General features: G+C 63.5%; 60 protein-coding genes and 1 tRNA gene (1 of these 61 cut by a window edge). 34 read left to right on the forward strand and 27 right to left on the reverse strand.

What is annotated here, in order from left to right:
- Nucleotides 1-423: 423 nt before the first annotated feature.
- Together rpsT and mutM are read right to left on the reverse strand one after the other, a co-directional pair.
- Nucleotides 424-687 (reverse strand): 30S ribosomal protein S20, encoded by a 264-nt coding sequence (gene rpsT / locus OVY48_RS07395; protein ID WP_037477262.1) that lies wholly within the window; start codon nucleotides 685-687, stop codon nucleotides 424-426.
- Between the two features lie 118 nt (nucleotides 688-805).
- The gene (gene mutM, locus OVY48_RS07400) at nucleotides 806-1,618 is read right to left on the reverse strand and encodes a bifunctional DNA-formamidopyrimidine glycosylase/DNA-(apurinic or apyrimidinic site) lyase (protein WP_313922348.1); all 813 of its coding nucleotides are present in this window, start codon (nucleotides 1,616-1,618) and stop codon (nucleotides 806-808) included.
- Between the two features lie 81 nt (nucleotides 1,619-1,699).
- Between mutM and OVY48_RS07405 the strand changes: the two genes are divergently transcribed.
- Genes OVY48_RS07405 through OVY48_RS07445 form a run of 9 tightly spaced genes read left to right on the forward strand, consistent with a single transcriptional unit; the run spans nucleotide 1,700 to nucleotide 7,826 of the window.
- Nucleotides 1,700-2,431: a class I SAM-dependent methyltransferase gene (locus OVY48_RS07405; RefSeq protein WP_313922349.1), complete on the forward strand. Its 732-nt coding sequence runs from the start codon at nucleotides 1,700-1,702 to the stop codon at nucleotides 2,429-2,431.
- Between the two features lie 7 nt (nucleotides 2,432-2,438).
- A complete protein-coding gene (gene ubiB / locus OVY48_RS07410) occupies nucleotides 2,439-3,980 on the forward strand; it encodes a 2-polyprenylphenol 6-hydroxylase (RefSeq protein ID WP_313922351.1) in 1,542 nt (513 codons plus the stop codon).
- Nucleotides 3,977-4,273 carry a nucleotidyltransferase domain-containing protein gene (locus OVY48_RS07415; RefSeq protein ID WP_313922352.1) on the forward strand — a complete coding sequence of 99 codons (297 nt, stop codon included), beginning with the start codon at nucleotides 3,977-3,979 and terminating at the stop codon, nucleotides 4,271-4,273. The genes ubiB and OVY48_RS07415 overlap by 4 nt, the downstream gene beginning before the upstream one ends.
- Nucleotides 4,273-4,620, forward strand: coding sequence for a HepT-like ribonuclease domain-containing protein (locus OVY48_RS07420; protein WP_313922353.1), 348 nt, complete (start codon nucleotides 4,273-4,275; stop codon nucleotides 4,618-4,620). The genes OVY48_RS07415 and OVY48_RS07420 overlap by 1 nt, the downstream gene beginning before the upstream one ends.
- Complete coding sequence (coaBC, locus tag OVY48_RS07425) at nucleotides 4,617-5,867, forward strand: bifunctional phosphopantothenoylcysteine decarboxylase/phosphopantothenate--cysteine ligase CoaBC (RefSeq protein WP_313922354.1); 1,251 nt, start codon at nucleotides 4,617-4,619, stop codon at nucleotides 5,865-5,867. Before OVY48_RS07420 ends, coaBC begins: the two co-directional genes overlap by 4 nt.
- Entirely contained in the window at nucleotides 5,842-6,297 is a 456-nt protein-coding gene (gene dut, locus OVY48_RS07430; RefSeq protein WP_313922355.1) for a dUTP diphosphatase, read from the forward strand. Before coaBC ends, dut begins: the two co-directional genes overlap by 26 nt.
- Before the next feature lie 4 nt (nucleotides 6,298-6,301).
- On the forward strand, nucleotides 6,302-6,709 hold the full coding sequence (locus tag OVY48_RS07435; RefSeq protein ID WP_313922356.1) for a hypothetical protein: 408 nt from the start codon (nucleotides 6,302-6,304) through the stop codon (nucleotides 6,707-6,709).
- Nucleotides 6,706-7,473 (forward strand): HesA/MoeB/ThiF family protein, encoded by a 768-nt coding sequence (locus OVY48_RS07440; RefSeq protein ID WP_313924710.1) that lies wholly within the window; start codon nucleotides 6,706-6,708, stop codon nucleotides 7,471-7,473. The genes OVY48_RS07435 and OVY48_RS07440 overlap by 4 nt, the downstream gene beginning before the upstream one ends.
- A complete protein-coding gene (locus tag OVY48_RS07445) occupies nucleotides 7,461-7,826 on the forward strand; it encodes a DsrE family protein (RefSeq protein ID WP_313922357.1) in 366 nt (121 codons plus the stop codon). Before OVY48_RS07440 ends, OVY48_RS07445 begins: the two co-directional genes overlap by 13 nt.
- Nucleotide 7,827: 1 nt before the next feature.
- On the opposite strand, the gene OVY48_RS07450 is transcribed toward OVY48_RS07445, so the two are convergent.
- The 3 genes from OVY48_RS07450 to OVY48_RS07460 are packed head-to-tail and all read right to left on the reverse strand — an operon-like array spanning nucleotide 7,828 to nucleotide 8,629.
- Complete coding sequence (locus OVY48_RS07450) at nucleotides 7,828-8,001, reverse strand: hypothetical protein (RefSeq protein WP_313922358.1); 174 nt, start codon at nucleotides 7,999-8,001, stop codon at nucleotides 7,828-7,830.
- Between the two features lie 2 nt (nucleotides 8,002-8,003).
- The gene (locus OVY48_RS07455) at nucleotides 8,004-8,213 is read right to left on the reverse strand and encodes a helix-turn-helix transcriptional regulator (RefSeq protein ID WP_313922359.1); all 210 of its coding nucleotides are present in this window, start codon (nucleotides 8,211-8,213) and stop codon (nucleotides 8,004-8,006) included.
- A complete protein-coding gene (locus OVY48_RS07460) occupies nucleotides 8,210-8,629 on the reverse strand; it encodes a hypothetical protein (protein WP_313922360.1) in 420 nt (139 codons plus the stop codon). The genes OVY48_RS07455 and OVY48_RS07460 overlap by 4 nt, the downstream gene beginning before the upstream one ends.
- A gap of 190 nt (nucleotides 8,630-8,819) precedes the next feature.
- On the opposite strand from OVY48_RS07460, the gene thrS reads away from it, so the two are divergent.
- From thrS to OVY48_RS07475, 3 genes are all read left to right on the forward strand, one after another.
- Nucleotides 8,820-10,808 carry a threonine--tRNA ligase gene (gene thrS, locus OVY48_RS07465; RefSeq protein ID WP_313924711.1) on the forward strand — a complete coding sequence of 663 codons (1,989 nt, stop codon included), beginning with the start codon at nucleotides 8,820-8,822 and terminating at the stop codon, nucleotides 10,806-10,808.
- A 128-nt stretch (nucleotides 10,809-10,936) separates the two neighbouring features.
- Nucleotides 10,937-11,470 (forward strand): translation initiation factor IF-3, encoded by a 534-nt coding sequence (infC, locus tag OVY48_RS07470; protein ID WP_037479690.1) that lies wholly within the window; start codon nucleotides 10,937-10,939, stop codon nucleotides 11,468-11,470.
- Nucleotides 11,471-11,726: 256 nt separating this feature from the next.
- Nucleotides 11,727-13,802, forward strand: a complete 2,076-nt coding sequence (locus OVY48_RS07475; protein ID WP_409593645.1) for a TonB-dependent receptor domain-containing protein — start codon at nucleotides 11,727-11,729, stop codon at nucleotides 13,800-13,802.
- A gap of 34 nt (nucleotides 13,803-13,836) precedes the next feature.
- On the opposite strand, the gene msrA is transcribed toward OVY48_RS07475, so the two are convergent.
- The 5 genes from msrA to pabB form a co-directional block, all read right to left on the reverse strand.
- Nucleotides 13,837-14,508: a peptide-methionine (S)-S-oxide reductase MsrA gene (gene msrA / locus OVY48_RS07480; protein WP_313922362.1), complete on the reverse strand. Its 672-nt coding sequence runs from the start codon at nucleotides 14,506-14,508 to the stop codon at nucleotides 13,837-13,839.
- Nucleotides 14,495-14,647, reverse strand: a complete 153-nt coding sequence (locus OVY48_RS07485) for a hypothetical protein (RefSeq protein WP_193378909.1) — start codon at nucleotides 14,645-14,647, stop codon at nucleotides 14,495-14,497. Before OVY48_RS07485 ends, msrA begins: the two co-directional genes overlap by 14 nt.
- A gap of 296 nt (nucleotides 14,648-14,943) precedes the next feature.
- Nucleotides 14,944-16,146 (reverse strand): pyridoxal phosphate-dependent aminotransferase, encoded by a 1,203-nt coding sequence (locus tag OVY48_RS07490; protein WP_313922363.1) that lies wholly within the window; start codon nucleotides 16,144-16,146, stop codon nucleotides 14,944-14,946.
- 189 nt (nucleotides 16,147-16,335) lie between these two features.
- A complete protein-coding gene (locus tag OVY48_RS07495) occupies nucleotides 16,336-16,956 on the reverse strand; it encodes an aminotransferase class IV (protein ID WP_313922364.1) in 621 nt (206 codons plus the stop codon).
- A 47-nt stretch (nucleotides 16,957-17,003) separates the two neighbouring features.
- Nucleotides 17,004-18,179 carry an aminodeoxychorismate synthase component I gene (gene pabB, locus OVY48_RS07500; RefSeq protein WP_313922365.1) on the reverse strand — a complete coding sequence of 392 codons (1,176 nt, stop codon included), beginning with the start codon at nucleotides 18,177-18,179 and terminating at the stop codon, nucleotides 17,004-17,006.
- A 94-nt stretch (nucleotides 18,180-18,273) separates the two neighbouring features.
- On the opposite strand from pabB, the gene OVY48_RS07505 reads away from it, so the two are divergent.
- Nucleotides 18,274-18,669, forward strand: a complete 396-nt coding sequence (locus OVY48_RS07505) for a DUF983 domain-containing protein (RefSeq protein WP_037476277.1) — start codon at nucleotides 18,274-18,276, stop codon at nucleotides 18,667-18,669.
- A gap of 80 nt (nucleotides 18,670-18,749) precedes the next feature.
- Here OVY48_RS07505 and OVY48_RS07510 read toward each other — a convergent pair whose 3' ends face one another.
- Nucleotides 18,750-19,187: an acyl-CoA thioesterase gene (locus tag OVY48_RS07510; RefSeq protein WP_069065189.1), complete on the reverse strand. Its 438-nt coding sequence runs from the start codon at nucleotides 19,185-19,187 to the stop codon at nucleotides 18,750-18,752.
- Nucleotides 19,188-19,445: 258 nt separating this feature from the next.
- Between OVY48_RS07510 and OVY48_RS07515 the strand changes: the two genes are divergently transcribed.
- From OVY48_RS07515 to OVY48_RS07530, 4 genes are all read left to right on the forward strand, one after another.
- Complete coding sequence (locus OVY48_RS07515; RefSeq protein WP_313922366.1) at nucleotides 19,446-21,752, forward strand: TonB-dependent receptor; 2,307 nt, start codon at nucleotides 19,446-19,448, stop codon at nucleotides 21,750-21,752.
- 197 nt (nucleotides 21,753-21,949) lie between these two features.
- Complete coding sequence (locus OVY48_RS07520) at nucleotides 21,950-23,026, forward strand: ISAs1 family transposase (protein ID WP_313922367.1); 1,077 nt, start codon at nucleotides 21,950-21,952, stop codon at nucleotides 23,024-23,026.
- Nucleotides 23,027-23,187: 161 nt separating this feature from the next.
- The gene (locus OVY48_RS07525) at nucleotides 23,188-24,534 is read left to right on the forward strand and encodes an ectonucleotide pyrophosphatase/phosphodiesterase (protein ID WP_313924712.1); all 1,347 of its coding nucleotides are present in this window, start codon (nucleotides 23,188-23,190) and stop codon (nucleotides 24,532-24,534) included.
- A gap of 85 nt (nucleotides 24,535-24,619) precedes the next feature.
- On the forward strand, nucleotides 24,620-25,843 hold the full coding sequence (locus tag OVY48_RS07530; RefSeq protein ID WP_313922368.1) for a YceI family protein: 1,224 nt from the start codon (nucleotides 24,620-24,622) through the stop codon (nucleotides 25,841-25,843).
- A gap of 113 nt (nucleotides 25,844-25,956) precedes the next feature.
- On the opposite strand, the gene OVY48_RS07535 is transcribed toward OVY48_RS07530, so the two are convergent.
- Nucleotides 25,957-26,619, reverse strand: coding sequence for an OmpW/AlkL family protein (locus OVY48_RS07535; RefSeq protein WP_069065193.1), 663 nt, complete (start codon nucleotides 26,617-26,619; stop codon nucleotides 25,957-25,959).
- A 126-nt stretch (nucleotides 26,620-26,745) separates the two neighbouring features.
- Here OVY48_RS07535 and hemN point away from each other — a divergent pair, with 126 nt between their 5' ends.
- The 5 genes from hemN (at nucleotide 26,746) to OVY48_RS07560 (ending at nucleotide 31,081) form a co-directional block, all read left to right on the forward strand.
- Complete coding sequence (hemN, locus tag OVY48_RS07540; protein WP_313924713.1) at nucleotides 26,746-28,053, forward strand: oxygen-independent coproporphyrinogen III oxidase; 1,308 nt, start codon at nucleotides 26,746-26,748, stop codon at nucleotides 28,051-28,053.
- Nucleotides 28,043-28,258: a hypothetical protein gene (locus OVY48_RS07545; RefSeq protein ID WP_313922369.1), complete on the forward strand. Its 216-nt coding sequence runs from the start codon at nucleotides 28,043-28,045 to the stop codon at nucleotides 28,256-28,258. The genes hemN and OVY48_RS07545 overlap by 11 nt, the downstream gene beginning before the upstream one ends.
- Nucleotides 28,259-28,358: 100 nt before the next feature.
- The gene (locus tag OVY48_RS07550; protein ID WP_313922370.1) at nucleotides 28,359-28,721 is read left to right on the forward strand and encodes a Rap1a/Tai family immunity protein; all 363 of its coding nucleotides are present in this window, start codon (nucleotides 28,359-28,361) and stop codon (nucleotides 28,719-28,721) included.
- 126 nt (nucleotides 28,722-28,847) lie between these two features.
- Entirely contained in the window at nucleotides 28,848-30,218 is a 1,371-nt protein-coding gene (locus OVY48_RS07555) for a class II 3-deoxy-7-phosphoheptulonate synthase (RefSeq protein WP_313922371.1), read from the forward strand.
- Between the two features lie 311 nt (nucleotides 30,219-30,529).
- The gene (locus OVY48_RS07560; RefSeq protein ID WP_313922372.1) at nucleotides 30,530-31,081 is read left to right on the forward strand and encodes a hypothetical protein; all 552 of its coding nucleotides are present in this window, start codon (nucleotides 30,530-30,532) and stop codon (nucleotides 31,079-31,081) included.
- A gap of 440 nt (nucleotides 31,082-31,521) precedes the next feature.
- On the opposite strand, the gene OVY48_RS07565 is transcribed toward OVY48_RS07560, so the two are convergent.
- Nucleotides 31,522-32,307 carry a TerC family protein gene (locus OVY48_RS07565; protein ID WP_313922373.1) on the reverse strand — a complete coding sequence of 262 codons (786 nt, stop codon included), beginning with the start codon at nucleotides 32,305-32,307 and terminating at the stop codon, nucleotides 31,522-31,524.
- Between the two features lie 128 nt (nucleotides 32,308-32,435).
- Between OVY48_RS07565 and OVY48_RS07570 the strand changes: the two genes are divergently transcribed.
- From OVY48_RS07570 to OVY48_RS07580, 3 genes are all read left to right on the forward strand, one after another.
- The gene (locus tag OVY48_RS07570; protein WP_313922374.1) at nucleotides 32,436-33,377 is read left to right on the forward strand and encodes a hypothetical protein; all 942 of its coding nucleotides are present in this window, start codon (nucleotides 32,436-32,438) and stop codon (nucleotides 33,375-33,377) included.
- Between the two features lie 106 nt (nucleotides 33,378-33,483).
- Nucleotides 33,484-34,500, forward strand: coding sequence for a class 1 fructose-bisphosphatase (locus OVY48_RS07575; protein ID WP_313922375.1), 1,017 nt, complete (start codon nucleotides 33,484-33,486; stop codon nucleotides 34,498-34,500).
- Between the two features lie 373 nt (nucleotides 34,501-34,873).
- On the forward strand, nucleotides 34,874-36,715 hold the full coding sequence (locus OVY48_RS07580; protein WP_313922376.1) for an acyltransferase family protein: 1,842 nt from the start codon (nucleotides 34,874-34,876) through the stop codon (nucleotides 36,713-36,715).
- Here the strand turns inward: OVY48_RS07580 and OVY48_RS07585 are convergent, their stop codons facing one another.
- Entirely contained in the window at nucleotides 36,716-37,609 is an 894-nt protein-coding gene (locus OVY48_RS07585; RefSeq protein ID WP_313922377.1) for an N-formylglutamate amidohydrolase, read from the reverse strand.
- Between the two features lie 123 nt (nucleotides 37,610-37,732).
- Between OVY48_RS07585 and cpdR the strand changes: the two genes are divergently transcribed.
- Nucleotides 37,733-38,110, forward strand: a complete 378-nt coding sequence (gene cpdR / locus OVY48_RS07590; protein ID WP_037476250.1) for a cell cycle two-component system response regulator CpdR — start codon at nucleotides 37,733-37,735, stop codon at nucleotides 38,108-38,110.
- A gap of 4 nt (nucleotides 38,111-38,114) precedes the next feature.
- On the opposite strand, the gene OVY48_RS07595 is transcribed toward cpdR, so the two are convergent.
- Complete coding sequence (locus OVY48_RS07595) at nucleotides 38,115-39,446, reverse strand: dicarboxylate/amino acid:cation symporter (RefSeq protein WP_313922378.1); 1,332 nt, start codon at nucleotides 39,444-39,446, stop codon at nucleotides 38,115-38,117.
- 128 nt (nucleotides 39,447-39,574) lie between these two features.
- Between OVY48_RS07595 and OVY48_RS07600 the strand changes: the two genes are divergently transcribed.
- Both OVY48_RS07600 and OVY48_RS07605 read left to right on the forward strand, forming a co-directional pair.
- Nucleotides 39,575-39,649: transfer RNA gene (locus OVY48_RS07600), tRNA-Val, on the forward strand.
- 102 nt (nucleotides 39,650-39,751) lie between these two features.
- Entirely contained in the window at nucleotides 39,752-40,375 is a 624-nt protein-coding gene (locus OVY48_RS07605; protein WP_313922379.1) for a 5'-methylthioadenosine/S-adenosylhomocysteine nucleosidase, read from the forward strand.
- Here the strand turns inward: OVY48_RS07605 and OVY48_RS07610 are convergent.
- The 4 genes from OVY48_RS07610 to petA all read right to left on the reverse strand — a co-directional run bounded on the left by OVY48_RS07610 (nucleotide 40,372) and on the right by petA (nucleotide 43,724).
- The gene (locus OVY48_RS07610) at nucleotides 40,372-40,908 is read right to left on the reverse strand and encodes an adenine phosphoribosyltransferase (RefSeq protein WP_313922380.1); all 537 of its coding nucleotides are present in this window, start codon (nucleotides 40,906-40,908) and stop codon (nucleotides 40,372-40,374) included. The two genes, OVY48_RS07605 and OVY48_RS07610, sit on opposite strands and share 4 nt — an antisense overlap.
- 82 nt (nucleotides 40,909-40,990) lie before the next feature.
- Entirely contained in the window at nucleotides 40,991-41,839 is an 849-nt protein-coding gene (locus OVY48_RS07615) for a cytochrome c1 (protein ID WP_313922381.1), read from the reverse strand.
- Nucleotides 41,840-41,853: 14 nt separating this feature from the next.
- A complete protein-coding gene (locus OVY48_RS07620; RefSeq protein ID WP_037476240.1) occupies nucleotides 41,854-43,146 on the reverse strand; it encodes a cytochrome b in 1,293 nt (430 codons plus the stop codon).
- Between the two features lie 11 nt (nucleotides 43,147-43,157).
- The gene (petA, locus tag OVY48_RS07625; protein WP_069065205.1) at nucleotides 43,158-43,724 is read right to left on the reverse strand and encodes a ubiquinol-cytochrome c reductase iron-sulfur subunit; all 567 of its coding nucleotides are present in this window, start codon (nucleotides 43,722-43,724) and stop codon (nucleotides 43,158-43,160) included.
- 196 nt (nucleotides 43,725-43,920) lie between these two features.
- Between petA and OVY48_RS07630 the strand changes: the two genes are divergently transcribed.
- The 3 genes from OVY48_RS07630 to OVY48_RS07640 are packed head-to-tail and all read left to right on the forward strand — an operon-like array spanning nucleotide 43,921 to nucleotide 45,879.
- Nucleotides 43,921-44,391 (forward strand): tRNA (cytidine(34)-2'-O)-methyltransferase, encoded by a 471-nt coding sequence (locus OVY48_RS07630; protein ID WP_313922382.1) that lies wholly within the window; start codon nucleotides 43,921-43,923, stop codon nucleotides 44,389-44,391.
- A complete protein-coding gene (hemF, locus tag OVY48_RS07635; RefSeq protein ID WP_313922383.1) occupies nucleotides 44,388-45,275 on the forward strand; it encodes an oxygen-dependent coproporphyrinogen oxidase in 888 nt (295 codons plus the stop codon). The genes OVY48_RS07630 and hemF overlap by 4 nt, the downstream gene beginning before the upstream one ends.
- 4 nt (nucleotides 45,276-45,279) lie before the next feature.
- The gene (locus OVY48_RS07640) at nucleotides 45,280-45,879 is read left to right on the forward strand and encodes a GNAT family N-acetyltransferase (protein ID WP_313922384.1); all 600 of its coding nucleotides are present in this window, start codon (nucleotides 45,280-45,282) and stop codon (nucleotides 45,877-45,879) included.
- Here OVY48_RS07640 and OVY48_RS07645 read toward each other — a convergent pair.
- On the reverse strand, nucleotides 45,861-46,655 hold the full coding sequence (locus tag OVY48_RS07645; RefSeq protein ID WP_069065208.1) for a glycerophosphoryl diester phosphodiesterase membrane domain-containing protein: 795 nt from the start codon (nucleotides 46,653-46,655) through the stop codon (nucleotides 45,861-45,863). The genes OVY48_RS07640 and OVY48_RS07645 overlap by 19 nt on opposite strands.
- A gap of 77 nt (nucleotides 46,656-46,732) precedes the next feature.
- Here OVY48_RS07645 and lipB point away from each other — a divergent pair, with 77 nt between their 5' ends.
- The 3 genes from lipB (at nucleotide 46,733) to OVY48_RS07660 (ending at nucleotide 48,536) form a co-directional block, all read left to right on the forward strand.
- Complete coding sequence (gene lipB / locus OVY48_RS07650; RefSeq protein ID WP_313922385.1) at nucleotides 46,733-47,428, forward strand: lipoyl(octanoyl) transferase LipB; 696 nt, start codon at nucleotides 46,733-46,735, stop codon at nucleotides 47,426-47,428.
- A gap of 59 nt (nucleotides 47,429-47,487) precedes the next feature.
- On the forward strand, nucleotides 47,488-47,757 hold the full coding sequence (locus OVY48_RS07655) for a hypothetical protein (RefSeq protein WP_313922386.1): 270 nt from the start codon (nucleotides 47,488-47,490) through the stop codon (nucleotides 47,755-47,757).
- A gap of 95 nt (nucleotides 47,758-47,852) precedes the next feature.
- Nucleotides 47,853-48,536, forward strand: coding sequence for a hypothetical protein (locus tag OVY48_RS07660; protein WP_313922388.1), 684 nt, complete (start codon nucleotides 47,853-47,855; stop codon nucleotides 48,534-48,536).
- 7 nt (nucleotides 48,537-48,543) lie between these two features.
- Here OVY48_RS07660 and queE read toward each other — a convergent pair whose 3' ends face one another.
- From queE to fliS, 7 genes are all read right to left on the reverse strand, one after another.
- Entirely contained in the window at nucleotides 48,544-49,191 is a 648-nt protein-coding gene (gene queE, locus OVY48_RS07665; protein WP_313922389.1) for a 7-carboxy-7-deazaguanine synthase, read from the reverse strand.
- 11 nt (nucleotides 49,192-49,202) lie between these two features.
- Nucleotides 49,203-49,895: a 7-cyano-7-deazaguanine synthase QueC gene (gene queC, locus OVY48_RS07670; protein ID WP_313922390.1), complete on the reverse strand. Its 693-nt coding sequence runs from the start codon at nucleotides 49,893-49,895 to the stop codon at nucleotides 49,203-49,205.
- A 49-nt stretch (nucleotides 49,896-49,944) separates the two neighbouring features.
- Nucleotides 49,945-50,349 (reverse strand): hypothetical protein, encoded by a 405-nt coding sequence (locus OVY48_RS07675; protein ID WP_313922391.1) that lies wholly within the window; start codon nucleotides 50,347-50,349, stop codon nucleotides 49,945-49,947.
- Between the two features lie 141 nt (nucleotides 50,350-50,490).
- Complete coding sequence (locus tag OVY48_RS07680) at nucleotides 50,491-51,444, reverse strand: Hsp33 family molecular chaperone HslO (protein ID WP_409593040.1); 954 nt, start codon at nucleotides 51,442-51,444, stop codon at nucleotides 50,491-50,493.
- A gap of 46 nt (nucleotides 51,445-51,490) precedes the next feature.
- Nucleotides 51,491-52,420 (reverse strand): ornithine carbamoyltransferase, encoded by a 930-nt coding sequence (gene argF / locus OVY48_RS07685; RefSeq protein WP_313922393.1) that lies wholly within the window; start codon nucleotides 52,418-52,420, stop codon nucleotides 51,491-51,493.
- A 104-nt stretch (nucleotides 52,421-52,524) separates the two neighbouring features.
- Nucleotides 52,525-53,721: an aspartate aminotransferase family protein gene (locus tag OVY48_RS07690; protein WP_096063196.1), complete on the reverse strand. Its 1,197-nt coding sequence runs from the start codon at nucleotides 53,719-53,721 to the stop codon at nucleotides 52,525-52,527.
- Nucleotides 53,722-53,877: 156 nt separating this feature from the next.
- Nucleotides 53,878-54,271 carry the 3' portion of a flagellar export chaperone FliS gene (gene fliS, locus OVY48_RS07695; RefSeq protein ID WP_096063197.1) on the reverse strand. Its footprint extends 2 nt past the window's final position, so 394 of the gene's 396 nt are visible here — the last part of the coding sequence; the start codon is cut by the window's right edge — 1 of its three bases falls inside, at nucleotide 54,271; its stop codon occupies nucleotides 53,878-53,880.

Genomic DNA, 54,271 nt, shown 5'->3' on the forward strand with positions numbered 1-54,271 from the left:
TATTGTGCCGACCCTACCAATATGCCCCCTGCCTTCGGGCAGGAACCAGCGACGCGAACGAACCCACCGGCAAAAGCCCCTGCTTCGCCGAGTCCATCCCATCCACTGACTAAATGACGGCCGCACAGAGATGATTCGACGGCGGCCGGATGTCGAAAATAGACAGGGGCGCTCCCCCGGATCAAGGGCGCGGCGGTTCAAAAAAATGAAATAAAGCCGTTGACTCGGCAAACCCGCAGAAAAGGGTTAGTTGCGAAAATATCGCCGTTTTTGAGTTAGTTATTTGGTTATTATCTTGAGGCTACCAGTCGAATCGCGGGAATTGCTTGTGTCCGCCATGTGACCGTCTTGTGAATGGACACGAAAAAGCCCGCATCCCTGATCGGGAGCGGGCTTGTTCAGTCCCTAGAAGCGGGAGAAGGCTTAGGCGAGCGCGCTGACAGCCTTGGTCAGGCGGCCGAACTTCCGCGAAGCCGTGTTCTTGTGCATCACGCCGCGCGCAACGCCGCGTGCCATTTCCGGCTGAACCGACTGCAGCGCGGTGGCGGCAGCGTCCTTGTCACCAGCGGCGAGGGCGGATTCCACCTTCTTCACCAGGGTGCGGATCCGGCTGATGCGGGCACCATTGATTGCGGCGCGACGTTCGTTGCGGCGGATGCGCTTCTTGGCTTGCGGCGTATTGGCCATTTAGAGTCCTCGGTTCTCGTCAATATTTGAAAAGAGACCAGTCGGACTCGCCAACCCGCCTCATGAAGGTGCGCGCCTTACAAGGGTTCGTTCCGGTCGTCAACCAGTCGGACCCGCTTCACCGCTGACATGTCGGACAGAAAAAGGTGGAGCGGCCGCCATCGACACGGCGCTGCACCGTGCCGCCACAGGGGCATGGTTCGCCTTCGCGACCATAGACGCGCCATTGCTTGGAAAAATAGCCCAATTCCCCGTCCGGCCGCGCATAATCGCGCAGCGTCGATCCGCCGGCTACGATCGCGGCGGCCAATACCGTGCGAATCGAATCGACCAGCAGGACCAGGCGCGGGCGGCTGATCTTCCCCGCTGCCCGCGTCGGCGCGATGCCCGCCATGTTGAGCGCTTCGCACACATAGATATTGCCCAAGCCCGCCACGATTCGCTGGTCAAGCAGCGCGGCCTTGATCGACGTCCCCTTGCCCTTCAGCACGGCCGCCAGATGGGCGGCATCGAAATCCGGCCCCAGCGGTTCCGGTCCCATCCGGGTGAACGGGCCATAGGCCTCCCACGCCTCGCTGCGCACCAGATCGATAAAGCCGAAGCGGCGCGGATCGTTGAGCGCCAGTTGCCGCCCTGCCCCGGTCTCCAGGACCAGATGATCGTGCGTGCCGATTTCGGTCGGGTCCACCCGCCAGCGGCCCGACATCCCCAAATGAAAGATCATCATGTCGCCCCGATCGGTGGCGATCAGCCCATATTTGGCGCGCCGCGTCAGCACCGTGACCGTCGCGCCGGTCAGCCGCTGGCGCAGGTCCACCGGGATGGGAAAGCGCAGGTCCGCGCGACGCGGCTCGACACGGGCAAGAACCGCGCCCTCCAGCACGGATCGAAGGCCCGCAACGGTGGTTTCGACTTCGGGAAGCTCTGGCATAAGGACCATCTAGGCAAGAGCGCTTCCAATTCCCAGCTTCTTGGCTGGAATGGCACGCAATCTCTGTCTAGAGGATCAGGCATGAACGAAACAGCATCCTTTGGCTATCGGGACGTCGATGCCGCCGAAAAACAGGGCATGGTCCGCGAGGTCTTTTCCAATGTCGCGGCCAAATATGATCTGATGAACGACGCCATGTCGGTGGGCGCGCATCGTTTGTGGAAGGATCAGTTCGTCGCCCGTGTGAAACCGCGGCCGGGCGAAGCGATCCTCGACATGGCGGGTGGCACCGGCGACATCGCCTTTCGCATGCATAAATATGGGGCCGACATCACCGTGTCGGACATCAACCCCGAAATGCTGGGCGTGGGCATGGAACGCGCCAAGAAGAAGGGGCTGGAAGGCCTGCTCTGGTCAGAACAGAATGCGGAGCAACTGACCTTCGCCGATCGCAGTTTCGACGCCTATACGATCGCCTTCGGCATCCGCAACGTAACGCATATCGACCAGGCATTGGCGGAAGCACATCGGGTGCTGAAATTTGGCGGGCGCTTCTTCTGCCTCGAATTTTCGACCACGACTTGGCCGGGCTTTTCGGACGTGTATGACGTCTATTCGCACAAGCTGGTCCCGCAACTGGGCAAACTGTTCGCCAATGATGCCGACAGCTATCGCTATCTGATCGAATCGATCCGCCGCTTCCCCCCCATGCCCCAGTTCGAAGGCATGATCCGCGACGCCGGGTTCGTGCAGACCAAGGTCGAACCGATCCTGGGCGGCCTGGTCGCGATCCATTCGGGCTGGAAGATTTGATCCCCGCATGACGTCGCACATCACCCATATCTGGCGACTCCTCAAATGGGGGCGCACGCTGGCGCGCCATGGCGCGTTGCGCGGAATCGAGCGCGACCCGCTGACCCCGGCGTCCGTGCGGCGGCTGGTGCGGCTCGCGCGCTTCGGCACCCGCGTACCTAAACAGCCGCGCTATGCCGATGCCTTCCAGTCGATCGGTCCAGCCGCGATCAAGCTGGGCCAGACGCTTGCGACCCGTCCCGACCTGGTCGGGGAGGAAGCGACGCTTGACCTGCTGCGCCTGCAGGACGCGCTCCCCCCCGTCCCCTTCGATACGATCCGCAAGCAGATCGAAACGAGTTTCGGCCGACCGCTGGAGGCCATCTATGCCCGGTTCGACGAAGCGCCGGTCGGCGCGGCCTCCATCGCGCAGGTGCATCGCGCGCTGACCACCGATGGCCGCGATGTCGCCGTCAAGGTGATCCGCCCCGGCGTCGCGGAGCAGTTCAACCGCGACATCATGACCTATGAATGGGCCGCAGCCCATATCGAGCAACTGGGCGGCGAAATCGCCCGGCTGCGCCCGCGCCTCGTCATCGCCAATATGAAGCGCTGGACAGCGCGCGAACTCGACCTGCGGCGCGAAGCCGCCTCCGCGTCGGAACTCGCCGAAACGATGGTCGCCGAGCCCGGCTATCGCATTCCCACGATCGATTGGGATCGCACGACCGGCAAGGTCATGACGATGGAATGGATCGACGGAATCAAGATTTCCGACCGCGAAGCACTGATCGCGGCGGGGCATGACTTGCCCGCCATCGCCGCGCGGCTGGTCAATGCTTTCCTGCGGCAGGCGATTGCGGAAGGATTCTTCCACGCCGACATGCATCAGGGCAATTTGTTCGTGACAGCCAATGGCGACATCGTCGCGATCGACTTCGGCATCATGGGGCGGATCGACCGGCGCGCGCGGATGTGGCTGGCGGAAATTCTCTACGGCCTGATCACCGGCAATTATAAGCGTGTCGCGGAAATCCATTTCGAGGCGCAATATGTGCCCGCGCACCATGATATGGCCGAGTTCGCGACCGCCCTGCGCGCGGTGGGCGAACCGATGCGCGGCAAGCCGGTGCGCGAATTGTCGGTCGGCGGGATGCTGGACGGCCTGTTCGCCATCACCCGCGATTTCGACATGCAAACCCAGCCCCACTTGCTGCTGCTGCAAAAGACGATGGTGATGGTGGAGGGCGTGGCGACATCGCTCGACCCCGACATCAACCTGTGGGAAACCAGCGGCCCGTATGTGAAGGGCTGGCTGCGCGACGAACTCGGCCCGGAAGCCAAGGCCGCCGACACGCTGATCGAAAATTGGCGCACCTTGCAGCGACTGCCCGGCCTCGTCCGCCGGATCGAAGACGCTTTCCCGGAAAAGGGCGGTGCCCCGCCCCCACCCCCGCTGACCGAAGTGAAGCTGATCCGCGTGGGCGGCGGCTGGCGCTATGCGGTGGTGGCGATCATGGCCGCGGCGGCTGGCGTTGGGGCGACATTGCTATTATCTTCATCGCTATGACCCGCGAAGAAGCCATTGCCCGGATCAAACCGCATGAGGCGGAACTGCGTGCGGCGGGGATAACGTCGCTCGCGTTGTTCGGGTCGGTGGCGCGTGGCGAGGCGCGTGCGGATTCCGACGTCGATCTGATGTGTGAGATCGACAAGACGCGTGTTCACGACCTGCTTGATTTTATCGGCATTCAGCTGCGGCTGAAAGATATCGTCGGTCAGCAGGTCGATCTGGTCCAACAAGCGTTCATGCGCCCCCGAATAGCGCAAAATGCGGCAAAAGATCAGATTCGCGTGTTCTGATGCGGATGACCGATCGTGACGCCAATCGACTGGAACTGATCTTGCAATTGATCGCCGATATTGAGCGGCGGCTGGCAACGATGCCGATCGAAATGTTCCTGGCCGACCGCGATGAACGTGATCTGACAGCCTATCGCCTCGCGACAATCGGTGAGGAAACGAGGCAGCTCTCGGACTCGCTAAAGAAGCGTCACGATTTGCCTTGGATTCAAATCTATGGAATGCGCAATGTCGTTTTCCATGACTATGTAAGCGTTGATCCCGATCTCATTTGGGGCGTTGCCAAAAACCGTCTCTCAGCGCTTGAAGCGATGTGTCGCGCCGAACTAGACGAACGCGAGTCATGACCCCCCGCATCCTCCTCATCATCTCCGGCGGCATTGCGGCGTACAAGGCGCTCGAACTCGTCCGCATGTTGCGCAAGCGCGGGATGACGGTGCGGGCGGTTCTCACGCAATCCGCGCAGCAGTTCGTCACGCCGCTGTCGCTAGGGGTGCTGACCGAGAATCCAGTCTTTACCGACCTGTTCAACCTGAAGGACGAGCAGGAAATCGGCCATATCCAGCTTAGCCGTCAGGCCGATCTGGTCGTGGTCGCGCCCGCGACCGCCAATATCCTCGCCAAGATGGCGAACGGCATTGCCGACGACCTCGCCACCACCTTGTTGCTGGCGACGGACAAGCCTGTGCTGGCCGTACCCGCCATGAATGTGCGGATGTGGCATCATCGCGCGACCCAGCGCAATCTGGAGCGGCTCCACGCCGATGGCGTCCACATCATGACGCCCGACGATGGCGCGATGGCGTGCGGCGAATTTGGCACCGGACGGCTGCCCGAACCTGAAGCCATCGTCGCGGAGATCGAGCGGCTGTTGGCGATGCCAAAGAGCGGTGATCCGCTCGACAGACAGCCGGATTTCTCTCCGCCTCCGTTCGGTTCGAGCTTGCGCGGCAGGCATATCCTCATCACCGCCGGCCCCACCCATGAGCCGATCGACCCCGTCCGCTACATCGCCAATCGATCGTCGGGCAAACAGGGCTTCGCCATCGCCGCAGCCGCTGCGCAAGCGGGCGCGCGGGTTACGCTGGTGGCGGGACCGGTGCATCTGCCCACGCCCCAGGGTGTCACGCGCATCGATGTCGAGACCGCCCGCGACATGCTGGCCGCCGTCGAGAGCGCCCTCCCCGCCGACGCCGCGATCATGGTCGCGGCCGTGGCCGACTGGCGCACCGCCGATGCGGCCGACCAGAAGCTCAAAAAGGATGGCTCCGGCCAGCCCGCGCCGCTCGCTTTGGTCGAGAACCCCGACATTCTCGCGACACTGGGCCGCCACGCGCAACGTCCCACCCTGCTCATCGGCTTCGCCGCCGAAACGCAGAAGATCGCGGAACATGCCCAAGCTAAGCTGGCCCGTAAAGGCGCGGACTGGATCGTTGCCAATGATGTGTCAGGCGACGTGATGGGCGGGGACGCCAACGCCGTGGAGATCGTCACCGCGTCCGGTATCGACGCCTGGCCGGTCATGCCGAAGGATCAGGTCGCGCAAAAACTCATCGAAAAGGTTGCTGATGCCCTCTCCCCTCACGCCGATTGATATCCAGCTCAAGCGCCTGCCCCATGGCGAGGGACTGCCCGTCCCCGCTTATGCCACCGCCCAGGCCGCGGGCATGGATGTGGTGTCGGCGGAAGAGCTGATCCTGCAACCTGGCGGGCGGCACGCCGTCGCCACCGGCTTCGCCATGGCGATTCCGCAAGGCTATGAGGTGCAGGTTCGCCCCCGGTCCGGCCTGGCGCTCAAACATGGCATCAGCCTGCCCAACACGCCCGGCACCATCGACGCCGATTATCGCGGCGAATTGAAGATCATCCTCATCAACCTTGGCGACGCCCCCTTCCCGATCCAGCGTGGCGACCGCATCGCCCAGTTGGTGGTCGCGCCCGTTCAACTTGCCAGCTTCGTCGAAGTCGATAGGCTGGACGATACCGAACGCGGACAGGGCGGCTTCGGTTCGACAGGAGTGTGACAAGATGACGATGCTGCTTTCGCTGATGCTGGCCGCAACCCCGGTGGCGGGCGCGGACGCACCGCCCATGCCGACTGATCTGGCGAGCGTGCCGGTGATCGAGAACTGGCTGGGGCGCAAGATATCACCCCGCTGGTCGGAAGAAGTGGCCAAGCTCTATCGTCGCGGAGACTGCAGCGGTGCCGTGCCCTATGAGGGATCGCGCCTGCTCGAAATCGACATGCTGTTTCTGCTGACGGGTGACGGCAAGCCGTTAAAGATCGCCCCCGTCAACGCCAGCTGCCCCGGCATCGAAAAATTCGTGAGCGGCCGCATTCTTGGCTCGCTGCGTAGTTCCTTCCCCAAGACCGGCGCAGCGCAGCCACGCTGGATGCGCTCGCAGGTGCGCTTCCTGTGGTCCGACGCGCCGTGACGCTGACCGACGATCAGCTCGATCGCTATGCCCGGCATATCGTCCTCAAGGAAATCGGCGGGGCGGGCCAGGCGCGGCTGCTGTCGGCCGATGTCGCGCTGATCGGCGCGGGCGGCATCGGCAGCCCGGCGATACTCTATTTGGCGGCGGCAGGCGTCGGCACGATCCGGGTGATCGACGATGACGATGTCGCCCTGTCCAACCTGCAACGGCAAATCCTGTTCGGCACCGCCGATGTCGGCGCGCCCAAGGCGGAAGCGGCGATGGTGGCGGTCGCCCGGCTGAACCCCGACGTCAAGCTGATCCCGATCAACGCCCGGATCGATGCCGATAATGCAGCGCTGATGCTGCGCGATGCCGATGTCGTGCTGGACGGCAGCGACAGTTTCACGACCCGTCTGGCGGTGGCCGACGCGGCCCACCGGCTCCGCATTCCGCTGGTGTCCGCAGCCGTCGGCCCGTTCGAGGGGCAGATCGCCACCTATCGCGGATGGGAAGCGGACAAGCCCTGCTACCGCTGCCTGGTCGGCGCGGCACAGGATGCGCCGGAGCGCAATTGCGCCGAAACCGGCGTCATCGGCGCATTGACCGGCGCGATGGGCAGCCTCGCCGCGCTGGAGGTGATCCGCGCGCTGGTGCCGTTCGGCGCGGACATGGCCGGACGCTTGCTGATCGCCGACCTGCTTTCCATGCGCTTCCGCACGCTCGACGTGCCCAAAGACCCGGCCTGCCCCGCCTGCGCCGCGCATCTATGCGTCCCTTAAGGATCATCGTCGCGACCGCCGATGCCGAGCGGTTGCGCGTCGCTTTGATCGTGGCGAGTGCCCATGCCGCACTCGGCGGCGCGGCAGCCCTGTTCCTGCAACTCGACGCCGTGAGCCTGCTCCGCGCACCCATCGTCGCGCCCCAGGATGACGCCCATCGGGCAGCGGGATTGCCCGATCTCGCCGCCGTGCTGGCCGAAGCCCAGGCCTTGGGCGTCATGATCAGCGCCTGCCAGAGCGGGCTGGCGCTGTGCGGGATGACGGCGGAAGCTCTGCCGGGCGGCGTCGATGTCGGCGGCCCGGTCGGCTTCCTGCAAGCGACCGACGACGAGGCGCGGCTGCTGATCGCCTGATCTAGCGAAGCACCGGCAGGTAGCGCCAACGCTCGACGCGGCCGGTGCGAACGCTCGCCTTCACGACAGGATCGGCGGCGGACATCCCGTCGGGCAGAGGCAGCAACCGGAAATGCGCCGCGCCGGCCAGGGCGCACAGGCAGAACAGCGCCGCCGCCAGTCCATAGCCTCGCATATTCATGCCTCCTGCTGCTGCGCGTCCCGCAGGAAAATATCCTCTATCCGCGCGCTGAACAAGTCGGCAATCCGAAAGGCGAGCGGCAGCGACGGATCATATTTGCCCGTTTCTATCGCATTGACGCTCTGGCGCGATATGCCAAGCTGCTCTGCCAAATCGCCCTGGCTCCACGCCCGCTCGGCACGCAGCTGCTTGAGCCGATTCTTCACGCACAGCCCGCCACGCCGGTTTGCCGCCAATTAACCAATTGCCCTACGGCCAGCCCCACGCACCATAATGGCCAGACGAAAAAGATCGGCAGCGCAGGCACTTTGGTAAAAAGTTCGAGTAGCCCCCAGACGCTGGTAATCGCCAGGGCAAAGCCGGTAGCCACCAGGAATTTGCGCACTTCGAGCATGCGCAGATATTCATCGTCCAGTTCCACGAGGAAACGCGCCATCGCCCAGATCCAGCCCAGGGCGGCAAGGCCGGGCACCAGCGCGATCGCCACGGTCGCAACATTCGCCGCCGCGCCGTCAGGGATCAGCCAGGATGCCAGCCCCACGGCACCGACATAGGCAAGGCTGAGCGGAATCATACGGCCGGTATAGCGCCGATAGGCGGGGTTTCGGGATGCGTTGGTCATGTCAGCCCTCCTACATATGATGACAAGCACCCTTTACATTTCTCGCGCCGCATATGTCAAGTTACATTGACACCGCTGCCCGCGCATTCCCCACCCCCTTCCCTTGACAGGCCCAACCGCCCATTTATGGGGAAGGCGCGGCTTTTGGGGCCGCGACTTGCCCGTATTTCAAGGAAATCCCGTGTCCGCCATGCTCAAAATCACTCTGCCCGACGGTTCCGTGCGTGAAGTCGCGCCCGGCACTACCCCGGCGGATATTGCAGCAGCGATCGGGCCGGGCCTTGCCAAAGCGGCGATCGCGGCGCGGGTCGATGGCGAATTGCGCGACATCATGCGCCCGCTGGAGCAGGACGCGGCGCTCGCGCTGGTGACGGCCAAGGATGAAGCCGATGCGCTGGAACTGGCGCGGCATGACTTTGCCCATGTGCTGGCCGAAGCGGTCCAGCATTTGTTCCCCGGCACCCAGATCACCTTTGGCCCGTCGACCGATGACGGCTTCTACTATGACTTCGCACCGAGCGCGGATCGTGGCCCTTTCACCGACGACGACCTACCCACGATCGAGGCGGAGATGCGCCGCATCATCGCCGCCGACAAACCGTTGGTCCGCAAGGAGATCGACCGCGAAACGCTGATCGCGCAATGGCAGGCTGCGGGCGAGACGTTCAAGGCGGAATGGGCCGCCGAACTGCCCGGCGACGAGCCGCTGACGGTCTATCATTCGGGTGATGGCTGGTACGACATGTGCCGGGGTCCGCATCTCGCGTCCACCGGCCGCCTCAACCCGGACGCGTTCAAGCTGACGCGCGTATCCGGCGCCTATTGGCGTGGCGATCAGAAGAATGCGATGCTCAGCCGCATCACCGGCACCGGCTGGCTCAACAAGAAGCAGTTGGCCGAGCATCTGACGCGCCTCGAAGAAGCCGCCAAGCGCGACCATCGCAAGCTGGGCGCGGAGATGGACCTGTTCCACCTGCAGCAGGAAGCGCATGGCAGCGTCTTCTGGCACCCCAAGGGCTATCTCATCTGGCGTCAGCTCGAAGCCTATATGCGCCGCGCGATCGACGATGCGGGCTATCGCGAGGTCAAGACGCCGCAGGTGATGGACGCGCGCCAGTGGGAGATTTCGGGCCATTGGGGCAAATATCGCGAAAATATGTTCGTGATTCCCGACGAAGTGCCCAATGTCGAGGATGAAGGCCCGCTAGTGTCGGACGATGCCGACTGGATGGCCTTGAAGCCCATGAACTGCCCGGCGCATGTGCTGATCTTCCGCCAGGGGATCAAAAGCTATCGCGACCTGCCGATGCGCCTCTATGAAAATGGCTGTTGCCACCGCAACGAGCCGCATGGCGCGCTCCACGGCCTGATGCGGGTGCGCCAGTTCACGCAGGACGACGCGCATATCTTCTGCCGCGAAGACCAGATTGTCGAGGAAGTCCGCGCCTTCTGCGCGCTGGCCGATCGCATCTACAAGGATTTCGGCTTCACCTACTCGATCAAGCTGGCGCTGCGCCCTGAAAAGCGGTTCGGCAGCGAAGAGATGTGGGACAAGGCCGAAAATGAACTGCGCGATGCTGTCGCCGCCGCCGGTCTGAACACGCCGGAATATGGCTGGGAAGAACTGCCCGGCGAAGGCGCTTTCTACGCGCCCAAGCTGGAATGGCATCTGACCGACGCGATCGGCCGCACCTGGCAGGTGGGCACGATCCAGTCGGACCGCGTGCTGCCCGAACGACTCGACGCCAGCTATGTCGGCGAAGATGGCGCACGGCACCGTCCCGTCATGCTCCACCGCGCGATTTTCGGCAGCTATGAACGCTTCATCGGCATCCTGATCGAACATTATGCCGGTCGCTTCCCGACTTGGCTTGCCCCGGTGCAGGCGATGGTCGCGACCATCGTGTCGGATGCGGATGAGTATGCGGCAGACGTCGTCGCCAAGTTGCGGGCAGCGGGAATTCGCGCCGAACTGGACAGCCGCAACGAGAAGATCAATTACAAGGTGCGTGAGCATAGCCTCGCCAAAGTCCCCAATCTGCTGGTCGTAGGACGCCGCGAGGCGGAGGAAGGCAAGGTCGCGCTGCGCGTGCTGGGCAGCGATGGCCAGACCTTCCTTTCGCTCGACGAGGTGATTTCGCGCCTTGCAAATGAAGTCCGCTCGCCCGATATGTATTGAGGCAGCAATGCCACAGGGTTCGTGATTCCGCTTGCGCGGACCACGGACCCCTTTCGGCTTTGCCAAAAAGCCGCTAAGAGTCACTCGTTTTTGCAACGACCATAGGAGATACTGCTATACGTCCCCCAATGATGCGCCGCCCACTGGCGCCGCCGCCGAAATCCGGCCCTCGCTACAATGAATTCATCACGGTCCCCAAAGTCCGCGTGATTGACGGGGAAGGCGAGAATCTGGGTGTGATGTTTACGCAGGAAGCGATCGAACAGGCGGCCGATGTCGGCCTCGACCTGGTCGAAGTCTCTCCGACCGCAGACCCGCCGGTCTGCAAATTTCTGGACATCGGCAAATTCAAATACGAAGCCCAGAAAAAGGCGAATATCGCCCGCAAGACCCAGAAGACGCAGGAACTCAAAGAGATCAAGATGCGTCCGAACATCGACGATCATGACTATGATACGAAGATGAAGAAGGTCCATGGTTTCATCGAGGATGGCGACAAGGTGAAGATCACCCTGCGCTTCCGCGGCCGCGAACTTAGCCACCAGCAGCTCGGCATGGCCCTGCTCCAGCGGGTCGCGGAAAATGTCGCCGAGACCGCCAAGGTCGAAGCCTATCCCCGCATGGAAGGCCGCCAGATGCTGATGGTCCTCGCGCCGAAATAAGCGCGTCCGTCAGGGCTTGAAAGATACAGAGGGCGGTGCCGCAAGGTGCCGCCCTTTTTGGTTGCGCGTGGCCAATGCGCCTTTTGTAACAAAGTATTGCCGCGCCCGTCTGGCGCACCTCCCCCACTTGACGATAGCGCCCCCACCCTTCATCGGCACGCCATATACTGCGACTTACTCGCAATATTAACTGGGGTGAATATTGATGAATCGGGGTTCCTTGCTGTCGTCACGATCCAACCGGCTGCGCGTCAGCATGCTGGCGCTGGTCGCCGGATTGTCGCCTTGGACGGCCATGGCCCAGGCCCCCGAAGAGGCGGAAGACCAGTCGAACGCGATCGTCGTCACCGCCGCCGGCTATGCGCAGGACATCGTCGAAGCCCCCGCCAGCATCACCGTGCTGGGCCGCGAGGAACTGCAGGAAAAGCGGTTCGGCAGCCTGGCCGAAGCCTTGCAGGATGTGCAGGGCGTCGATGTCGGCGGCGAAGCGGGCAAGACCGGCGGCCTCAACATCTCGATTCGCGGCATGCCCAGCGACTATACGCTAGTCCTGATCGACGGCCGCCGCCAGAATGCGCCAGGCGGCGTTACCCCCAATGGGTTTGGCGAAACCTCCACCAGCTTCCTGCCGCCCTTCTCCGCGATCGAGCAGATCGAGGTCGTGCGCGGGCCGATGTCCACCCTCTACGGGTCGGACGCGATGGGCGGCGTCGTCAACATCATCACGCGCAAGGTCGGGGACCGCTGGGTCGGCACCGCCACCGCCGAAAGCACCATCCAGGGCGACGGTCGCTTCGGCAATATCCAGTCGATCAACGGCTTTGCCCAAGGTCCGGTGATCGACAATCTCGTCGGCCTGACCCTGCGTGGCAGCGTCTTCCACCGCGAAGGGTCGGACATTCCCATCCCCGGCGATCCGGCGCTGACGCTCGGCCGCAATCCGGTGCGGTCGGACATCTACACCTATGGCGGTCGCCTGACCTTCACCCCCCATGCCGACCATGACCTGTGGATCGAATATGATCGCAACGAGCAGAGCTATGACAATAGCGAAGGGCGGCTGGGGACGCTGGGATCGGGTGGCTATGCCCCGGAACAGCAGTTCAACCGCAGCAATTATGTCCTGGCCCATAGCTGGCGCATGGGTTTTGGCCAACTCGACACCACGCTGACCCGCAACGACACGGAAACCATCGGCCGCCTCATCCCCAATGGCACGCCGGGCGCGACGCCGGGCAGCCCCCGCACGCTCGAAGCGCGCAACGACATCATCGATTCGCGTTTCGCGGGCAAGGTCGGCGCGCTCGCCTTCACCGTCGGCGGCCAATATTGGAAGGCCCGCATGGTCGAGGGCGTCGCGCCTGAACCCTTCACCTTCACCCAATGGGCGGGCTTTGCCGAAGCCACCTGGACGATCGTCGACGGCTTCAACCTGACCGGCGGCGCGCGCTATGACGATCATTCGACCTTCGGCAGCAAATGGTCGCCGCGCGCCTATGCGGTGTGGAACATCAACGATAATGTGACGCTCAAGGGCGGCGTCAGCCGCGGCTTCAAGACGCCGCGCGTCGAACAGATTGCCGAAGGGATCATCGGCTTCGGCAGGCAGGGCACGCTACCTTTGCTCGGTACGCCAGGCCTGAGTCCCGAAACCAGCACCAGCTACGAAGCCGGCCTCTATTATGACAGCCATGGCTTTTTCAGCGGCAACGTCACCCTGTTCAACAATGACTTTAATGACCGGATCACCTCCGGCGTCTTCGTGCCCAACTGCCAGTTCGCCGCATCACCCAATCGGCCAGGTTGTGTCGATGTCGGCAATTTCCCGACGATCGAACAGTTCAGTCAGTCGATCAATATCGACAAGGCCCGGACGCGCGGTGCAGAGGTCGCGACCCGGTTCACTTTCTCGCCCGCCGTCTCGCTGGTGCTCAATTACACCTATACCGACAGCGAGCAGTTGAGCGGGCCGAATGAAGGACAACCGCTGGTCGGCATGCCCAAACATATGCTGAACGGCAATCTGCGCTGGAAACTGGGGGACAAGGCCAGTGTCTGGGCGCGCGCCGAAATCCGGTCGAGCCGTTTCCGCAACGACGCTGATGACCGGGCGGGCGTTGGCGACTTCCGGGGCTATGAGCTGTTTCATATCGGCGGCTCGTATCAGATCACGCCCGCCTTCCGCCTGGCGGCCACCGTCAACAACATCTTGGACACCGATTATGCCGAATATCTGTCCTATGACAGTGACGGCGCTGACGTGTTCACGTCGGCCTATGCGATCAACCAGGAAGGTCGTCGGCTATGGCTGTCGGCAACGGTGGACTTCTAAGCGCGGATGGTCAGGACGAACCGCGCCGCCTCATTCAGGCGGACGGTTTGTCCCGATACAGGGCCGGAAACATCGTCTTGAACGCCGCCAGCTTGGGCGCGTCCCAGCGCTGGATATAGGGGTGGCGCGGGTTCTTGCGCATGAAATCCTGATGATAGGTGTCGGCGTCCTGGAAGCCGGTGAACCGCTCCACCTTCGTCACGATCGGATCGCGCCATAGGCCTGCCTTGCTAAGCTGGGCGAGATAGGCATTCGCCGCCTTCCCCTGCTCGGCATTCAACGGATAGAGCGCGCTGCGATATTGGGTGCCGCGATCCGGCCCCTGTTGGTTCAGCGTGGTGGGATCGGCGATCACCGAAAAGAAGACGCGCAACAGCGTGCCATAGCTCACCTGCTTGGGATCATAGGTGACACGCACGGCCTCGGCGAAGCCCGTATTGCCGCCGCTGACCATCTCATAATCCACGCGGCGGTTATTCGGCCCACCGGCAAAGCCGGACTTCACGAGTTGCACGCCCTTCACATGGGAAAAGACGCCCTCGACACCCCAATAGCAGCCACCCGCGAACACGGCCGTCTCCAGCGCGCGCGTGGGCGCGGCGTCGATCGTAGCGACCGGCGCAAGCACCGTGCGCTCGGCGTGCAAAGGACCGGCGAGCGTGAAGCCCGCCAACAGGGTCAAGATCAGGCGGTTAGAGCGCCGCACTGGAACTGCCAGTCGCCGCGATCGCAGACGTGCTCAGGATCGGCTGCTCGTCGGGCTGTAACAGGACCATGCCAACAAGACCAATCGCAAAACCGCCCGCAAAGCGCAGGAACAATTCGGATTTCAAAAATGCCAACATAGCCTGCGCCTTTCTTATTCTGCTTTCGGCTGGGTGTGCCGTTTGGTTACATCTGCTTGTCTTGCCCTTTGCTGAATGACCGGCGGCGCGTTAACGGCTTTCGGCCAAAGCAAGGGATAGAACGACGAGCGGATTATAACCTTAATCAGTTTCTTTCTGAAACCGGGATATAGCGCCCGTCGCGCCATCTACAAGACGGCACGGGTCGAAAAGGACCGTTTCCATTTTTGATGGTTTTAGGCGCGACCCTGCCACGCAGGGGCGCACCGGCCGAATTGCAGCCGGTGCGACTTCCCTTATTTCAGCGCGGCGCAGGCTTCCTGAATCCGCGTGCAGGCCTTTTTCAGCACATCTTCCGATGTCGCATAGCTGATGCGGAAAGCGGGCGAGAGGCCGAAGGCGGCACCATGGACGGCCGCAACTTTCGCTTCGTCAAGAAAATAGGCGATCAGCGATTCGTCATTGTCGATCCGCACACCCTTGGGCGTCATCTTGCCGATCACGCCGCTGGCGTCGGGATAGACATAGAAGGCGCCTTCGGGCGTCGGGCAATCGAGGCCCGGCGCATCGTTCAGCATCGCCACCACCATGTCGCGGCGCTTCTTGAACACGGCGTTGCGGTCCTCCAGAAAATCCTGCGGGCCGGTCAGCGCGGCAACAGCGGCGGCCTGACTGATCGAACAGGGGTTGCTGGTCGATTGCGACTGCAACTTGCCCATCGCCTTGATGATCCATTCGGGACCACCGGCAAAGCCGATGCGCCAGCCGGTCATCGAGAAGGCCTTGGAGCAGCCATTCACCGTCAGCGTGCGGTCGTACAGTTCCGGGCAGACCTGTGCGATCGTCGCGAACGGCGTCGAAGCATACCAGACATGCTCATACATATCGTCGGTCATGACCAGCACATGGGGATGGCGCAGCAGCACGTCGGCTAGCGCCTTCAATTCCTCCGCCGAATAGGCCGCGCCGCTTGGGTTGGACGGCGAATTGAGCATCACCCATTTGGTGCGCGGGGTGATCGCGGCGTCCAATTGCGCGGCGGTGATCTTGTAGCCCTGGCTCGCCGGCCCTTCGATGAAGACGGGCGTGCCGCCCGCGAAATTCACGATGTCGGGATAGCTGACCCAATAGGGTGCCGGGATGATAACCTCATCGCCCGCATCCACCGTCGCCAGCAGCGCATTGAACAGAGTATGCTTGCCGCCTGAGTTTACCGTGACCTGGCTGCGCTTGTAGACCAGCCCATTGTCGCGCTTGAACTTGAACATCACCGCTTCCTTGACGTCGGCAGTGCCGTCCACGTCGGTATAGCGGGTCTGGTTGTTGCGGATCGCGGCAATGCCCGCTTCCTTGACGAAATCGGGCGTATCGAAGTCCGGCTCGCCCGCCGACAGACCAATAACGTCCACGCCTTCGGCTTTGAGCGCGTTCACGCGGGCGCTCATGGCGAGCGTGGCGGACGGCTGGATACGGCCCAAGGCGGCGGAAGTCTGGCTCATGGCAATATTCTTTCTTCAAAGCGACGTCCAAGCGCTCGGCACAGCCTGCCATCCTGGAAATCGCGACAAAAAATAGTAGAATCCCCTCATCCGCCCATAGAACGGATGCCGCGTCCCTTAGTGCGCAACGGGCAAAGGGGCAACCGGCCAGATGGCGGACAATGGCTATTCGGCAGGAAAGCCCGGCTATTACGCCAGCGTCGCCGCGACCATGCCGCGCGCGGCATTGCCGATGAAAAAGCCCCGCTCCAGGTCGGACACGCGCAGGTCGCCTTCGACCGCCTCGCCCATGTCGATCAGGCTCTGGCGCAATATGCCGGGCAGCAATCCGCGCGCCAGCGGCGGCGTCACCAGCTTGTCGCCCCGCTCCACGAACAGCGAGGAAAAACAGCCCTCGGTCAGATAGCCTTTCGCGTCGATCAGCGCGACCTCATAGGTGCCGCCGCGCTTGAGCGCATCGCGATACAGGCTGCGGTCGGTGGTCTTGTGCAACAGGCGCAAATCGTCGGCGGGCGCATGGCGCGGCACGACCTTGACCGGGACGATCGCCTGGGGCCAGCCGATATGATCGCGCACTTCGATCGCCACCGCGCCGCTGCGCGATGCCATCAACCGCACCCGGCTGCGTTCGCGCAGGCGGAAGGTCGCGGCCTGCAATTCGTTGCGGACGGCATGGCGATCGAAGGCGAAGCCGAACGCATCCGCGCTCGCCTTGAGCCGCGTCAGATGCAGTTCCAGCAACCTGATGCCATCGAGCGGGTCGAAGGCCATGGTTTCAATGAGGTCGAAGCGTCGATCAGCCAGTGACATTGCCGTTATTCCAAGCCCTTGCCGGTGCGAGAGTCAAGCTGGAGACATCAAGCCGGGGCAAGAAAGCGCCCCTTGGCCAGGCATTCGGCCCATTCCGAATCCACCTGCGAATCCGCGACGACGCCCGAACCAAGGCCCAGCCGACCGACGCCGCTGCCTTCCGCGACGCATAAGGTGCGGATCGACACATTGAAGGCCGCGTCGCCCTCCGGGTCGATCCAGCCCATTGTGCCGGTATAGACGCCGCGCGCATGAGGTTCGACCGCATCGATAATCTCCATCGCCCGCACCTTGGGCGCGCCGGTGATCGAACCGCAGGGAAAGAGGATGCGCAACACATCGACCGGAGACAGGCCGGGCAGGATGCGCGCGCGCACGGTCGACACCAGTTGATGCACGGTCGGGAAGCTCTCGACCTTGAACAGGTCCGGCACGATCACACTGCCCGCACGCGACACCCGCGACAGGTCGTTGCGCAGCAGGTCGACGATCATCAGATTTTCGGCGCGCTGCTTGGGATCGGCGGCAAGCCAGCGCGCAAGGTCCGCATCCCGCTGCGGATCGGCATCGCGCACCGCCGTCCCCTTCATCGGCCGGGCGGTCAGTTGCCCCCGCACCTGGGTAAAGAAGAGTTCGGGCGAAAAGGACAGCAGCGCATGGTCCCCGGTGCGGATCACCCCGCCATAGCCCGCCGCCGCGCGCGGCCGGACGGCGGCATAGAGCGCCATCGGATCACCGGTCAGCGGCACATAGCAGGGGAAGGTGAGGTTCGCCTGATAGATGTCGCCCGCCCGGATATAATCCTGCACCGCGTCGAAGGCGACGCGATAGTCCGCCTCCTCGATCATCGGCCGCAACGACCCGATCTGCGCGCCGTTCGGATCGGGCAACATCACGGGCAGCGTGCCGGGGGGGATCAGCCGCACCCCTTCGAACAGACCGAACCACAAGAGCGGCGACCCATCGGACCGTAGGTCATGGCGGCGGCCGATCGGTGCCAGCCGTTCCTCCAGCGCCAGCCCGGCTTCATAGCTCATATAGCCCGCGACATGCAGCCCCGCCTCGCGCGCGTCGGCGATGCGGTCGAGCGCTGGCTGCACCTCCTCCATCCGATGGGCGGCGATGACCGACACGGGATCGCGATAGAGCCGCGCAGCCGCGGCATGGCGCGGGCGGGCATCATCGAACAGAGCAAAGATTTCGGTCGGGCCGGGAAGACGCATGGGCGTGTCTTAACAGGCTTTGCGCGCGACGAAAGGCCGATCCAAGGTGCAGTGTCCTTGCAGCAGCGCAACGAACGCCCTACCCCATGCGGCCATGACCGATCCCCTCCCCGATCCCGCCCCCGACGCCGTGGCGGCGCGTCCGTTCGGACCAGCGCTCGCGCTGGCGCTGCGGGGTCGCTGCCCGGCCTGTGGCGAGGGCCGTCTGTTCGCGCATTTCCTCAAACCCGTGCCCGCCTGCGCCCAATGCGGCCAGCGGTGGGATCTGCATCAGGCGGATGATTTCCCGTCCTATATCGTCATCCTGCTGCTCGGCCATATATTGGTGCCGCTGATGATCGAAGTGAACAGCGCCTTCGCCATTCCGCTTGGGTGGCAGGCGGCGATCTGGCCGACCTTGGCTTTCCTGCTGGCGGTAGCGATGATCCAGCCGGTCAAGGGCGGCGTCATCGCCTTCCAGTGGACGCGCCGCATGGCCGGGTTCCGGTAAAAGTCACCCGTTTTAGGAGCGGCCCCCCTCCGTTCGTTTCGAGCGAAGTCGAGAAACGCTCGAACCGAACGGGAAGCCGATCAGTCCGGCTGGCGCAGGAAATTCCGCTCCATCGCCTCGCGCAGCGTTTCATCGATCTCGCGACGCCCTTCCGCGCCATGGGTGACGACCGTGGTGTCGCAGGTCGCGACGCATACGCCCTTCTGGAAACCCGCCGAACTGATCGTCCAGCTGGTCCGGCCAATATGGCCGATCGCGCAATGGACTTCGAACGGATAGGGGAAATGCGATTCCTCGATGAAGTTCAACTGCACCGCCGCGACCAGCCAGCGCACCCCCTGTTCCTGCGGATGGCGGCCCAGATGGTGATGGAACCGGATGCGCGCGGTTTCAAAGATGCCCGATATCGCCACATTGTTGATGTGGCCCATCGTATCGAGATCCTGAAAGCGGGTGTCGATGCTGGTGACGAAGCGATAGGCTTCTGGAGTGAACCGCCAGGATTCGGGTTTGGCCATGTCCTGATTTCCCTCTAACAATGTTGCACTTGCCATAGCCCTGCTGGCCCATGATGCAATCGCACCCGCGAAATTGGGCGCAGTGCGACCTTTATGACACAATGAAAGTCCCGCTTTTGCGTGGGTCGCCCGAAACATCGCAAAAACGTCATCGTTACGTCACCGTTATGTCAATGCCCGCTCATTGCGGTGCAACATGTCGCGCCTACGGCCCCCGACCAAGCCGGCTACCGGTTTTTCCAAGGGGGAAATTTTCACATGCGTCCTGCCACAGCCTTGCTGCTCGCCTCCACCATGTTGGCCAGCACACCCGCCTTCGCCCAGACGGCCTCGCTCGCCGTCCCCGCCGCTGCGGCGGCCGTGGAAGGCGAAGAGATCATCGTCTTTGGTCGCGGCGAAACCCGCCAGGTGCAGGAAATCAAGGCCCGCGACATCATCGTGCTGACACCCGGCACCAACCCGCTCAAGGCGATCGAAAAACTGCCCAGCGTCAACTTCCAATCGGCCGACCCGTTCGGCAATTATGAATGGTCGCAGCGCGTCACCATCCGCAGCTTCAACCAGAATCAGCTCGGCTTCACCTTCGACGGCATTCCGCTCGGCGACATGAGCTATGGCAACCATAACGGCCTGCACATCACCCGCGCGATCAGCAGCGAAAATATCGGCAGCGTGCGCGTGGCGCAGGGCGCGGGTTCGCTCGGCACGCAGGCGACCGGCAATCTTGGCGGCACCGTCGAAACCTTCTCGATGGACCCGGCCGACAGCTTCGGCGCGCAGGGCAATTTCACCTATGGCAGCAACGACACGATGCGCGCCTTAGGCCGCATCAACCTCGGCAGCGCCGACGGCATTCGCGGCTATGTGTCCTATGGCTATGGCTCGACCGACAAATATAAGGGCACTGGCGTCCAGGACCAGCATATGGGCAATGCCAAGGTCATCATTCCCATCGGCGAAGCCAAGATCGACGGTTGGCTGAGCTATTCGGATCGCCGCGAACAGGATTATCAGGACATGTCGATGGGCATGATCCGTCGCCTCGGCTGGGACTGGGACAATACCTTCCCCGATTACACCCGCGCGATCGACTATGCCGACCGGCTGAACGACGTTGACCTCATCAGCAACAGCGGCGGATCGCCCTTCCCCGACGGTCGCTTCGACTATAGCGGCGCCAACGTCGCCACCGGCCAGACCTATCCCGGCGGCGTCACCAGCGCTGACGACGCCTATTATGACGCGGCTGGCCTGCGCAAGGACTGGCTGGGCGCCGTCGGCTTCACCACCCCGCTCGGCGAGCAGGCCAATCTGAAGCTCAAGGGCTATTACCACAATAATAGCGGCATGGGTCTGTGGGGCACACCCTATGTCCGCAGCCCCAATGGCGTGCCCATGTCGATGCGCACGACCGAATATGACATGGACCGTATCGGCGCGTTCGGCAGCGTCGATTTCACGATCGGTGCGCAAAATCTGAGCGTCGGTGCATGGTATGAAAATAACAAGTTCAACCAGGCCCGCCGCTTCTACGCCTTTGCCAGCCGCGCCGAACCGGGCCTGTCGTTCCGCGACTATCCGAAAAATCCCTTCTTCACCCAGTGGGAATTCGACTTCACCACCGACACCTTCCAATATCATGTCCAGGACAAGATCGACCTTGGCATGGTGACGATCAACCTGGGCTGGAAGGGCTTTAAGGTCACAAACGAGGCCGAAGCCATCGTGCAGGCGACCTTCCCGCAAGGCAAGATTAGCGCCGAAGACTGGTTCCAGCCAACGGCCGGCTTCGTTGTGGAAGTCAGCCCCGAAGCGGAAGTGTTCGGCGGCTTCAGCCAGTCGACCCGCGCCTTTGCCAGCGCCACCACGACCGGCCCCTTCTCGACCAACCAGGCCGGTTTCGACGCGATCAAGGATGATCTGAAACCCGAAGAGTCCGACACCTATGAACTCGGCCTGCGCTACAACACGCCGATGTTCAACGGTACGCTGGGCGCTTATCTCGTCAACTTCCGCAACCGCCTGCTCGCGGTGCAGGTCGGATCGGCGATCCAAGGCAACCCTTCGGCGCTCCAGAATGTCGGCGGCGTCCGCTCCATCGGCGTCGAAGCGGCGGGCGACCTGAAACTGGGCGGCGGCTTTGGCCTCTATGCCAGCTACAGCTACACCGACGCCACCTATCGCGACGATGTCGTGAACGGCAACGGCGTGGTGGTCGCGGCGATCGAAGGCAAGACAGTGGTCGACAGCCCCAAACATATGGCGCGCGGCGAACTCAACTATGACGACGACAAGCGCTTCTTCCGCGTCGGCCTCAACTATATGTCGCGTCGCTTCTACAGCTACACCAACGACGCCTCGGTCCCCGGCCGTCTGATCGTCGACGCCTCGCTCGGCTATCGCTTCACCGACAAGATCGAAGTGCAGCTCAACGCCACCAACCTGTTCGACAAACGCTATGTCGGCACCATCGGGTCGGGCGGCTTCGGCAATAGCGGCGACGCCCAGACCCTGCTGGTCGGTGCCCCTCAGCAATTCTTCGCCACGGTGAAGGCTGGGTTCTGACGTAATATCATCCTCCCCTTTAAGGGGAGGTGGCTGGCCGCAGGCCAGACGGAGGGGTGTGACCCTATCGATAGGGTGACACCCCTCCGTCATCGCTACGCGCTGACACCTCCCCTGCCAGGCAGGGGAATCGCATATGGGCTTGAACGATTGATCGAATGGGATTCTTGGGTGGTCTCCATAGTTGGAGGCGACCGATGGATGATTTTTCGGCATATTTCGGTGAGGTTGACGATCCGCGCGCGGGCAATGCGCGGCACAATCTTCTCGAACTGATCTTCGTTGCGCTTGCGGCGGTTCTGTGCGGTGCCGAAGATTGTACGGATATGGCGGAGTTTGCCCGTGCCAAGCTGGGCCTGCTGCGTCAGGTGGTGGATCTGGAGCATGGTCCACCGAGCCACGACACGTTCAGCCGGGTCTTCCGGTTGCTCGATCCCGAGCCGTTCGAAGCGGCGTTTGCACGCTTTACGGCGGCATTCGCAGGTGCCCTCGAAGGCGTGGTGGCGATTGATGGCAAGGCGTTGCGCGGGGCGTATGAACGTGGGCGCAAGGCGACGCCGCTGCATCTCGTCAATGTCTGGGCAGCCGAGAAGCGTCTGGTCATTGGCCAGCGGCTGGCACCCGGTCGCAATGAAGTCGCCGGCGTGCTGGAGGTGCTGACGCTGTTGCGTCTGGACGGCTGTATCGTCACCGCCGATGCCCTGCATTGCCGACCCGACACAGCGCAGGCCATTCTCGCAACCGGTGCCGACTATGCCCTGGCGATCAAGGAAAACCGGCCAAAGCTGCTAGCCAGCGCCAAAGCGCTGATCGCAATGGGCGAGCAGGCGGATGTCGCCACGATCCGGTCAGGCCCGGCCCATGATCGCACGGAAATCCGACACGCGATCGTGGTGCCCGCCGAAGCCCTCGACTTCCCCGGCATCGCGGCGGTGGGGCAAGTGGAAACGTGCCGCCGCAACGCTGGTCGGGACGAGCCACCGGTCAAACGCTGGTTCCTTCTGTCCCGACCTTTGACCGCCAAACGGCTGATCGAAGTCGCGCGTGCGCATTGGACCATCGAAAACCAACTGCACTGGGTGCTCGACGTCACCTTCGAGGAAGACGCCGCGCGAAGCCGAAAGGACTATGCCCCGCAAAACCTCGCGCTAATCAGGAAACTTGCGCTCAACATCTTGAGAACCCACCCGGACAAGGGATCAATCAAAGGCAAAATCAAACGGGCGGGCTGGAACGATGCATTCCTTCTCTCAATGCTTGGTCATATGCGATAGCCCTGCCCTGCCAGGGGAGGATGACCCGGCAGCCCGAAGTGTTGACCAATTTCAACTCCGGACAAAAATGTCCGTTCGTTTCGAGCGAAGTCGAGAAATATATGCGACACGTTATCCGCTTCTCGACACGCTCGAAGCGAACGGCAGCTGGGACAATGACCATGATCAAAGCCGCGCTTTTCCTCGCTACCGCCCTCGCCGCCTGCCTGCCCGGCATGGCGCTGGCGGAGCCGGTGCTGCTGATCTCGATCGACGGGCTGCGGCCCGGCGACGTGATCGAGGCGCAGAAGCGCGGTCTTGCCATTCCCAATCTGCGCCGCTTCCTGACTGACGGCGCCCATGCCTCCGGCGTCACCGGGGTCGCGCCGACGCTGACCTATCCCAGCCACACGACGCTGATGACCGGCGTATCGCCCGCCCGCCACGGCATCGTCGCCAATAACAGCTTCGATCCGACCGGGATCAATCAGGGCGGCTGGTACTGGTACGCCCCCGACATCAAGGTGCCGACCCTGTGGGAGGCCGCTGCCAAGGCGGGCCTGTCCACCGGCAATGTCCATTGGCCGGTCAGCGTCGCGCCCAAGGGCGTGACCTGGAACCTGCCGCAAATCTGGCACACCGGCCATGGCGACGACGCCAAATTGCTCGACGCGCTGGCGACGCCGGGCCTCTCGGCCGAACTGGCGGCGAAGGTCGGCCAGCCCTATGCGATGGGCATCGACGAAAGCCTGGCCGGCGACCAGTTGCGCGGCCAGTTTGCCACCGCGCTCATCGCCACGCACAAGCCGCAATTCCTGACCGTCTATTTCGCCGCGCTCGATCATGAGGAACATGCGAGCGGCCCCGACAGCCCCGCTGCCAAGGCCGTGCTGGAAAAGATCGACGCCATCGTCGGCGATCTCGTAGCGGCGGAGATGCAGGCGCATCCCGACGCGGTAATCGCCGTCGTCAGCGACCATGGGTTCGAAGCGACGCACACCGCGATCAACCTCTATCGCCCCTTCATCGACGCCGGGCTGATCACTGTCGGCCCCGATGGCAAGGTCGCATCCTGGCTGGCCATGCCCTGGATTTCGGGTGGATCGGCCGCGATCATGCTGGCACGGCCCGACGATGCGGCACTGGCGGCGCGGGTGCAAGCGTTGCTCGACAAACTCGCCGCCAATCCCGCCAACGGCATCGCGCAGGTGGCGGACAGGGCGCAGACCGCCGCGATCGGCGGCAATCCACAGGCAACCTTCTATATCAACCTCGCCCCCGGCTTCGTCACCGACATCTATCGCGGCCCGACCGCGCCGGTGCGCGCGCATAGCTCGGTCAAGGGCATGCACGGCTATTTTCCCGGTCCCGCCAATCTGCAGGCGAGCTTCCTGCTGATGGGCAAGGGCGTACCGCGCGGCAAGAATCTGGGTGCCATCGACATGCGCGCCATCGCACCCACGCTGGCCACCATCATGCGCGCGTCGCTGCCCGATGCGGACAAGCCCGCGATCAACCTCAAGCCATAAGGCAACGCAGCGTTTCGCGGCACGCAATGGACTTCGTTGCACAGGCGACATAGCTTTCCCCCGGTTCATCGATCCGGGGGTTCCCATGCCGCGCTACAGCCTTGCCGCCATCATCCTGCACTGGGCGATCGCCGCCCTGCTCGCCTTTCAGATCAGCGTCGGCTGGGCGCTGGAGGATCTGGGCGCGCGCGGCTTTGCGCTCTATCAACTGCACAAGTCGGTCGGCATCGCCATTCTGGCTCTCACGCTGCTGCGGATCGGCATCCGCTATTGGAAACCACGCCCAGCGAAACTGGAGGGCGGCTGGCAGGGTGCCTTGGCTTCGACCGTACATGGCGGCCTCTACGCCTTCATGTTGGGCGCGCCGCTGACCGGCTGGGCGCTCGTCTCGACCGCCAAGGTCAAGGTGCCGACGCTCATCTTCGGAATCATCCCCCTGCCCCATCTGCCGCTGCCCGCGTCCGCGCATGGCCTGGCCGAGGGTGGCCATGGCCTGATCGCCTGGCTCGGCATCGCGCTCGTCCTGCTCCATGTCGCGGGCGCGCTGCGCCACCATCTGCTGATGCGCGATGGCCTCATCTGGCGGATGATCCCGAACCGCTCGACGGCTCTACTGGTCGGACTGCCCGCGCTGATTTTGCTGGGCTTTGCGCTGGGCCGGGTGATCCTGCCAGCGACTGCCCCCGTCGAGGCAGCGGCGGCACCCTCGGCCCCCGTGGCGCAACCCGAAGAACGGATGCCCGTGGCCAATGTAACCGAGCCGGACAATAGCGCCGTCGCCAATGAAGCGGTAGCGCAGGAAGAAGAACCCGTCGGCCCGCCCACGGCCTGGACCTTGCAACCCGGCGGCACGATCGGCTTTGCCGTCGGCAATGACGGCCAGACGATCAGCGGCAGCTTCGCCAAATGGACCGCCGCGATCGTCATGGACCCCGACCATCCCGAAACCGCCGACATCCGCGTATCGATCGACATGGCCAGCGCCAGCGTCGGCGACGCCTATCAGGACGGGATGCTGCCGGGCGACGAATTTTTCGCCGTCGCCACCCATCCGACCGCGACCTTCACCGCCAAGGGTGCGGAGAAGACGGGAGCAAATACCTATCGCGCCAGCGGCCGACTCAGCCTCAAGGGCGTTAGCAAACCCCAAACCATCCGCTTCACCCTGTCCGGCGACGGCCCGACCCGCAAGGTCACCGGCACCGCCACCATCGCCCGCGCCGCCTTCGACGTTGGCAATGGCGACAGCAGCGGCAGCCTGGCTCCCAATGTAGCGGTCACCTTCGCCTTCACGGCGAAGCAAAGGTAATAGACGTCTCTTCCCCGTTCGGGCTGAGCCTGTCGAAGCCCTGTTCTTCTCCTCAAGAAGTGCAGCCCTTCGACAAGCTCAGGGCGAACGGATCATGGTATGGAAGCAGGCAATCAGAACCGCATGCCCACACCCACGCCGAACACCCATGGGTCCAGGCTCACCTTCACCCGCTGCACCCCGGCCGCCGCCGTGGTCAGGCGTGCCTTCGTGTCGATATCGATATATTTGACGTCGAAGTTCAAAAATAGCTTGTCGTTCAGGTCGATATCGACCCCAGCCTGCCCGGCCCAGCCGACGCTGTCGGACAGATGCACCTTGGTCTTGCCGACCGCGCCTTCCAGCGCGCTGGACGCATCATTGTTGAAGAACAACGTATAGTTGACGCCCGCGCCGACATAGGGACGGATCTTGCTGCCCGGTGCAAAATGATATTGCACCGTCAGCGTCGGCGGCAGCGCATTGGTCGCGGCCAGCTTGCCCAGCGATCCGGTCGTCCCGGTCTTGCCGCTCACCGTATGGCGGCTGGTCGCGGCGATCAGTTCGAAACCGATATTATCGGTCGCCATGTAAGTGATGTCGATTTCCGGCGTGATGGTGTTGTTCACCTTCACCTTTTCGCCCGGAAAGCCGGGCAGCACGCTGCCGCTCTTCTCGTTGGGCGCGACCATGATGCCGCGCAGGCGGACAAGCACGTCGCCCTGCGCGGCCTGCGCCGGGGCGGCCATGGCAGCGGCGGCGCAGGCCGTGCCGAGCAGAATGGTCTTGATGGTCATGATAAATCTCCCTGTCTGGTGGGGAGCGCTCTGCCGCATCCGGCACGGCGCGGCATTGACGGTGCGCAAGCTGCAATTTGATCTGGCGCAATGCAGCCCCGGCGACTTGCTGCGATCACCCAACCCATGTGGAACTATCATCCTGACCTGCTCGCCCGGCCGGTGCCGCGCTATACCAGCTATCCCACCGCCGCCCAGTTCACCGATAGCGTCGGCGTAGCGGAGATGGGCCAGCGGCTGGACGCGCTCGCGCCCGACACGCCGATCTCGCTCTATGTCCACATCCCCTATTGCCACGACATCTGCTGGTATTGCGGCTGCAACACCGGCGCGGCGAACAAGGCGCAACGGCTGACCGCCTATGTCGAAGCGCTGGAGCGCGAAGTCGCGCTGATCGCCGCCCGGTTGAACGGACGTGGCCGGGTGACGCGCATCGCCTTTGGCGGGGGCAGCCCCAATAGTCTGCCGCTCGTCGATTTCATCCGGCTGATGCAGCAATTATTGCGCTGCTTCGACGCCCATCATGCCGAGCTATCGGTCGAGCTGGACCCGCGCCGCCTGGACGCGGACTGGATCGACGCGATGGCCGCCATGGGGGTCGATCGCGTCAATCTGGGCGTCCAGACCTTCAGCCCCCATGTCCAGACGCGCATCGGTCGCATCCAGCCGCTCGACATGGTCGAACGCGCGGTAGCGCGGCTGGACAAGGCAGGCGTCGCCACCGGGTTCGACCTGATGTACGGTCTGCCAGGGCAAAGCATGGACGACCTGTCCGCCACGCTCGACGCCACCATTCGCCTCGCGCCTGCGCGCATCGCCCTGTTCGGCTACGCCCATATGCCGCGCCTGCTGCCGCGCCAGCGGCGCATCGACGCCAGCGACCTGCCCGACGTGGCCCAGCGCTTCGCCATGGCCGCCATGGGTCATGATGCGCTCACGCACGCAGGCTATCGCGCGATCGGCTTCGACCATTTCGCTCTGCCCAACGACGGCATGGCGCTCTCCGCCGCCAAAGGCCACCTACGCCGCAACTTCCAGGGCTTCACTGATGATCCCGCCCAAATATTGATCGGCATGGGTGCCAGCGCGATCAGCCAGTTCCCCGACCTGATCGTCCAGAATGCAAAACAGGCCGGCCCCTGGCGCACCGCGATCGAAGCGGGCCAACTCGCAACCACGCGCGGCCTCCTCCGCACCGCCGACGACCAACGTCGCGGGCGCATCATCGAAGCCCTGCTCTGCCAGGGTGAAGTGCATCTGGACGCCTACGATCCCCAACCCGACCTTGACCGCTTCGAACAACGCGGACTGGTCGAACGGAGCGGAAATCGCCTGCTGCTGCCCCCCGATGCGCTCCCCTATGCCCGCAGCATCGCCGCCTGCTTCGACGCCTATCTGGAGCCCGTCGAAACGCGGTTCAGCCATGCGGTCTAGCGCGGCGCTCGCCAGCACGCTGGCCTGCCTGTTCCTCAATGCCCCGCTGGCCAGCGCGGATGCCAGCTCCGCCTGGTATTGCGGCGCGGGCCTTGCGGGCCAGTGGGTGCCGCCTTGGCTGCCCCAGCCCGGCCCCAGCCGCCACGACATCGCCTGCCACCTCATGACCGGATGCCGCCGCGAGGAGCAGCGCGAAGAGGCCTGAGACGGATGGTGGCTAGGCGGCGCCCGGTCCTCTGGACAGGCTCGGAAGGCTGCGCCATGGTCGCCCCCATAACCCCTCACCCACAGGATGCCCCGCCATCATGCGCGCGCCCTTCCTTGCTCTGCCCTTCGCCTTGCTCGCCGCGTCCCCGGCACCGGCCGTCCAGCCCGGCGGCGGCGCGTTCATGTTCGAAAGCGGCACCAGCCTGCTTGCCAAATGCCGCAACAAGGCCCCCGAATATGGCCTCGCCTGCAACGCCTATATCGTCGGCGTGGTCGATGGCATCCGCAAGGATCTGTTCATCGGACGCGGTCGGCAAGTCTGCTGGCCCGACAGGATGAGCGCGGACGACGCCCGCCGTACCGTCGTCGCCTATCTCGAACGCTGGCCCGACCAGCGACGCAGCCCAGCCTCCGTGCTGGTCAGCGTTGCGCTAAACGACCGCTATCCTTGCCAAAAATAGCCGCTCGATCACATTGATCGAAAGGATCATTGCGCAGCGCGGCCACGGGACTGCTATAAACTTGCCTTGAAGGGCGCGGCGGCGTAGGTGCGGCCCCTGTTTTTTGGTTCATGTAGGAGACTCGTCGTGGCGGCGAAATGGACGCCGGATAGCTGGCGCGCGCATAAGGGCATTCAGATGCCCGCCTATCGTAATGCGGAGGCTCTGGCCGCCGTAGAGGCACAGCTTGGCCAGTTTCCGCCGCTCGTCTTTGCAGGCGAAGCCCGCAACCTCAAGGCAGATCTCGCCAAGGTCGCAGCCGGGGAATCCTTCCTGCTGCAGGGCGGCGATTGTGCGGAAAGCTTCGCGGAATTCCACCCGAACAATATCCGCGACACGTTCCGGGTGCTGCTGCAGATGGCGGTCGTCCTGACCTTCGCGTCGAAGCTGCCGGTGGTAAAGGTCGGCCGCATGGCGGGCCAGTTCGCCAAGCCCCGCTCGGCCGACACCGAAGTCATCGATGGCGTCGAACTGCCCAGCTATCGCGGCGACAATGTCAACGACATCGCCTTCACCGCACAGGGCCGCGAGCCGGACCCGCAGCGGATGGTGCAGGCCTATAACCAGTCGGCCGCCACGCTCAACCTGCTGCGCGCCTTCTCGACCGGCGGCTATGCCAGCCTCGACCGGGTGCATGGCTGGATGCTCGATTTCATGGGCCGCTCGCCCTGGGCCGCGAAGTTCGAACAAATGGCCGACCAGATCGGCCAGGCGCTCGACTTCATGCGCGCCTGCGGCCTGTCGGCGGAAACCGTGCCCCAGCTTGGCGGGACCAGCTTCTACACCAGCCATGAAGCGCTGCTGCTGCCGTTCGAACAGGCGCTGACCCGTCAGGACAGCCTGACCGGCGACTGGTACGACACGTCCGCGCATATGCTGTGGATCGGCGACCGCACCCGCTTCGAAGGGTCGGCCCATGTCGAATATCTGCGCGGCATCGGCAACCCGATCGGCCTCAAATGCGGCCCCAGCCTGGAGCCGGACGCGCTGCTGCGCCTGCTCGACACGCTGAACCCCGCGCGCGAAGCCGGGCGGATCACGCTTATCACCCGCTATGGCCATGACAAGATCGAGGCGGGCCTGCCCAAGCTGGTCCGCGCCGTGATGCGCGAAGGCCATCCGGTCATCTGGTCCTGCGACCCGATGCACGGCAATGTCGTCAAGGCCGCCAATGGCTATAAGACGCGGCCCTTCGACCGCATCCTGGCCGAAGTGCGCGGCTTCTTCGCCGTCCATCGGGCGGAAGGCAGCTTCGGCGGCGGCATCCACGCCGAAATGACCGGGCAGAATGTCACCGAATGCACCGGCGGCGCCATCGCCATCACCGACGAAGGCCTGGCCGACCGCTACCACACCCATTGCGATCCGCGCTTGAACGCGGCGCAGAGCCTGGAGCTGGCTTTCCTGCTGGCCGAAATGCTCAACGAAGAACTGAAAGAACGCCGCGCAGCGGCGTGAGAAATTGCTTTATGCGCCCCTCCCGTTCACGGGAGGGGAGCGAGACTTAGGCGCGCAGCGCCTTAGTCGCAGCGGGGTGGGCCAACGCACCCTCGCGCAAGCCCACCCCCTAACCCCTTCCCGCAAGGCGGTAGGGGGAACATGCGCCACAAAAGTCCCCCACCTTTCACGGACGATAGTTTCTGGCTGAGTTGGGTGGATTGCTGCCGTTCGCCAGCCTTCCTGCCGGACTCCTCTGACTCGGAACGCAAGATCAAACAACCGCAGCGGCGGGGATTTGATTTCAGGTCTGCCAGAGTTAAGCAGGTGCGGTGAACCACCATTTTGATCCGCCATCTTTCGACAACCCACATCAGGAAGCTGTATTCTGGCGCGGGGTTCTTTTACATCATTACGCGATTGTCGAATTTGAGGTGTCGGACCTCATAATCCGCACGTTCTTCAGCAATGCCTATCAGAATCTTCCTAAGAAGCTGAGCTACCCATGGTATAAGCGATTAAAACAACTCGGCCGCATACTCGATGCCCCGGGGCCACTATCAGCGTATTCCGCTGAATGTAGAAAACTGATTGCGCAGATCAGTCTTATCGAATCCGACAGGCACTTGATCGTGCATGGGTTGATGAGAGTCGACGAAGTCGCCCCGGAGCCGATGGTGCATTTCGAATGCTACGATGCTGAAAAGAGCCGTCTGAACGAAAACCACTACCGGCTCTCGGAGGTGCGCTACATCGCGCAGGAGACAGGCGTCGCCGCAGAAGTACTTTCAGACCTGTTCGATAAAATGATTTCGTCTGCACAACTCCCTACTATTCCTTTAGATATTCCCGAGGCGCGGCGACGGGAAACGCGCGAGTTTTAATCGTCCAAATGACCCTAAGCATGTTGTGGCTTTTCCGCTTGGTTCGCATTTATGGCCTGCCGCGTCACGACGGAGCGAGCGCCAGCAAGAAGGGAGCAAAGGCGTGAATTGAGAGGCGTGTAAACGGCGTGATTTGGGCGCTTCAAGACCACCCGGTCCTCCCCAATCCAACACCCTTCCAATGTAGGATAATCTCTGATCTATCCTGCCAGATGGAATCCCCGCGCCGCCCTTCTACGTCTCCCACATCAGCCCGACCCCTGTCGCCGCACTGGCGCGCCACCGTCGCGTCAGCGTCGCGTCGCTGTCGCGTCGTTGTGACCCACCCGTTACCCAACCGGCGCGTCAGCGCGTCTTCGCAACCGCTTCTGCGTTACGATTGCCCCGAAAAACCCTGCGACGGTGTGAACTTCGCCGCTGTGACCTTAGCAGGCGTGACCTTAGGCCCCGCCCTTCCGCTTCTGCGCGCGCCGCGCAAAGATGTTCAGGCACTCGACCAGCGTCGAGAAAGCCATCGCCGCATAAATATAGCCCTTGGGCACATGCACGCCAAAGCCATCGGCGATCAGCACCGCGCCGATCATCAGCAGGAAACCGAGCGCCAGCATCACCACGGTCGGATTCTTCGCGATGAAATTGGCGAGCGGATCGGCCGCCAGCACCATCGCCGTCACCGCGACCAGCACCGCGATCACCATGATCGCCAGATTGTCGGTCATGCCAACCGCGGTCAGGATCGAATCGAGCGAAAAGATCATGTCGAGCAGGATGATCTGCACGATCGCGCTGCCGAATGTGATGGTGGCGACGCTTTTCTTGTCCAGCACATCGTCGCCGCCCGCCGGATCGACAGTGTGATGGATTTCCTTGGTCGCCTTCCAGATCAGGAACAAGCCGCCGACGATCAGGATCAGGTCGCGCCAGGAAAATTCGGTTTCAAAGGTCGGAGCGCCATATTCGTTCAGCGGACCGCTGATGCCAAGATCGAACACCGGGGCCGTGAGCCCGACGATCCAGGCGATCATGGACAACAGCAATAGCCGCATGCCGAGCGCCAGGCCGATGCCGATCCGTCGCGCCTTCTGCCGCTGCTCGACCGGCAGTTTGTTGGTCAGGATGGATATGAACACCAGATTGTCGATGCCCAGCACCACTTCCATGACCACCAGCGCAATCAGCGCGGCAATGGCGGTGGGGTCGGTAAAAGCGGCAATCAGACTGTCCATGATGATCCTTCCACGCTGCCATTTGGCACGCCACCGGAACGGTCGATCGCGCGACCGGTTCCCATCAAGATGCGCCGTCATCCGCTTGATCGCATGCAGGCACGAGCTTACAGGAGAGCCGGGCAAAAATGGGGGAAAATATCGTGCGGCCAATCGTCGGGTTCACCATCATAGCTACGGCCATGGCGGCCAGTACGCCGGTTGAGGCGGAGGTCTTTGCGATGACCGGCCATTTCCCGGCGCCCTATCGCGCCGTCAGCCTGCTGCGCAGCATCGGCGTCGATCGCATCGCCGGGCGGGATGGCACCGCACTCGCGCTGGCGATCGAACAGAAATTGAGCCGCGCCGGGCCGGATGGACGCCCCTATTATGCCGTCATCGCCCTGTCGCGGCGCGGCCCCGATGCGGATGGCATCATCACCGGCCTTGCCGATGCCAGCGTGCGCGAAACCAATGTGAAGCGGCAGGTCGAAGTCTGTGCCGAGGGCACCGACCAGAAATGCACGAAGAAGGAGAAGGTCGAGGCGCTGTGCCTGCAGGAAACGGTGACCTTCGCCCCGACATTGCGGATCGCCCGCGTCACGGACGGCCAGATCCTCTATAGCGAAACCCGCACGCAAACCGACACCATCGTCACCTGCCCCAAGGACAAGTCCAAGCGCACCCCGCGCCAGAGCATCGATCGCATGGTCCGCACCGCTGCGGACCGGCTGGCCGACGACATCATCCCGCGCCACGAAAATTACCGCATCCGCCTGCGCGAAGAACGCGACGGGATGGACAAGGCCATGGCCCAGCGCTTTCGTGACAGCATCAAATCGTCGCAGCGTGATCCGGTCGCCGCCTGCGGCGAATGGGCGGCGATGGACGGCGACCGGCCGGGTCATCCCTCGCTCCTGTTCAACCTTGGCCTCTGCGCCGAACGCGATGGCGACTATGCCGGCGCGGAACGGCTCTATGCCCAGGCGGGACAGGCGGCGCGCGGTGGCGCTTTTGCCGAAGGGGTAGAGCGGGTCCGCGCCCTCGCGGTGGGCCGCGCCGACGCTGCGGCACGGGCGCGCGGCGAGTGACGCGGCGGCTGGACTTGACGGGGCGACTCCCGTAGCGAAGGCGCGTTCCGATTTTCAAGCGCCGCGGCGTCCTGTCGCGGCCCCTGCCCTTTACGAAAGGCGGCCCATGGCAAGAACCACCCTCACCCGTTTCCTGATCGAACAACAGCGCTTGGCCGAAGCCCTGCCCGCCGAACTGCGCCTGCTGATCGAAACCGTAGCGCGCGCGTGCAAGACGATCAGCCATGCCGTCAGCAAGGGCGCACTGGGCGAAGTGCTGGGCAGCCTGGACAGCGAAAATGTGCAGGGCGAGGTCCAGAAGAAGCTGGACGTCATCGCCAATGAAATGCTGCTCGATGCCAATGAATGGGGCGGCCATCTCGCCGCCATGGCGTCGGAGGAGATGGAGACGATCCACCGCATCCCCAATCGCTATCCCAAGGGCGAATATCTGCTGCTGTTCGATCCGATCGACGGGTCCAGCAATATCGACGTCGACCTGTCGGTCGGCACCATCTTCTCGGTCCTCAAAGCCCCCGAAGCCTGCGCCGGTCGCGAAGTGACGGAGGAGGATTTCCTGCAGGACGGCCGGGCGCAGGTCGCGGCAGGCTATGCCATTTACGGGCCGCAAACCTTGCTGGTGCTGAGCGTCGGCACGGGCGTCTATGAATTCACGCTCGACCGCGAAGTCGGCAGCTGGGTCTTGACCGACGCCAATATGCAGATGCCGCAGGGCAAGTGCGAATTTGCCATCAACATGTCCAACCGCCGCCAATGGTCGCCCGCCGTGGCCCGCTATGTCGAAGAGCGCGTCATGGGTGGCGCGGGTCCGTGCGGCCAGGATTACAACATGCGCTGGACCGCCTCCATGGTGGCCGACGTGCATCGCATCCTCAAGCGCGGCGGGATTTTCCTCTATCCCTACGACCATCGCAATCCGGGCAAGGCCAAGCTGCGGCTGATGTATGAAGCCAATCCGATGAGCTATCTGATCGAGCAGGCGGGCGGCGCGTCGAGCGACGGGTTCCAACCGATCATGGACGTGCCCGCAACCAGCCTGCACCAGCGCGTCGGCGTGGTGCTGGGCGACCGCGCCGAAGTGGAAGCGGTGGTCGCTTATGGCCGCGAGATGGCCACCGCATAGAAGATAAGAAAATGGGGGAGAGCGCACTCAAGCGCTCGATCCCCCAACTATGCCCCGCCTGCCGGTCTTACCGGCGGCCCCTCTCCAGAAACATGTTATATGGCGCGGCAACAGCGAGGGATGCCTAGCCCAAGCCGAAGACAAAAAAAAGGCTGATCGTGAGACCAGCCTGAAAAGTTTAGGAGAGGATGCCTGAAAGGCACAGTCTTAGTGCCAGCGGGGCGTATTCTTCGCAAATGCGAAGGGTGAAGCTGCAATTGCGTAAACTGCAATCGTGTCCGGTGCGCTCGTGGCGAATCGGGTAAAGCAAATATCAGGGCTTTGGGCGTAGGTCCGCGCCATGCATGGAAAGGCAGAACAGATAGGCGCGCACATGACCCGGCCCCACCGCCGCGACATAGACGGCCTGCGCGCGCTCGCCATCCTGCCGGTCTTGTTCTTCCACGCCCATGTGCCAGGCTTTGCGGGCGGCTATGTCGGCGTCGACATCTTCTTCGTGATTTCGGGCTATCTGATCACCGGCATCATCGCCCGCGACGTCGATGACGGCCGCTTCTCGCTGCTCCGCTTCTATGAGCGGCGCTTCCGGCGAATCATGCCCGCCCTCGCCCTGATGATCCTCGCCGTGCTGGGCCTGGCAGCCTGGCTCTATCTGCCCGGCGATCTGGAGGGCGTACCCAAATCCGCGCTGGCCGCGACGCTGTTCGTCTCCAACCTGTGGTTCTTCACCGACACCGGCTATTTCGCTGGCGGTGCGGACGTGAAGCCCCTGCTCCAGACTTGGTCACTGGCGGTGGAGGAACAATATTATATCGGCTTCCCGATCCTGCTGATGCTGCTCGCCCGCTTCGGAACGCGCACGCGCGCAGGCGTCGTGACGGCTATCACCATATCGTCGCTGACCCTGTGCATAGTCATGCAGCGCGACACGACAGGCTTCGCCTTCTACCTCCTCCCAACCCGCGCCTGGGAATTGCTCGCGGGCGCACTCCTGGCACTGGGCGTCGTTCCGGCAATCCGGGCGCGCTGGCTGCGCGAATCCGTCGCTTGGGCTGGCCTATTGGCGATCGGCGGCGCAGTCTTCCTCTACGACCGCAACACGCTATTCCCCGGCGTCGCGGCCATCGCCCCCGTGCTGGGCGCAATGGCGCTGCTCCACGGCGCGCCGGGAACGAGCGCGGGTCGCATCCTCGCCCTGCCCCCGCTGGTCGGCATCGGCCTGATCTCCTACTCGCTCTATCTGTGGCACTGGCCGCTGATCGTCTTCACCGAATATACGACCGACCTGCCGCTATCAGGCGGAACGCAAGCCGCCATCATCGCCGCATCGCTGGTAATCGCCTGGCTATCCTGGCGCTTCGTCGAGCAACCCTTCCGCGATTCGGCCCGCATACCTCCCCGCACCGTCTTCCGCTTCACCGGCGCGGCGATGGCGCTGCTCTGCGCGCTGTCGCTGGCGCTGCTGGCGATGGGACCATGGTCCTCGCGCTTCACGCCCACCGTTCTGGCGCAGATCGCCGGGCACAACGACATCAGCCCGGATCGCAAGCGCTGCCACGACAGCTATATGCGTGGCGCGCAGCCCTGCGTCCTGGGCGCGCCCGCCCGGCCCGACGCCATGCTGTGGGGCGACAGTCATGGCGTGGAACTGGCGCATGTGCTGGCGCAGGACGCGCGCGCGCAGGGCCAATCGCTGATCGAGCGGACGACGTCGAGTTGCCCCCCCGTTCTGGCCTATGAAGCGAAGGACGCCCGCTGCGCCGCCGCCAACCGGGCCGCTTTCGACGCAATCCGCGCCGATCCGGACCTACGCCGCATCTACCTCGCCGCCTTCTGGGCCAATGGCGTATTTGATGATCCCGCCTTCGTGGCGAAACTGGACCGCACCATCGCTGCCATCCGCGCCGAAGGACGAGAAGTGGTGCTGATCGGTGCGGTCCCACCCCAGCCCTTCGACGTTCCTCGTCACCTTGCCCATCTGGCGCGCGCAGCCATGCTGGACAGCGCACAGGGGGTTGAGCGGGCGCAAGTGGAAGCGCGCATCGTCAATCTCCGCGCGCTCTTCACGCGCTGGCAGGCGCAGGGTGTGACGCTGATCGACCCCGTGGCGCGGCTATGCGACGCGCGCGTCTGCGCCATCGAGCGAAACGGCCAACCGCTCTACTTCGATTCGCACCATCTAAGCGTTGCCGGTGCGCGCGCCGTCATTGGCTGATCATTCGGCCGCCAGCGCATAGTCGGTACGGGGCAGTTCGACCGCGAGCGCCTGGGCAATCGCCTGCACCAGCGCGCGCATCCGCGCGACCCCCGGCCCCGGCCGGTCCAATGTCGCGTCCAGATAGAGCGTCCGGTCGATCTCGATCTGCAGCGCATGCAGATCGCGGTCCGGTCGCCCATGCCGTTCGATCAGATAATCGCCCGCATAAGGGCTATTGATCGCTACCAGCATGTCGTGCCCCGCCGCCACATCCGCCGCCAGCGTCGTCAATCGACTCGATGCGCTGCGGCCGAATCGGTCGCCCAGCACCAACCCCGGCGCGGGACAGCCCGGCGACGGCGGCGGTAGCGGCGGCATGGAATGAAGGTCGATCAGGATGGCATGACCATGGGCATCCCGCGCCGCCGCCATCAGTTGTGCGAGCGTCGCATGATAGGGCCGGTGGACCATATCGATCCGCCGCTGCACCTCCGCCCAGCTGATCGGTCCGCGCCACAATTCCGGTGCGCCAGGCAACCGACGCGGCAACAGGCCAAGCCCGCCCCGCAGTTTCGCGCTCGTCTGCAAGGCCACCATATGCGGCAGGTCGGAGAGCATCGCCGGATCGACCTCCCGATCGTGCCGGTTAAGGTCGATCAACGCGCGCGGCGCACGCGCCACTAAAACCGTGAAGCCCTGCGCTATCAACGGATGCACCAACAGGTCGACCCAGCGATCCTCCAGCCGCCGCAGCATTTCCGGCCGGACCCGCGCCTGCGCCAGCAAGGCGGGCGGATAGAGCCGGCCGGCATGGGGTACGGACAGGATAAGCGGGCGATCGGGAATCGCGGGGCCATAAAGATCGAAGGCCGGGTCGCTGTGCGTCGGCGCGCGCGGCGGGCTGTCGTCCAATGGCGCTCCTTTCAACGATCCGGGCAAAAATCGTGGCTTGGCTGGATAATATTTACACCTTGTCGCATATATCACGGCTTCGCGCCACCCGTGGGGGTCGCGGAGGATATGAGAGTGGGGGCGATGGTTCGCATATTATTGGCCGAAGACGATGAAAGCATGCGCGTCTATCTGGCCCGCGCGCTGGAACGGTCGGGATATGAGGTCGTCGCGGTCTCGACGGGGACAGAGGCGGTGCCGCATATCCGCACCGACCGGTTCGACCTGTTGCTGACCGATATCGTCATGCCGGAAATGGACGGCATCGAACTGGCCCAGCATGCCGCATCAGTGGCACCGGACATGCGAATCATGTTCATCACCGGTTTTGCCGCCGTCACCTTGCGCGCGGGCAAGGCTGTGCCGCAGGCCAAGGTCTTGTCCAAGCCCTTCCACCTGCGCGACCTAGTGCTGGAGGTCGAGCGGATGTTCAGCAGCGAGAGCCTGACCGGGCTGACGTGATCCTCTAGTCGGGGACGACTTCTTCCATGTCGGGCGTGGGATCGAGCGCGATCCCGGCCATCGCGGCATTGAACCGCTCGCGGTCCAACCCCTTTTCCCACGCCGAAACCACGACGGTCGCCACGGCATTGCCGATGAAGTTGGTGAGACTACGGCATTCGCTCATGAAGCGATCGACACCCAGGATCAGCGTCATGCCCGCGACCGGCACCGTCGGCACGATCGACAGCGTTGCCGCCAATGTGATGAAGCCCGCCCCGGTTACCCCAGCAGCGCCCTTGGACGAGATCATCGCCACCAACAGCAGCAATATCTGCTGCTCCAGGCTGATATCGACATTGCAGGCCTGCGCGATGAACAGCGCCGCAAGCGTCATGTAGATATTGGTGCCGTCGAGGTTGAAGCTGTATCCCGTCGGCACGACCAGACCCACCACCGACTTGCGGCACCCGGCCCGCTCCATTTTCTCGATGAGGCTGGGCAAGGCCGCCTCGGACGAGGATGTCCCAAGGACCAGGAGAAGTTCCGCCTTCAGATAGCGGATCAGGTGAAGGATGTTGAATCCCACCGCCCAGCACACGCCACCCAGAACCACCAACACGAACAACAGCGACGTCAGATAGAAGGTCGCGACCAGGCCGGCCAGGTTGGCGAGCGTGCCGACCCCATATTCGCCGATGGTGAAGGCCATAGCGCCGAACGCCCCGATCGGTGCGGCTTTCATCAGGATCGATACCAGCTTGAACACCGCATGGCTGGCGGATTCGAGCACGGTCATCAGCGGCGCAGCCTTGTCGCCGATCAGAGTTAGCGCGATGCCGAACAGGATCGCCACGAACAGCACCTGCAGGATGTTGCCGTCCGCCACCGCCGACACCATGGTCGCCGGAATGATGTTCATCAGGAAGCCGGTCAGGCTGCTCTCATGCGCCTTGTGCGCATAGTCGGCGACCTGATTAGCATCGAGTGACGCCGGATCGATGTTCAGCCCAGCGCCGGGTTGCACGACATTGGCGACGATTAGGCCGACGACGAGCGCCAGTGTCGAAAATGTCAGGAAATAGCCAAAGGCTTTGGCCGCGACCCGGCCGATCGCACCCAGTTCCTTCATGCCCGCAATGCCGGTCACGATGGTCAGGAAGATCACCGGCGCGATGATCATCTTCACCAGCTTGATGAAGGCCTCGCCCAAGGGCTTGAGCTGGACCCCGGCGTCAGGAAAGAAATGGCCGATCGTCACACCCAGCGCGATGGCGATCAGCACCTGGACATAAAGCTGCCGGTACCAGGGCAGGCGCGGCGTCGTCTGAATTGGCGAGGATGGCGATGGCAGCATAAGTCTTGGCGTCCCCCTGTTTGCGCCGCAGCATATGGGCCACCCCTGCGCTGTCCAGAAGAATATCAGGGTCGGGCATTTTCCTGCTTGCACCATCCGATTCGCCCGGCTAAAGGCCCAACTCCCGTGGGCGTGTAGCTCAGTGGTAGAGCACTGTGTTGACATCGCAGGGGTCGCAAGTTCAATCCTTGCCACGCCCACCATGACAAAGCCCGTCACCTGTTTTCAGGTGGCGGGCTTTCTCTTTTGCGGTGCCGCTGCCGCCGGGCTATGGGCGGTGCGGCATGGGCAAGGGGCGAATAGAGATGGCAGGCTGCGAGATCGTTTCGGGCAAGCGCCTGCTGTTCGTGATGGCGGCGGAAGCGGAATATGGGCCACATCTGCGTAGCCGGTTCACGCCACTGATGACGGGCGTAGGGCCGGTCGAAGCGGCCCTGGCGACGGGGATCGCCCTTCAGGATATGGCGCGCCATAATGCGCTTCCCGATCTGGTCGTCTGCCTCGGTTCGGCCGGTTCACGCCTCTGTGGCTTGGGGGAGGTGGTGCAGGTCGCCAGCGTCTCCTGGCGTGACATGGACGCCTCGCGCCTGGGCTTTACCAAAGGCGTGACGCCCTTTGTCGATCATCCCGTTGATGTCCCGCTGGCAACGCCGCTGGCGATGCCCACTGCGCGGCTCTCGACCGGCGCGAATATCGTCGGGGGTGAGGAATATGCCGCGATCGACGCCGATATGGTCGATATGGAGACCTTTGCGGTGGCGCGGGCGTGCGCCCGCTTTGCCTTGCCGCTGATGGGCTTGCGCGGCATTTCCGATGGACCGGGCGAACTCGCCCATATCCATGGCTGGATGGAATTGCTGGGATTGCTGGACGAACGACTTGCTACAGCGGTGGACCTGCTGCCGGAGGCCCTCGCGAAAGGTCTTTAGTCGCCGTCGAACGCGATGATCGCCTGTGCGGCGACGCCGTCGGCTTCCAGGGCCGCCATGCCACCAAGATCAGGCAGGTCGATCGCGAACAGAGCCATCAACACGCTTGCCCCCTGCTCGCGCAGCAATTGCGCAGCGGCGAGCGCCGTACCACCCGTAGCGATCAGATCATCGACCAGCACAACGCGCGTGTCCGCTGGAACCTGCCCTTCATGCAGCTCCAGACGATCCGTGCCATATTCCAGCACATAATCGATGCCGACGGTCTTGCCCGGCAGCTTGCCCGCCTTACGCACGGGCACGAAGCCCTTGCCCAATGCCAGGGCGAGCGCTGCGCCCAGAATGAAGCCGCGCGCTTCGATGCCGACGATCAGGTCAGGATCGAGCGGCCGCGCGATCGACGCCATGCGCTCGACCAGTTCCGCCAGCCCTGCGCCATCCGCCAACAAGGTCGTGACATCACGAAACTGGATGCCGGGTTTGGGAAAATCGGGGATCGTGCGGACGAGGCCCGCCAGCGTGTCGATGCTCATGCCGTCTCCATAAGGAAAGAGGGCGCGGTTCCCAGATGAAACCGCGCCCTCTTCATAATCCTTGTCCTTGCGGACCAGCCCGTCAGGCCGCCTTCTTCTTATCCGCCCAGATATTCTGGTAGGACATATAGGCAAGCCCTGTGGCGATCAGCAGGAAGATGATCGTCGCCAGACCCGCACGGCGGCGGTTTTCCAGCTTGGGTTCGGCGGTCCAGGTCAGGAAGGCCGAAACATCCTTCGCCATCTGGTCCACCGTCGGCTTGGTGCCGTCGCTATAGGTCACCTGGCCTTCGGCCGTCAGCGGCGGCGCCATGGCAAGGTTCAGGTTCGCGAAATAGGGGTTGTAGTGCAGCCCTTCGGGCGTCTTGGAGTCCGGGAACTCCTTGAGCAGCGCGGCGGGTTGCGCCTGATAGCCCGTCAGCAGCGAATAGACATAGGCGCTGCCATGGTGGCGAGCCTTGGTCATCAGCGACAGGTCTGGCGGGATCGCATTATTGTTCGCCGCCGCCGCCGCGACATTGTTCGCGAAGGGCTTGGGGAAATAGTCCGCCGGCATCGGCTCACGGGTCGATGCTTCGCCCGTTGCCGGATCGACCGAGGGAGCCTTGATCGCCCACTGCTTGGCGATCGCCTTCACTTCGGCTTCGTTATAGCCAAGCGCTTCGAGATCGCGGAACGCCACGAACTTGAGGCTGTGGCAGGCCGAGCAGACTTCCTTGTAGACTTGGAAGCCGCGCTGCAGCTGCTGCTTGTCATAGCCACCAAGCGGTCCATCGAACGAGAAGGCCACATGCTTGGGAAGCTCGTGAAACGCCTTTTCCACAGTGGGTACTGGTGGTTCGGAGACATAAGCCACCGCCCCCATGAGGAAGGAGACCAGCAGCCAGCCCGCGAAGAAGAGGCCGACGAGAAATGCGCCGATGCGTACCATGTTACGTCTACCCCTTATTCGGCCGGGACCGCGACGGTTGCGCCGTCGGTCTTGCCATATTTCGCCAGCACGGCCTCGGTGATCGAACCGGGCAGCGGCAGCGGCTTTTCAAAGCGCGAGATCAGCGGAAGGATGATCAGGAAGTGCGCGAAATAATAGGCCGACGCGACCTGCGAGATCATCACGAAAGGCTCTTCCGCCGGCGCACCGCCGCAATAGCCCAGGATCAACACGTCGAGGATCAGTATCCAGAAAAACTTGTTGAAGGTGGGCCGATACTTGCCCGACCGCACCGGCGAGGTGTCGAGCCAGGGCAGGAAGAAAAGCAGCAGGATCGACGCGAACATTGCCAACACGCCCAGCAGCTTGGCGGGGACGAAGAAGAAGTCCACGGTGAAGGCGCGCAGGATGGCGTAGAAGGGCCAGAAATACCATTCCGGCACGATATGCGCGGGCGTCGAGAGCGGGTTCGCCTCGATATAGTTGTCCGGGTGACCCAGGAAGTTGGGTGCGAAGAACAGCAGGGTGCAGAAGGCGATCAGGAAGATGCCCGCGCCGAAGCCGTCCTTGGCCGTGTAATAGGGATGGAACGGCACAGTGTCCTGCGGCCCCTTCACTTCCACGCCGGTCGGGTTCGAGGAACCCGGAATATGCAGCGCCCAGATATGCAGGATGATGACACCGGCAATCACGAACGGCAGCAGGAAGTGCAGCGAGAAGAAGCGGTTGAGCGAGGCGTTGCCAGGCGCAAAGCCGCCCAGCAGCCAGGTCTGAATCGGCTCGCCCACAACGGGGATCGCGCCGAACAGGCCGGTGATCACCTTCGCGCCCCAATAGGACATCTGACCCCAGGGCAGCACATAGCCCATGAAAGCGGTCGCCATCATCAGCAGGAAGATGACGAGGCCAAGCAGCCATACCATCTCGCGAGGCGCCTTGTAGGAGCCGAAATAGAGGCCGCGGAAGATGTGGAGATAGACGACGATGAAGAAGAAGCTGGCCCCGTTGGCGTGGGCATAGCGCATCAGCCAGCCCGCATTGACGTCGCGCATCGTCTGTTCGACGGTGCTGAACGCCACCAGGTCATTGGCACCATAATGCATCGCCAGGACGACGCCGGTGATGATCTGGATCATCAAAGCGAGGCCGGCCAGGACGCCGAAGTTCCAGAAATAGTTGAGGTTGCGCGGCACGGGATAGCCCGCACCCACGGCGTTGTAGGCGAGACGCGGAAGCGGGAGCTTCTCGTCGATCCACACCATCACCGGATTTTTCGGCGTATATTGCTCAGCCCAGGGAAAGCTCATCGTTTCTTACCTCAGCCTACGAGAATGGCGGTGTCGGAAGTGAAGCTGAACTTCGGCACTTCCAGGTTGGTCGGCGCAGGGCCTTTGCGGATGCGCGCGGCGGTGTCGTAGGACGAACCATGGCAGGGGCAGAAATAGCCGCCATATTCGCCCTTATTCTCGCCTTCGCCAGCGCCCAGCGGCACGCAGCCCAGATGGGTGCAGACACCCATGGTCACCAGCCACTGCTTCTTGCCATCGACGGTGCGCTCTTCGAGCGTCTGCGGATCGCGCAGCGTGGAAGGATCGACCTTGTCGGCTTCGGCGATTTCCTTTTCCGTCAGCTGGCGCACGAACAGCGGCTGGCTGCGGAATGTCGTCTTGATCGCCTGACCCGGCTGGATCGCCGAGAGGTCGACTTCCGTCGATGCCATCGCCAGCACGTCCGCGCTGGGGTTCATCTGGTCGATCAGCGGCAGCACGACGGCAACCGCGCCCACGCCTGCAAAACTCACCGCAGCGATATTGATGAAGTCGCGACGGCGGACCCCATCTTCGCCGGGTAGACCCGTGCTGTCTGTATGTTCAACGCTGGCCATGCACCTCAACCCTTGCAAGAACGTCCCTGGTCCCGCCGCAATGCCGTGAACGGCCCTGTTTATCAAGGGTGATGGGTAACCATATGATATGGCCCCCGCCGTCCCCCCGGCGTGGTTCGCGGGCCTGATAACCCCAGTGCGCGCTCTTTGCCAACAGCAAAGTCACGCAAGCTATGACAATTTGCCGCAGTGCATTATGGGCACTCCCATGCGTATCGCCCTTTATCAGCCCGAAATCGCCGGCAATGTCGGTGCCATCCTGCGTCTGGCAGCCTGTTTCGCCGTGCCCGTGGACATCATCATGCCGACCGGATTCGCCTTTTCCGATGCCCGCCTGAAACGCGCGGCGATGGACTATGGTGCAGCGGCGGAGGTCGTGCGGCACGCCAATTTCGACGCCTTCGATGCGGATCGGCGCGCCAACGGCCGCCGCCTGCTGCTGATGAGCAGCCATGCCTCGCAGCGGCTGCCCGACGTTGCATTTCGCGGTGACGATGTGTTGCTGATGGGGTCCGAAAGCGCAGGCGTCCCCGATGCCGTGCGGGATATGGCCGATATCCGGGTGCGGATTCCCATGGCACCGGGCTTTCGATCCTTGAACATCGCCGTTTCCACGGGCATCGCCGTCGCCGAAGCCCTGCGCCAGACCGGAAAGTTCCCGCAATGACCCCCGCTCCTACGCCTATCGTTCCCTTCACCCTCGATTCCCGCCAGCAGGCCGCCCGCGCCTGGTTCGAATCGCTCCGGGACCGCATCTGCGCCGCGTTCGAAGCGATCGAGCGGGAGGCGGGCAGCGACGCCAGCTTCGCCTACACCCCCTGGGACCGCGAGGCCGAGGATCAGGCACCGGGCGAAGGCGGCGGTGGCGTGCGTGGCGTGATGAAGGGCAAGGTTTTCGAGAAGGTCGGGGTCAATATCTCGACCGTGGGTGGCGAGTTCGCCCCTGGCTTTGCGCAGAGCATCCATGGCGCGGCGGAGAATCCAGCCTTTTTCGCCACCGGAATCAGCCTGGTCGCGCATATGGCCAATCCGCATGTGCCCGCCGTGCATATGAATACACGCTATCTGGTGACGACCAAAAGCTGGTTCGGCGGCGGGGCAGACCTTAACCCGCCGCTGCCGCGTGCAGAAGACACAGAATTTTTCCATGAGGTGCTCAAGGCCGCGTGCGACGCGAATGACCCGGATCATTATCCCCGGTTCAAGGAATGGGCGGACGAGTATTTCTTCATTCCCCATCGCGGCGTCCATCGCGGGGTCGGCGGCATTTTCTACGATCATCTCGAATGTGCCGACGATGCGGCGTTCGACGCGAATTTCGCCTTCACCCGCGCAGTCGGCGATGCCTTCCTTGATGCCTATCCGCCGATCGTGCGGCGGCGCATGGACGAGGCCTGGACCGAGGCGGACTATGCCACGATGCTAGAATGGCGGGGCCGCTATGCCGAATTCAATCTGGTGCATGATCGTGGCACGCTGTTCGGCCTCAAGACCGGCGGCAATATCGATGCCATCCTGATGAGCCTGCCGCCGATGGCGAGCTGGAGCTGACGCCATGGCGCTGATCGCCGTCGATCCGGCCATGGTGGCGGCGATCGTCACCCATTTGGAGATGCGGCAAAAGCCGCGCCCTGCGCCGATCCCGCCCTCGCCCTTGCGACTCGTGCGATGGAAGGTGCCCAAGCTCGACAGCTATCGCGCGCTGTTCCGCCGGGTGGGAGAGCCATGGCTTTGGTTTTCGCGGCTGGTGATGAAGGACGAATCGCTTGCCGCGATCCTTCATGACCCGGCGGTCGAGGTCTATGCCGTCACTGACCCGCGCGGGATCGAGGTCGGATTGCTGGAGCTGGATTTCCGCTCGATGCCCGATTGCGAACTGGGCTTTTTCGGGCTGGTGCCGCAACTGAACGGCAAGGGCCATGGGCAATGGCTGATGGCGCAGGCCAAGGCGCTCGCCTGGCGCAAGGGCGTCGACCGTCTATGGGTCCACACCTGCACGCTCGACAATCCAGCGGCGCTTGGCTTTTATATCAAGGCCGGGTTCGTCGCCTATCGCCGCGAAATCGAGACATTTGCCGACCCACGCCTCGTCGGGATATTGCCGCGCGACGCAGCGCCCCATGTACCGCTGCTGGATCAGCCAGCGGTCGCCTGACGATAAAGGCGCGCGAGCATCACCAGCATATAGACCTGGATCACCGTGGAGACGATCGCCCCGGCAATCCCGCCAGCCAGCCGCGCGCCATCTGCCCCGGCGAGCAAGCCGCCCAACAAACCGAAAATCGACTGCGCCGCCGAGGCGACGATGGCGGACAGCAAGGTCAGGATGAGGATGAAGGCCAGCAGCCGCCAGAAATGCCCGCGCGTAAGCGCCCAGGCGCGGCGGAGCGATTCCTTGACGCCTGCGCCACTATCCAGAACGACCGGATTGAGCAGCATCAGCCGTACGCTGGCGAACAGCGCGATGCCGACCATGACGAAGCCGAGCAAAAGCCCAAGCGAGGCACCGGCCGCCTTCGATGCCAGCGAAACGATCACCGCCACAAGGATGATCGTCATCAGCAGGCCGAACAATGCGCCCAGCACCACCAGCGCGGTGCCAAGCAGCACGGGCAGGCGGTTCAGGCTGAGCCGCAGCGCCTCCCCCACCGAAATGCCGGGGCGCAGCGCCAGCGCAAACAGGCTAAGCGATCCGAACCAGATCAGGACAATGGCGATCATGAGGCCAATGCCATAACTGGCCGGGACATCGGGCATCGTGTCCATCTTGGGCGCGAGCGACCAGGCGGCCAGTTCCGGTGGCGTCATTTCCTGAAGGATGAGGCCGGGCAGCGCCACGAATAGCAGCGCGACGGGAAACAGCAATGTGGCTTCGCGGGCGACAAAGGCCACCGCTTCCTGCCAAGCCTTGCCGATCGACATTGTCGCCATATCTTGTAACGCCTGACCTGTTCCCGAAAATATCGCGGAGACTTGATCGCTCGCAGTCTCCAAGTCAAGGAAGCGTCATGACGGCCCCCCTTCCCTTCCCCGACAGCGTCGATTGGCGCACCGAAACCGCGCCTGTCGATTATCCAACGGCGCTAGCCGAGATGGAGGCGCGCGCCGCTGCGATCCATGGCGGAGAGGCGCGCGAACGGGTGTGGCTGCTGGAACATGCACCGCTGTACACCGCCGGAACCAGCGCAGACCCGGCGGAACTGATCGACGCGCGCTTTCCGGTCTATGATGCAGGGCGCGGCGGCCGCTATACCTATCATGGGCCGGGGCAGCGGATCGGCTATCTCAACATCAACCTCGGCGAGCGCGGCAAGGATGTCCGCAATTTCGTGCATCATCTCGAAGGCTGGATGATCGCGGCGCTTGGCGATCTGGGCATCGCGGCGCGGCGGGCGGAGGGACGGATCGGCATCTGGACCGATGATGCGCAAGGGCGGGAGGCCAAGATCGGCGCGCTGGGCATCCGGGTACGCCGCTGGGTGACGCTCCATGGCTTCGCGATCAATGTCGATCCTGACCTCAGCCATTTTACCGGCATCGTGCCATGCGGGATCAGCGACTATCCCGTGACCAGCATCGCAGCGCTAGGGGGCGACGCTTCCATGACCGCGCTCGACTCCGCGCTCAAGGCGCATTTCCCTGCCTTTCTCAACCGCTTGTCGCGGTGCGGCACGGGACTTGAGCAATGCGAAGCCGGTCGCTAGGGTCACGCCTTTCGCCGGGCGGGGGATTGCCGGGCATCGATGATCGCAAGGAGACCCGGATGCGCCGCCACATACTTGTCGCCATGACCCTGTCGCTGCTGCCGCTGGCTGCTTGCGGTGGCGCGGACAAGACCGAGACCAAGGTCGAGATGAAGGACATGGAAGTTGTCGATGGCACCACCAGCGACGCCATGACTGACCTGGACGGAGTGCAGAGCGAAGGCACGGCGATCGCCCCACCCGGCAACGCGGCCGCCAATACCAGCAGCGCGGCACAACCCGCCGCCGAACCGGCCGGGGCGGAAGCGGAAGTCCTCTCCGACCAATAGGACTGGCGCAATCATTCAGCCCTGATACAGTCGGCTTAGACACATATTCGGGCGATGCCGATGCATCGCACCCGTTCGTAAAAGGCCTTTATTGCATGACGTTCCGTACCGCGCTGACTGGCCTTGCCCTGGCCGTTGCGCCGATGCTGGCGCAACCCGCCGCCGCACAATTTTTCTGGTCACCACCTGATCTGTCCGCCCCCCCCTTGACCGATTCGGCCGCCGCTACCGCGCTTGGCCTGCCGGGGGCTACGGAGGCGGAGATTAAGGCCGGGCTGGTGTGGAACCTGCGCGCAGCGCTCAATGTCGCGGCACTCCAGTGCCAGTTCGAACCCACGTTGCTTGCGATCGGCAACTATAACGCGATGATCGCGCATCATGACGCCGAACTGGATGCGGCGCAGGCCGGTATATTGAGCTATTTCCAGCGCACCGTGGGCAAGGGACGGCCGGGGCAGGCCGCTTCCGACCAATATGGCACGCGCATCTATTCGGGCTATTCGACGGTACAGGCACAAAAGGGCTTTTGCCTGGCGACGGCCGAGGTCGGGCGCAAGGCGATCTTCGCCGATCGGGGCACGTTGCATGAGGTAGCGCGCAGCGGTCTGGCTTCGATCAAGAAGTCGTTGGTTGCCGCGGGCGAGCAATATTATGGCACGCCGGGCTATGATTATGTGACCGCCCTGCCCTCCTTCGATCCCAAATGCTGGAAGAAGGGCGTGCTGCAACCCGTCTGCCATCAGGCGTGGAACGACAAGATCGGCGTCGGCAAGCCCTAAGGATGGATCAGCGCAGGCCCAGATATTTATGGGCCTGCACCGTCAAGCGCCAGCGCGGTCGATCCATGACCAGTGCGATACAGGCGCGGGCATTATCTTGGGCCTGGGGATCATCGAGCGGCTGGAGCAGATGATGGGTGAAGGCCCAATGCTCCATCGCCGCGACATCGGCGACGCTGTGCCCGCCGCCCGGCTGCGGCCAGACGAGCTTCAATTCATCGCCTGACGTCTGCACGACCTCGCTGCCTGCCTTGGGGCTGATGCAGACCCAGTCGATCGCGGGATGGGCGGGCAGCGTGCCATTGCTCTCGATCGCGATCATGAAGCCGCGCGCGTGGAGCGCATCGACCAGCGCATCGTCCACCTGCAACATCGGCTCGCCGCCGGTCAGGACGATATAGTGACCCGCCTCGACCGTGCCCCAAAAGGCCAGTGCGGCATCAGCCAGCGCATCGGCATCGGCGAATTTACCGCCACCATCGCCATCGGTGCCGACGAAATCCGTATCGCAAAAGCGGCAGATGGCGCTCGCCCGGTCCTGCTCGCGCCCGGTCCACAAATTGCATCCGGCAAAGCGCAGGAACACCGCGCGCCGCCCGGCCTGCACCCCTTCGCCCTGGAGCGTGAGGAACATTTCCTTGACCGCATAGCTCATCGTGCGCGCTTTCAGGGCCGCGCGGCGTAGAGGGTGGGATCGGGCAGGCCCGCTTCCTGATACCCCTTTGACCGCAGGCGGCAACTGTCGCACAGGCCGCAATGTTTACCGTCCGGCGTCGGGTCATAGCAGGACCAACTGATCCCGGTATCGAGCCCCAGCCGGTCGGCCTCCCGCACGATGTCGGCCTTGCTCATATATTGCAGCGGCGTCTTGATGCGGATCGGGTGACCTTCCACCCCTGCCTTGGTCGCGAGCGCCGCCATCGTCTGGAAGGCGTCGATGAACTCAGGGCGGCAATCGGGATAGCCCGAATAATCCAGTGCATTGACACCGATGAAGATGTCGCTGGCGCCTGCGACTTCGGCCAGCCCCAGGGTGAGCGACAGGAAGATGGTGTTGCGCGCCGGGACATAGGTGATGGGGATGTCGCCACCGACGCCGCTTTTGGGCACGGCGATGTCGGCGGTCAGCGCCGATCCGCCGAAGGCTGTCAGATCAAGCGGCAGGACGATGTGACGCATCGCGTTCAAGGACTTCGCGACGCGCGACGCAGCCTGCAGTTCCACGCGATGCCGCTGGTTATAGTCGATCGACAAGGCGAGCAGACGATAGCCCGCCTCGCGCGCCAATGCGCCCGCGACCATCGAATCCAGTCCGCCCGAAAGCAGGACGACGGCGAATTTTCCTTGATTGGCAACCATGGTTTCGCGCTACTGCCCCAATCGCGCCAGCGCAAGCATGGCGCTGCGCTTAGCGGCAGGCGCCAATGCGGCGCCCCTCCGCCACGAAGACGAAGGGCGCGCCATCGGCCACACCTTGCGAGCTGATCTGTATCAGCCGCGCGGTTTCGACGCGCAGGTCGGTGCGGCCATTGCCCGCCGCCGCGCAATCATAGGTGATGCTGGCGGCCTGGGCTTCATCGCTCACCACGAAGCTGCGGCAGGAGGCGCGGGCATGGCGTATCTGCAGCAATTGGCGCACGTCCGATACGCACAGCTTGCGGGTCTCCGCACCTTTGCCCCGGCCGCGCAATTCCCATTCGCCCGGTTCCAGCTTCTGGAGCGCCGCGAGCTTTGGCGCATCAGCCGCCCCAGCCCAGCTTGCTGCCGTCATCGCCGCCGCCACTGCGAGCGCGCGCCAAACCGCCTTTCCCATGATCTATATTCCCATCAAGGGTCACGCGCCATCTGGGCCGCAACCATCCCTGTCCGCCATGCCGTAGGATTACGGCATTTTGATAGCGCGAACCGGCTGCGCTGCCCAAATTACAAATATCGTTAGCGTAACGACGCCGCGTCAGGCGAAGCTGTCGACCCGAAGCGGAAAGAGCCGCGAGCAGAAAGCGCAATCGACGCCGATAATGCCCTGCTCGTCGGCCATTTCCGCCCGGTCATCGGGCGAGAAGCGGCCGATGACGTCGCGGATATGCGACAGGTCGCAGCGACATCCCTTGGCCAGCGGCGTGGGATCGGTTGCGCGCACTTCCTCTTCCTCATGGAACAGCCGCCAGACGATATCGCTCAAGGGGAGCGACGTGTCCGTCAGTTCCTCCTCCTTGAGCGTCACCGCGAGCGCCTGCACATGCTCCCATTCGGGGTGATCATGGCGGACATGCAGCCGTTCGCGGCCGACTTCGCCTTCGGGCAGATGCTGGAGCAACAGCCCGGCGGCGTAGCAGCCCTCACCGGGTTCGTGCCGGGTAGCGATGCGGATCACGCTGGGGATTTGTTCGGACTGGAAGAAATAATGTTCGGCCGCTGCGCCCAGCGATTCGCCGTCCAGCGGCACGATGCCCTGATAGCGTTCGCCGGTAACGGACTGGTCGAAGGTAATAGCGAGATAGCCCTTGCCGAACAGGCCGAACAGGGTCGGGTCGGGGCCAAGTTCTGCGAGCCGGTCGGCATCGAATTTGGCATAGCCGCGCAAATCGCCATTCTTATAGTCGGCGACCAGCAGGCGGACGACGCCATGTTCGGTCTGCGCCTGCATCGTCAATTGCCCGTCGGCCTGCTTGAGCGTCGCGCCGAGCAGCGCCGCCAGCACCAGCGCCGACGCCAGCAGCCGCTCGATCGCCGGGGGATAGGCATGGGCGGCCAACACCTCATCCAGTACAGGCCCAAGCCGCACGAGGCGACCGCGCGCGTGGCGCGAGGCTATGGTGAAGCCGATGGCATGGTCGACATGGGGGGCGATAGTCACATCAAGGCTCCGGTGATCCCGCAGGCGATGGCGCGGGGCGTAAGGCCGCATCGGACGATGCGGGCGAGCCGCCTAGATAGGAAGCCCGCCCGTAAACTCAACCAAGATGCCCCAAGGCCCAGAGCAGCACCGATTTCTGGGCATGAATGCGGTTTTCCGCCTCGTCCCAAATCAGCGATTGCGGGCCGTCGATGACGTCGGCGGTCACTTCCTCGCCGCGATGCGCGGGCAGGCAATGGAGGAATTTGGCCTGCGGCTTCGCGCCCGTCATCAGCGCGGGTGTCACTTGATAGGGCATCATCGCGGCCAGCTTTTCCTCGGCATGGGCCTGCCCCATCGAGATCCAGGTGTCGGTTACGACGATGTCCGCGCCGGCGACCGCCTCTCCCGCATCGCGGGTCAGGCTGATGCGCGCGCCCTGCGCCTGCGCCGCCGCCGCGAAAGAGGCGTCGGGTTCATAGCCCTCCGGCACGGCGACGCGCACGTCGAACTTGAGCAGCCCCGCCGCCTCGATGATCGAGTGCAGCACATTATTGCCATCGCCAAGCCACGCCCATTGGCTGCCGGGCAAGGCCACGCCATGTTCGACCACGGTGAGCAGGTCGGCGACGGTCTGGCAAGGGTGCGACAGGTCGGTCAGGCCGTTGATGACCGGGACGGTCGCATAATGCGCCATTTCCTCGATCTTGGCATGATCGTCGGTGCGGATCATGATGGCGTCGCACATGCGCGACAGGACGCGCGCGGTGTCGGCGATCGTCTCACCACGGCCGAGCTGCGTCGTGGCCGAATCGAGGATCAGCGACGTGCCGCCCAGTTGGCGGATCGCCATGTCGAAGGATACGCGGGTACGGGTCGAATTCTTCTCGAAGATCATCGCCAGCGTGTGACCGGCCAGTGGCGCATCGGCATCGACGCGCCCCTTGGGCCAGGACGCTCGTGCGGCCTTCCGGTCGATGGCGTTCGCGATCATCGCGGCAATGGCGTCGCCGCCTGCGTCGGAGAGATTCAGAAAATGCTTGGTCATATTAACTACCCATCAGCCGTTCGGGCTGAGCCTGTCGAAGCCCTGCACCTTCCTAAAAGACAAGTGCAGCCCTTCGACAAGCTCAGGGCGAACGGAGGTCAGTCTTAAGCCGCCTTGGCTTCAACAAATGTCCGCGCACCGGCGGAGATTTTCTCGATGGCTTCGGCGATGTGGCTTTCCTCAATGACGAGGGGCGGCAGGATGCGCAGCACATTCTGCCCGGCCGACACGGTCAGCAGGCCATGATGGTCGCGAAGATGCCCCACGAAGCTGCGGGCGTCGTGGCTGTCCTTGAGCTTCACGCCCAGCATCAGCCCCATGCCGCGCACATCCTCGAACATGTCGTCATGATTGGGGATGAGTTGTTCCAGCGCGGCGCGCAGACGTGCGCCCATCGCGGTGACATGGTCCAGAAACCCGTCGGTCAGCACTTCCTCGATCACCGTCAGGCCCACTGCCATGGCGAGCGGATTGCCGCCATAGGTGGTGCCATGGGTGCCGAACACCATGCCCTTGGCCGCGTCCTCGGTGGCGAGGCAGGCGCCCAGCGGGAAGCCCGCCCCAATCCCCTTGGCGACCGCCATGATGTCCGGCGTGATGCCGAACTGTTCATGCGCGAAGAAGGTGCCGGTGCGGGCATAGCCGCACTGGACCTCATCCAGAATCAGCAACAGGCCATGCTCGTCGCAGGCCTTGCGCAGGCCGACCAGGAACGCCTTGGTCGCTGGCGTCACACCGCCTTCGCCCTGCACCGGCTCCAGCAGGAAACCGGCGGTGTTGTCATCGATCTGCGCCAGCGCGGCGTCGAGATCGTTGAACGGCACGACGGTAAAGCCGGGCAGCAACGGTTCGAAGCCGTCGCGCATCTTGGGCTGGCTGGTGGCCGAGATCGTCCCCAGCGTCCGCCCGTGAAAGGCATTGTCGAAGCTGATGATCTTATGCCGGTGGGCGTTGCCATTGGCATAATGATAGCGGCGCGCGGTTTTGATCGCGCACTCGACCGCTTCCGCACCCGAATTGGTGAAGAAGACGGTGTCGGCAAATGTGTTGTCGACCAGCTTCTGTGCCAGCTTCTCCCCCAACGGCATGCCGTAGAGGTTCGACACATGCATCAGCGTCGCGGCCTGATCAGCGATCGTCTTGACCAGCTTAGGGTGGCCATGGCCGAGCAGGTTGACCGCGATGCCGCTGGCGAAATCGAGATAGCGTTCGCCGCGTTCACCGATCAGATAACAGCCTTCGCCTCGCACCGGACGGACATCGCACCGGGGGTAAACGGGCATGAGCGGCGTAATCGACATGAGCCTTCCCTTTCTGGCTTGATGCTGCGCGTCCTGGGCGCAGGAGATATAACGCAAAAAGGCGACCCCGCCGGGCCGCCCTCTGCGAGCATCGCCTATACAGGCGGCTTGGAAGGGGTGCAACCCCGCAACCGGGCCAGTCCGATCCTGCTGGCCTTAGCCGATCTGGTTCCAGGCGTCGGCAATCTCCGCGATCATGGCGCGGGCCTGATCGACCGGTTCTGCCACCCGTCCTTTGGCCCCTACCAGCAACAGGCGGCGCGCCTCGCGATAAATTTGTGCGAGACCCAGCGCGACGTCGCCGCCCTTGTCATGGTCCAGGCTCGATTCGAGCGCGAAGAGGATCGACATGGCACGCGCTTGCTTGTCCGACACCTGCATCCGGTCCGCCTGCCGTTCGGCGAGCGCGGCGGCGTCCAGCGCCAACAGCAGCTCGTCGAACAAGATCCTGACCAACGCATGCGGCGTTGCCCCTTCGGTCCGGCTGCCCGAATGCACCGCTGCATAGCGACGCGCGGCGCTGGCCCCTGCATAACCCTGATTGTAGAAC

The sequence above is a fragment of the Sphingobium sp. SA2 genome (genome assembly GCF_032227065.1).
Taxonomy (GTDB): domain Bacteria; phylum Pseudomonadota; class Alphaproteobacteria; order Sphingomonadales; family Sphingomonadaceae; genus Sphingobium.

Excerpts from the sequence above, each read along its gene's own strand:
- rpsT (WP_037477262.1), bottom strand. The coding sequence starts at position 687 with ATGGCCAATACGCCGCAAGCCAAGAAGCGCATCCGCCGCAACGAACGT.
- mutM (WP_313922348.1), bottom strand. The coding sequence starts at position 1,618 with ATGCCAGAGCTTCCCGAAGTCGAAACCACCGTTGCGGGCCTTCGATCC.
- OVY48_RS07405 (WP_313922349.1), top strand. The coding sequence starts at position 1,700 with ATGAACGAAACAGCATCCTTTGGCTATCGGGACGTCGATGCCGCCGAA.
- ubiB (WP_313922351.1), top strand. The coding sequence starts at position 2,439 with ATGACGTCGCACATCACCCATATCTGGCGACTCCTCAAATGGGGGCGC.
- OVY48_RS07415 (WP_313922352.1), top strand. The coding sequence starts at position 3,977 with ATGACCCGCGAAGAAGCCATTGCCCGGATCAAACCGCATGAGGCGGAA.
- OVY48_RS07420 (WP_313922353.1), top strand. The coding sequence starts at position 4,273 with ATGCGGATGACCGATCGTGACGCCAATCGACTGGAACTGATCTTGCAA.
- coaBC (WP_313922354.1), top strand. The coding sequence starts at position 4,617 with ATGACCCCCCGCATCCTCCTCATCATCTCCGGCGGCATTGCGGCGTAC.
- dut (WP_313922355.1), top strand. The coding sequence starts at position 5,842 with ATGCCCTCTCCCCTCACGCCGATTGATATCCAGCTCAAGCGCCTGCCC.
- OVY48_RS07435 (WP_313922356.1), top strand. The coding sequence starts at position 6,302 with ATGACGATGCTGCTTTCGCTGATGCTGGCCGCAACCCCGGTGGCGGGC.
- OVY48_RS07445 (WP_313922357.1), top strand. The coding sequence starts at position 7,461 with ATGCGTCCCTTAAGGATCATCGTCGCGACCGCCGATGCCGAGCGGTTG.
- OVY48_RS07450 (WP_313922358.1), bottom strand. The coding sequence starts at position 8,001 with ATGCGAGGCTATGGACTGGCGGCGGCGCTGTTCTGCCTGTGCGCCCTG.
- OVY48_RS07460 (WP_313922360.1), bottom strand. The coding sequence starts at position 8,629 with ATGACCAACGCATCCCGAAACCCCGCCTATCGGCGCTATACCGGCCGT.
- thrS (WP_313924711.1), top strand. The coding sequence starts at position 8,820 with ATGCTCAAAATCACTCTGCCCGACGGTTCCGTGCGTGAAGTCGCGCCC.
- infC (WP_037479690.1), top strand. The coding sequence starts at position 10,937 with ATGATGCGCCGCCCACTGGCGCCGCCGCCGAAATCCGGCCCTCGCTAC.
- OVY48_RS07475 (WP_409593645.1), top strand. The coding sequence starts at position 11,727 with ATGCTGGCGCTGGTCGCCGGATTGTCGCCTTGGACGGCCATGGCCCAG.
- OVY48_RS07485 (WP_193378909.1), bottom strand. The coding sequence starts at position 14,647 with ATGTTGGCATTTTTGAAATCCGAATTGTTCCTGCGCTTTGCGGGCGGT.
- OVY48_RS07490 (WP_313922363.1), bottom strand. The coding sequence starts at position 16,146 with ATGAGCCAGACTTCCGCCGCCTTGGGCCGTATCCAGCCGTCCGCCACG.
- OVY48_RS07495 (WP_313922364.1), bottom strand. The coding sequence starts at position 16,956 with ATGTCACTGGCTGATCGACGCTTCGACCTCATTGAAACCATGGCCTTC.
- pabB (WP_313922365.1), bottom strand. The coding sequence starts at position 18,179 with ATGCGTCTTCCCGGCCCGACCGAAATCTTTGCTCTGTTCGATGATGCC.
- OVY48_RS07505 (WP_037476277.1), top strand. The coding sequence starts at position 18,274 with ATGACCGATCCCCTCCCCGATCCCGCCCCCGACGCCGTGGCGGCGCGT.
- OVY48_RS07510 (WP_069065189.1), bottom strand. The coding sequence starts at position 19,187 with ATGGCCAAACCCGAATCCTGGCGGTTCACTCCAGAAGCCTATCGCTTC.
- OVY48_RS07515 (WP_313922366.1), top strand. The coding sequence starts at position 19,446 with ATGCGTCCTGCCACAGCCTTGCTGCTCGCCTCCACCATGTTGGCCAGC.
- OVY48_RS07520 (WP_313922367.1), top strand. The coding sequence starts at position 21,950 with ATGGATGATTTTTCGGCATATTTCGGTGAGGTTGACGATCCGCGCGCG.
- OVY48_RS07525 (WP_313924712.1), top strand. The coding sequence starts at position 23,188 with ATGATCAAAGCCGCGCTTTTCCTCGCTACCGCCCTCGCCGCCTGCCTG.
- OVY48_RS07530 (WP_313922368.1), top strand. The coding sequence starts at position 24,620 with ATGCCGCGCTACAGCCTTGCCGCCATCATCCTGCACTGGGCGATCGCC.
- OVY48_RS07535 (WP_069065193.1), bottom strand. The coding sequence starts at position 26,619 with ATGACCATCAAGACCATTCTGCTCGGCACGGCCTGCGCCGCCGCTGCC.
- hemN (WP_313924713.1), top strand. The coding sequence starts at position 26,746 with ATGTGGAACTATCATCCTGACCTGCTCGCCCGGCCGGTGCCGCGCTAT.
- OVY48_RS07545 (WP_313922369.1), top strand. The coding sequence starts at position 28,043 with ATGCGGTCTAGCGCGGCGCTCGCCAGCACGCTGGCCTGCCTGTTCCTC.
- OVY48_RS07550 (WP_313922370.1), top strand. The coding sequence starts at position 28,359 with ATGCGCGCGCCCTTCCTTGCTCTGCCCTTCGCCTTGCTCGCCGCGTCC.
- OVY48_RS07565 (WP_313922373.1), bottom strand. The coding sequence starts at position 32,307 with ATGGACAGTCTGATTGCCGCTTTTACCGACCCCACCGCCATTGCCGCG.
- OVY48_RS07570 (WP_313922374.1), top strand. The coding sequence starts at position 32,436 with ATGGGGGAAAATATCGTGCGGCCAATCGTCGGGTTCACCATCATAGCT.
- OVY48_RS07575 (WP_313922375.1), top strand. The coding sequence starts at position 33,484 with ATGGCAAGAACCACCCTCACCCGTTTCCTGATCGAACAACAGCGCTTG.
- OVY48_RS07580 (WP_313922376.1), top strand. The coding sequence starts at position 34,874 with ATGACCCGGCCCCACCGCCGCGACATAGACGGCCTGCGCGCGCTCGCC.
- cpdR (WP_037476250.1), top strand. The coding sequence starts at position 37,733 with ATGGTTCGCATATTATTGGCCGAAGACGATGAAAGCATGCGCGTCTAT.
- OVY48_RS07595 (WP_313922378.1), bottom strand. The coding sequence starts at position 39,446 with ATGCTGCCATCGCCATCCTCGCCAATTCAGACGACGCCGCGCCTGCCC.
- OVY48_RS07605 (WP_313922379.1), top strand. The coding sequence starts at position 39,752 with ATGGCAGGCTGCGAGATCGTTTCGGGCAAGCGCCTGCTGTTCGTGATG.
- OVY48_RS07610 (WP_313922380.1), bottom strand. The coding sequence starts at position 40,908 with ATGAGCATCGACACGCTGGCGGGCCTCGTCCGCACGATCCCCGATTTT.
- OVY48_RS07615 (WP_313922381.1), bottom strand. The coding sequence starts at position 41,839 with ATGGTACGCATCGGCGCATTTCTCGTCGGCCTCTTCTTCGCGGGCTGG.
- OVY48_RS07620 (WP_037476240.1), bottom strand. The coding sequence starts at position 43,146 with ATGAGCTTTCCCTGGGCTGAGCAATATACGCCGAAAAATCCGGTGATG.
- petA (WP_069065205.1), bottom strand. The coding sequence starts at position 43,724 with ATGGCCAGCGTTGAACATACAGACAGCACGGGTCTACCCGGCGAAGAT.
- OVY48_RS07630 (WP_313922382.1), top strand. The coding sequence starts at position 43,921 with ATGGGCACTCCCATGCGTATCGCCCTTTATCAGCCCGAAATCGCCGGC.
- hemF (WP_313922383.1), top strand. The coding sequence starts at position 44,388 with ATGACCCCCGCTCCTACGCCTATCGTTCCCTTCACCCTCGATTCCCGC.
- OVY48_RS07640 (WP_313922384.1), top strand. The coding sequence starts at position 45,280 with ATGGCGCTGATCGCCGTCGATCCGGCCATGGTGGCGGCGATCGTCACC.
- OVY48_RS07645 (WP_069065208.1), bottom strand. The coding sequence starts at position 46,655 with ATGGCGACAATGTCGATCGGCAAGGCTTGGCAGGAAGCGGTGGCCTTT.
- lipB (WP_313922385.1), top strand. The coding sequence starts at position 46,733 with ATGACGGCCCCCCTTCCCTTCCCCGACAGCGTCGATTGGCGCACCGAA.
- OVY48_RS07655 (WP_313922386.1), top strand. The coding sequence starts at position 47,488 with ATGCGCCGCCACATACTTGTCGCCATGACCCTGTCGCTGCTGCCGCTG.
- OVY48_RS07660 (WP_313922388.1), top strand. The coding sequence starts at position 47,853 with ATGACGTTCCGTACCGCGCTGACTGGCCTTGCCCTGGCCGTTGCGCCG.
- queE (WP_313922389.1), bottom strand. The coding sequence starts at position 49,191 with ATGAGCTATGCGGTCAAGGAAATGTTCCTCACGCTCCAGGGCGAAGGG.
- queC (WP_313922390.1), bottom strand. The coding sequence starts at position 49,895 with ATGGTTGCCAATCAAGGAAAATTCGCCGTCGTCCTGCTTTCGGGCGGA.
- OVY48_RS07675 (WP_313922391.1), bottom strand. The coding sequence starts at position 50,349 with ATGGGAAAGGCGGTTTGGCGCGCGCTCGCAGTGGCGGCGGCGATGACG.
- OVY48_RS07680 (WP_409593040.1), bottom strand. The coding sequence starts at position 51,444 with ATGCGGCCTTACGCCCCGCGCCATCGCCTGCGGGATCACCGGAGCCTT.
- argF (WP_313922393.1), bottom strand. The coding sequence starts at position 52,420 with ATGACCAAGCATTTTCTGAATCTCTCCGACGCAGGCGGCGACGCCATT.
- OVY48_RS07690 (WP_096063196.1), bottom strand. The coding sequence starts at position 53,721 with ATGTCGATTACGCCGCTCATGCCCGTTTACCCCCGGTGCGATGTCCGT.